General features: G+C 68.9%; 53 protein-coding genes. 32 read left to right on the top strand and 21 right to left on the bottom strand.

Annotated features, from left to right (window positions below):
- On the bottom strand, positions 1–455 hold a 455-nt coding region (locus tag A5789_RS30515), incomplete at its 3' end, for a GXWXG domain-containing protein (protein ID WP_082941061.1).
- Between the two features lie 82 nt (positions 456–537).
- Between A5789_RS30515 and A5789_RS30510 the strand changes: the two genes are divergently transcribed.
- Together A5789_RS30510 and A5789_RS30505 are read left to right on the top strand one after the other, a co-directional pair.
- A complete protein-coding gene (locus A5789_RS30510; protein WP_030513844.1) occupies positions 538–1,086 on the top strand; it encodes a TetR family transcriptional regulator in 549 nt (182 codons plus the stop codon).
- A gap of 101 nt (positions 1,087–1,187) precedes the next feature.
- Positions 1,188–2,027, top strand: a complete 840-nt coding sequence (locus A5789_RS30505; protein WP_064906618.1) for a glucose 1-dehydrogenase — start codon at positions 1,188–1,190, stop codon at positions 2,025–2,027.
- 8 nt (positions 2,028–2,035) lie between these two features.
- Here A5789_RS30505 and A5789_RS30500 read toward each other — a convergent pair whose 3' ends face one another.
- Complete coding sequence (locus tag A5789_RS30500; protein ID WP_063015568.1) at positions 2,036–2,560, bottom strand: DUF4383 domain-containing protein; 525 nt, start codon at positions 2,558–2,560, stop codon at positions 2,036–2,038.
- A gap of 176 nt (positions 2,561–2,736) precedes the next feature.
- Between A5789_RS30500 and A5789_RS30495 the strand changes: the two genes are divergently transcribed.
- The 9 genes from A5789_RS30495 (at position 2,737) to A5789_RS30455 (ending at position 13,882) form a co-directional block, all read left to right on the top strand.
- A complete protein-coding gene (locus A5789_RS30495) occupies positions 2,737–5,163 on the top strand; it encodes a molybdopterin oxidoreductase family protein (RefSeq protein WP_082941064.1) in 2,427 nt (808 codons plus the stop codon).
- Complete coding sequence (locus A5789_RS30490) at positions 5,160–5,648, top strand: hypothetical protein (protein ID WP_064906619.1); 489 nt, start codon at positions 5,160–5,162, stop codon at positions 5,646–5,648. The genes A5789_RS30495 and A5789_RS30490 overlap by 4 nt, the downstream gene beginning before the upstream one ends.
- A 32-nt stretch (positions 5,649–5,680) precedes the next feature.
- Complete coding sequence (locus tag A5789_RS30485; protein WP_063015570.1) at positions 5,681–6,505, top strand: BON domain-containing protein; 825 nt, start codon at positions 5,681–5,683, stop codon at positions 6,503–6,505.
- A gap of 29 nt (positions 6,506–6,534) precedes the next feature.
- Positions 6,535–7,314 carry a metallophosphoesterase gene (locus tag A5789_RS30480; protein WP_197516771.1) on the top strand — a complete coding sequence of 260 codons (780 nt, stop codon included), beginning with the start codon at positions 6,535–6,537 and terminating at the stop codon, positions 7,312–7,314.
- A 620-nt stretch (positions 7,315–7,934) separates the two neighbouring features.
- Positions 7,935–9,092 (top strand): class I adenylate-forming enzyme family protein, encoded by a 1,158-nt coding sequence (locus tag A5789_RS30475; protein WP_064906620.1) that lies wholly within the window; start codon positions 7,935–7,937, stop codon positions 9,090–9,092.
- Positions 9,093–9,215: 123 nt separating this feature from the next.
- The gene (locus tag A5789_RS30470; RefSeq protein ID WP_321190278.1) at positions 9,216–9,905 is read left to right on the top strand and encodes a rhomboid-like protein; all 690 of its coding nucleotides are present in this window, start codon (positions 9,216–9,218) and stop codon (positions 9,903–9,905) included.
- Between the two features lie 145 nt (positions 9,906–10,050).
- A complete protein-coding gene (locus A5789_RS30465) occupies positions 10,051–12,177 on the top strand; it encodes an acyltransferase family protein (protein WP_231953373.1) in 2,127 nt (708 codons plus the stop codon).
- A gap of 82 nt (positions 12,178–12,259) precedes the next feature.
- Positions 12,260–13,210 (top strand): S9 family peptidase, encoded by a 951-nt coding sequence (locus tag A5789_RS30460; protein WP_064906621.1) that lies wholly within the window; start codon positions 12,260–12,262, stop codon positions 13,208–13,210.
- A gap of 48 nt (positions 13,211–13,258) precedes the next feature.
- Complete coding sequence (locus A5789_RS30455) at positions 13,259–13,882, top strand: TetR/AcrR family transcriptional regulator (RefSeq protein WP_063015575.1); 624 nt, start codon at positions 13,259–13,261, stop codon at positions 13,880–13,882.
- A 95-nt stretch (positions 13,883–13,977) separates the two neighbouring features.
- Here the strand turns inward: A5789_RS30455 and A5789_RS30450 are convergent, their stop codons facing one another.
- The 4 genes from A5789_RS30450 to A5789_RS30435 form a co-directional block, all read right to left on the bottom strand.
- Entirely contained in the window at positions 13,978–14,535 is a 558-nt protein-coding gene (locus A5789_RS30450; protein ID WP_156511385.1) for a hypothetical protein, read from the bottom strand.
- Positions 14,536–14,616: 81 nt separating this feature from the next.
- Complete coding sequence (locus tag A5789_RS30445; RefSeq protein ID WP_063015577.1) at positions 14,617–14,832, bottom strand: hypothetical protein; 216 nt, start codon at positions 14,830–14,832, stop codon at positions 14,617–14,619.
- A 162-nt stretch (positions 14,833–14,994) separates the two neighbouring features.
- Complete coding sequence (locus tag A5789_RS30440) at positions 14,995–15,660, bottom strand: sterol desaturase family protein (protein ID WP_030513873.1); 666 nt, start codon at positions 15,658–15,660, stop codon at positions 14,995–14,997.
- The gene (locus tag A5789_RS30435) at positions 15,650–16,381 is read right to left on the bottom strand and encodes a FadR/GntR family transcriptional regulator (protein ID WP_064906622.1); all 732 of its coding nucleotides are present in this window, start codon (positions 16,379–16,381) and stop codon (positions 15,650–15,652) included. Before A5789_RS30435 ends, A5789_RS30440 begins: the two co-directional genes overlap by 11 nt.
- Positions 16,382–16,569: 188 nt before the next feature.
- Here A5789_RS30435 and A5789_RS30430 point away from each other — a divergent pair, with 188 nt between their 5' ends.
- On the top strand, positions 16,570–17,490 hold the full coding sequence (locus A5789_RS30430; protein ID WP_227463208.1) for a universal stress protein: 921 nt from the start codon (positions 16,570–16,572) through the stop codon (positions 17,488–17,490).
- Between the two features lie 36 nt (positions 17,491–17,526).
- Positions 17,527–17,682, top strand: coding sequence for a hypothetical protein (locus A5789_RS37520; RefSeq protein WP_169812423.1), 156 nt, complete (start codon positions 17,527–17,529; stop codon positions 17,680–17,682).
- Position 17,683: 1 nt separating this feature from the next.
- On the opposite strand, the gene A5789_RS30425 is transcribed toward A5789_RS37520, so the two are convergent.
- The 3 genes from A5789_RS30425 to A5789_RS30415 form a co-directional block, all read right to left on the bottom strand.
- On the bottom strand, positions 17,684–18,106 hold the full coding sequence (locus A5789_RS30425; RefSeq protein WP_063015591.1) for an organic hydroperoxide resistance protein: 423 nt from the start codon (positions 18,104–18,106) through the stop codon (positions 17,684–17,686).
- A gap of 5 nt (positions 18,107–18,111) precedes the next feature.
- Entirely contained in the window at positions 18,112–18,585 is a 474-nt protein-coding gene (locus A5789_RS30420) for a MarR family winged helix-turn-helix transcriptional regulator (protein WP_063015579.1), read from the bottom strand.
- Between the two features lie 170 nt (positions 18,586–18,755).
- On the bottom strand, positions 18,756–19,307 hold the full coding sequence (locus tag A5789_RS30415; RefSeq protein WP_227463209.1) for a TetR/AcrR family transcriptional regulator: 552 nt from the start codon (positions 19,305–19,307) through the stop codon (positions 18,756–18,758).
- A 109-nt stretch (positions 19,308–19,416) separates the two neighbouring features.
- Here A5789_RS30415 and A5789_RS30410 point away from each other — a divergent pair, with 109 nt between their 5' ends.
- Positions 19,417–20,847 carry an NAD(P)/FAD-dependent oxidoreductase gene (locus A5789_RS30410; protein WP_064906624.1) on the top strand — a complete coding sequence of 477 codons (1,431 nt, stop codon included), beginning with the start codon at positions 19,417–19,419 and terminating at the stop codon, positions 20,845–20,847.
- A 7-nt stretch (positions 20,848–20,854) separates the two neighbouring features.
- Here the strand turns inward: A5789_RS30410 and A5789_RS37050 are convergent, their stop codons facing one another.
- The 3 genes from A5789_RS37050 to A5789_RS30400 are packed head-to-tail and all read right to left on the bottom strand — an operon-like array spanning position 20,855 to position 23,266.
- A complete protein-coding gene (locus A5789_RS37050; RefSeq protein WP_156511386.1) occupies positions 20,855–20,992 on the bottom strand; it encodes a hypothetical protein in 138 nt (45 codons plus the stop codon).
- Positions 20,993–21,009: 17 nt separating this feature from the next.
- A complete protein-coding gene (locus A5789_RS30405) occupies positions 21,010–22,428 on the bottom strand; it encodes an amidase (protein WP_064906626.1) in 1,419 nt (472 codons plus the stop codon).
- Between the two features lie 13 nt (positions 22,429–22,441).
- Complete coding sequence (locus tag A5789_RS30400; protein ID WP_063015582.1) at positions 22,442–23,266, bottom strand: GntR family transcriptional regulator; 825 nt, start codon at positions 23,264–23,266, stop codon at positions 22,442–22,444.
- A gap of 291 nt (positions 23,267–23,557) precedes the next feature.
- On the opposite strand from A5789_RS30400, the gene A5789_RS30395 reads away from it, so the two are divergent.
- Entirely contained in the window at positions 23,558–24,028 is a 471-nt protein-coding gene (locus tag A5789_RS30395; protein ID WP_064906628.1) for a VOC family protein, read from the top strand.
- 119 nt (positions 24,029–24,147) lie between these two features.
- On the opposite strand, the gene A5789_RS30390 is transcribed toward A5789_RS30395, so the two are convergent.
- Entirely contained in the window at positions 24,148–25,011 is an 864-nt protein-coding gene (locus A5789_RS30390) for an NAD(P)-dependent oxidoreductase (RefSeq protein ID WP_146098663.1), read from the bottom strand.
- A gap of 469 nt (positions 25,012–25,480) precedes the next feature.
- Between A5789_RS30390 and A5789_RS30385 the strand changes: the two genes are divergently transcribed.
- The 9 genes from A5789_RS30385 to A5789_RS30345 all read left to right on the top strand — a co-directional run bounded on the left by A5789_RS30385 (position 25,481) and on the right by A5789_RS30345 (position 37,754).
- Positions 25,481–27,691 (top strand): SulP family inorganic anion transporter, encoded by a 2,211-nt coding sequence (locus A5789_RS30385; protein WP_064923657.1) that lies wholly within the window; start codon positions 25,481–25,483, stop codon positions 27,689–27,691.
- 288 nt (positions 27,692–27,979) lie between these two features.
- Complete coding sequence (locus A5789_RS30380; protein ID WP_064906638.1) at positions 27,980–30,220, top strand: bifunctional SulP family inorganic anion transporter/carbonic anhydrase; 2,241 nt, start codon at positions 27,980–27,982, stop codon at positions 30,218–30,220.
- Positions 30,221–30,426: 206 nt separating this feature from the next.
- Positions 30,427–31,068: a (2Fe-2S)-binding protein gene (locus tag A5789_RS30375; protein ID WP_064901657.1), complete on the top strand. Its 642-nt coding sequence runs from the start codon at positions 30,427–30,429 to the stop codon at positions 31,066–31,068.
- A gap of 138 nt (positions 31,069–31,206) precedes the next feature.
- The gene (gene thrS, locus A5789_RS30370) at positions 31,207–33,264 is read left to right on the top strand and encodes a threonine--tRNA ligase (RefSeq protein WP_063019125.1); all 2,058 of its coding nucleotides are present in this window, start codon (positions 31,207–31,209) and stop codon (positions 33,262–33,264) included.
- Positions 33,265–33,272: 8 nt separating this feature from the next.
- Positions 33,273–33,911 (top strand): HIT domain-containing protein, encoded by a 639-nt coding sequence (locus A5789_RS30365; protein ID WP_063019123.1) that lies wholly within the window; start codon positions 33,273–33,275, stop codon positions 33,909–33,911.
- 1 nt (position 33,912) lies between these two features.
- Complete coding sequence (gene pgsA, locus A5789_RS30360; protein WP_063019121.1) at positions 33,913–34,584, top strand: phosphatidylinositol phosphate synthase; 672 nt, start codon at positions 33,913–33,915, stop codon at positions 34,582–34,584.
- A 22-nt stretch (positions 34,585–34,606) separates the two neighbouring features.
- Positions 34,607–35,590, top strand: coding sequence for a phosphatidylinositol mannoside acyltransferase (locus A5789_RS30355; RefSeq protein ID WP_063019134.1), 984 nt, complete (start codon positions 34,607–34,609; stop codon positions 35,588–35,590).
- Positions 35,587–36,711: a glycosyltransferase family 4 protein gene (locus tag A5789_RS30350; RefSeq protein ID WP_063019119.1), complete on the top strand. Its 1,125-nt coding sequence runs from the start codon at positions 35,587–35,589 to the stop codon at positions 36,709–36,711. Before A5789_RS30355 ends, A5789_RS30350 begins: the two co-directional genes overlap by 4 nt.
- The gene (locus A5789_RS30345) at positions 36,711–37,754 is read left to right on the top strand and encodes an NUDIX domain-containing protein (RefSeq protein WP_064901664.1); all 1,044 of its coding nucleotides are present in this window, start codon (positions 36,711–36,713) and stop codon (positions 37,752–37,754) included. Before A5789_RS30350 ends, A5789_RS30345 begins: the two co-directional genes overlap by 1 nt.
- A gap of 24 nt (positions 37,755–37,778) precedes the next feature.
- On the opposite strand, the gene A5789_RS30340 is transcribed toward A5789_RS30345, so the two are convergent.
- The 5 genes from A5789_RS30340 to A5789_RS30320 form a co-directional block, all read right to left on the bottom strand.
- A complete protein-coding gene (locus A5789_RS30340) occupies positions 37,779–39,173 on the bottom strand; it encodes a PQQ-binding-like beta-propeller repeat protein (RefSeq protein WP_064923627.1) in 1,395 nt (464 codons plus the stop codon).
- A 297-nt stretch (positions 39,174–39,470) separates the two neighbouring features.
- Complete coding sequence (locus A5789_RS30335; protein ID WP_064901659.1) at positions 39,471–40,703, bottom strand: NAD(P)/FAD-dependent oxidoreductase; 1,233 nt, start codon at positions 40,701–40,703, stop codon at positions 39,471–39,473.
- Complete coding sequence (locus A5789_RS30330) at positions 40,700–40,882, bottom strand: rubredoxin (protein WP_063019113.1); 183 nt, start codon at positions 40,880–40,882, stop codon at positions 40,700–40,702. Before A5789_RS30330 ends, A5789_RS30335 begins: the two co-directional genes overlap by 4 nt.
- A 1-nt stretch (position 40,883) precedes the next feature.
- Positions 40,884–41,075, bottom strand: coding sequence for a rubredoxin (locus A5789_RS30325; protein ID WP_063019111.1), 192 nt, complete (start codon positions 41,073–41,075; stop codon positions 40,884–40,886).
- Positions 41,075–42,298 carry an alkane 1-monooxygenase gene (locus tag A5789_RS30320; RefSeq protein ID WP_064901660.1) on the bottom strand — a complete coding sequence of 408 codons (1,224 nt, stop codon included), beginning with the start codon at positions 42,296–42,298 and terminating at the stop codon, positions 41,075–41,077. Before A5789_RS30320 ends, A5789_RS30325 begins: the two co-directional genes overlap by 1 nt.
- 203 nt (positions 42,299–42,501) lie before the next feature.
- Here A5789_RS30320 and A5789_RS30315 point away from each other — a divergent pair, with 203 nt between their 5' ends.
- Positions 42,502–43,116 carry a TetR family transcriptional regulator gene (locus A5789_RS30315; RefSeq protein ID WP_064901665.1) on the top strand — a complete coding sequence of 205 codons (615 nt, stop codon included), beginning with the start codon at positions 42,502–42,504 and terminating at the stop codon, positions 43,114–43,116.
- A gap of 523 nt (positions 43,117–43,639) precedes the next feature.
- Complete coding sequence (gene pdxS / locus A5789_RS30310; protein WP_030513899.1) at positions 43,640–44,542, top strand: pyridoxal 5'-phosphate synthase lyase subunit PdxS; 903 nt, start codon at positions 43,640–43,642, stop codon at positions 44,540–44,542.
- Between the two features lie 126 nt (positions 44,543–44,668).
- On the opposite strand, the gene A5789_RS30305 is transcribed toward pdxS, so the two are convergent.
- Positions 44,669–45,100, bottom strand: a complete 432-nt coding sequence (locus tag A5789_RS30305) for a glyoxalase/bleomycin resistance/extradiol dioxygenase family protein (RefSeq protein WP_063019105.1) — start codon at positions 45,098–45,100, stop codon at positions 44,669–44,671.
- Positions 45,101–45,190: 90 nt separating this feature from the next.
- Here A5789_RS30305 and A5789_RS30300 point away from each other — a divergent pair, with 90 nt between their 5' ends.
- Positions 45,191–46,168, top strand: coding sequence for a YafY family protein (locus A5789_RS30300; protein WP_064901662.1), 978 nt, complete (start codon positions 45,191–45,193; stop codon positions 46,166–46,168).
- Between the two features lie 138 nt (positions 46,169–46,306).
- A complete protein-coding gene (locus tag A5789_RS30295) occupies positions 46,307–47,278 on the top strand; it encodes a LysR family transcriptional regulator (protein ID WP_181064064.1) in 972 nt (323 codons plus the stop codon).
- Positions 47,279–47,330: 52 nt separating this feature from the next.
- On the opposite strand, the gene A5789_RS30290 is transcribed toward A5789_RS30295, so the two are convergent.
- Positions 47,331–47,942, bottom strand: a complete 612-nt coding sequence (locus A5789_RS30290) for a hypothetical protein (RefSeq protein ID WP_063019552.1) — start codon at positions 47,940–47,942, stop codon at positions 47,331–47,333.
- A 184-nt stretch (positions 47,943–48,126) separates the two neighbouring features.
- Between A5789_RS30290 and A5789_RS30285 the strand changes: the two genes are divergently transcribed.
- The 4 genes from A5789_RS30285 (at position 48,127) to A5789_RS30270 (ending at position 52,067) form a co-directional block, all read left to right on the top strand.
- Positions 48,127–49,560, top strand: coding sequence for an MFS transporter (locus A5789_RS30285; protein WP_082857483.1), 1,434 nt, complete (start codon positions 48,127–48,129; stop codon positions 49,558–49,560).
- An 83-nt stretch (positions 49,561–49,643) separates the two neighbouring features.
- Positions 49,644–50,462 (top strand): acyl-CoA thioesterase II, encoded by an 819-nt coding sequence (locus A5789_RS30280; RefSeq protein ID WP_063019556.1) that lies wholly within the window; start codon positions 49,644–49,646, stop codon positions 50,460–50,462.
- A 67-nt stretch (positions 50,463–50,529) separates the two neighbouring features.
- Complete coding sequence (gene pdxT, locus A5789_RS30275) at positions 50,530–51,192, top strand: pyridoxal 5'-phosphate synthase glutaminase subunit PdxT (RefSeq protein WP_030513906.1); 663 nt, start codon at positions 50,530–50,532, stop codon at positions 51,190–51,192.
- 122 nt (positions 51,193–51,314) lie between these two features.
- Positions 51,315–52,067, top strand: a complete 753-nt coding sequence (locus tag A5789_RS30270; protein ID WP_030513907.1) for a YebC/PmpR family DNA-binding transcriptional regulator — start codon at positions 51,315–51,317, stop codon at positions 52,065–52,067.
- Between the two features lie 55 nt (positions 52,068–52,122).
- Here the strand turns inward: A5789_RS30270 and A5789_RS30265 are convergent.
- A partial coding sequence (locus A5789_RS30265; protein WP_255404303.1) for an alpha/beta hydrolase family protein occupies positions 52,123–52,911 on the bottom strand: 789 nt, incomplete at its 5' end.

Genomic DNA, 52,911 nt, shown 5'->3' with positions numbered 1-52,911 from the left:
GGAGCCGTGTGACGGGAGACTGTCACGCACGGTTCTGAGAGCGGCGGTGGGTGAGATTCCCGCCGCCGACTCACCTCGTCGAGGCGCTTGAAGTGGTCGAACACCGCGCGGCCGTCGTAGACCATGGTCGCGGTGACCTCGCCGCGAAATTCGATATTCCACAGCGTGGCCTTGCCGCCGCCCGATTCGACATCGGAGAACAGCGTGCCGTCCTCGGCGCGGCAGATCAGCGGTTCGGCATCCATCGTCGAATGGAAGGTCTTGCCGTACCAGCCGCTCTTGTCGAGTGCGCGGCACAGCGGATGTCCGGTGCGGAAGGCGGCGCCTTTCCATTCGCCGAGGATGTCCTCGGCGCGTACCACCGCGAGGTCGGCCCACAGCCGGTCCAGCTCGTCCGTCGTTACCCCGCTCGATTGCGCCGCCAGCTCGCGCCAGCGTTCGGTCGTCCCGGTCATCGCTTCCTCCACAGTTTCCCGAACCAGTTGGTTCGGCAACCTACACCCGAACCAACTGGTTCGGCAAGATAGGATCCGCGGTATGCGCGCAGCAGGCCATGCCACCAGGGAGCGAATCCTCGCCGCGGCCAAGGCGGAGTTCGCCCGCTACGGCGTGGCCGGAGCCCGGATCAACCGGATCGCGGAGGCGGCCAATGCCAGCAAGGATCGCCTGTACGCCTATTTCGCCGGCAAGGACGATCTCTACGCGGCGGTGACCGAGCAGTGGGCGACCGAGACCACCGCCGAGACCGCCCTGGACGCGGGCGATCTGCCGTCCTATGTCGGCAGGCTTTTCGATCACTATCTGCGAAACCCCGACAACGCCCGCCTGCAGGCGTGGGCGGAGATCGAACGCACCGACATCCCGGGCGCCGACGAGGCGATCCGCCGCGCGGTCGCACCCAAGATCGCCGAGATCCGCCGCGGTCAGCGCGCCGGGGTCATCACCGGCACCTTCCATCCGCTGACGCTGCTGACCCTGCTGACCGATCTCGCCCGCACCTCCGCGGTCCACGCCCTGCACGACGACGATGCCGAGGACCGGCGCGCGGCCACCGTTCTCGCGGCCCGGCGGCTGATCGCCCCCTGAGCGTGGCGCCGGTTTGCCCGCCGTGGTCGCGGGTAGCGCGAGTGCTGAGGCTCCACGCAAGCGCGGGGCTTCCACCGCCGCCACGTCGACAGGAGATCGCGATGGGTTTTCCGGAGCAGCAGCAACAGGTCCCCGGGGTGCAACAGCAGATGTCTCCGCGACCGGACTGCGGGGAGCACAGCTATCAGGGATCGGGCAAGCTCACCGGAAAGGCAGCGGTGATCACCGGCGCCGACAGCGGAATCGGCCGGGCCGTGGCCATCGCCTTCGCGCGCGAGGGCGCCGATGTGCTGATCTCCTACCTCGACGAGCACGAGGACGCCCGACAGGTCGTCGCGCTGGTGGAGCAGGCGGGCCGCAAGGCGGTCGCGGTACCTGGCGACCTCTCCGATCCCGAACACTGCAAGGCCGTCATCGACCGCGCTGCAACCGAATTCGGCAAGATCGACGTGCTGGTCAGCAACGCCGCGTATCAGATGACGCACGAAAGCCTCGACGAGATCTCCGGCGAGGAATGGGATTACACGTTCAAGCTCAATGTCGGCGCGCTGTTCCATCTGGTGAAGGCGGCCGTCCCGCATATGCCGGCGGGCGGCTCGATCATCGGCAGCTCCTCGGTGAACTCCGATATGCCCTCACCGACGCTGGCGCCCTACGCCGCCACCAAGGCGGCGATCGCCAACTTCTGCGCCAGTCTCGCGCAGATGTTGGGGGAGAAGGGAATTCGCGTCAACAGCGTGGCGCCCGGTCCTATCTGGACGCCGCTGATCCCGTCCACGATGCCGGTGGAGAAGGTGCGCAACTTCGGCGACGACGTCCCGCTCGGTCGGGCCGGGCAACCCGCCGAGCTCGCCGCCTCCTATGTGCTGCTGGCCTCCGACGACGGCAGCTACATCTCCGGCGCGCGGCTCGCCGTGACCGGCGGCCGGCCGATCCTCTGATCGGCCCGTCAATCGGTCCGGCCGTGGCCGGTCCCGGGCGGCGGAGCGGACTCCGGCCGTCCCGGCTGCGGAGAGCCCTCGAACAGGATGGGACGGTCGGCCGGGCCGAGGAACAGGCCGAACAGCAGCATCGCCGCGCCGAGGCCCAGATGCAGCCAGTTGTCCGCGGTGTTGACCGGAATGACGTTCGCGGTCGACTCCTTGTCCACGACCAGTCCGTACACCCACAGCGCGAGATAGACGACACCGCCTGCGATGAGGTAGGTCCGCGCGGTCATCGTCGTGCGGCCCATCGCCAGACCCGCGACGCCGAACACCAGGTGCACGGTGTTGTGCAGCCCCGAGACCTGGAACACCCCGAACAGTTCGGCGCCGGAATGGTGCCCGCTCCAGGTGAGCATGTCGTAGTTCGTGGTCACGCCCGGAATGAACCCGAGCACCCCGACCACCAGGAACGCCGCCCCGACCAGATAGGCCGCGGCCTGCACCGGGGAAACCCGCGCCCGATGCCGAGGTACAGATGCGGTGGCCATCGCTGCTCCCTTCGAGTGCCGACGATTCGCCCGTATCTCCGAAGGTAACCGCACCGGACCGCCGCAAACAGCGCGAAGCAGTTACAACCCGGTGAGCGCGGGTATGGCGCACACAGACCTGGGCTATCGCCAGGACCGGTCCGCTTCGTCCGCCACTCTTCGTCTCCGAGGTGACCATGCATATCCGATCCGGCACAGATACGGCCGGGACGAGTGAACACGACCGCATCGCACACCCGTGGGGAACACGAACTCCGTACGGCCCCGGCCAGGCGTGGCCGGAGCGCGTGGATATGTTCCTGGCCGAAGGTGTGCGCGAGGACATGGTGGAACGCTGGGTGCCGACCGCCTCGGTGCTGCACTCCAACGGCGACGCCATGGATATCGCCGTGCACGAGGGACGCATCGTGGGAGTGCGCGGCCGCGCCGGGGATCGGGTCAACCGCGGGCGGCTGGGACCGAAGGACCTCTTCGGCTGGCAGGCCAACAATTCACCCGACCGGCTGACGGCCCCGCTGGTGCGTCGGCGCGGCAAACTGGTCGAAACCGATTGGGACACAGCCATGTCGATGGTGGCCGAGCGGACCCGCGAGCTGCTGGGCGAGCGCGGGCCGGGCTCGATCGGCTTCTACACCACCGGGCAGTTGTTCCTGGAGGAGTACTACGCGCTGACCGTCCTGGCCCGGGGCGGCATCGGCACCAATCATCTCGACGGCAACACCCGGCTGTGCACCGCCACCGCCGGTGAGGCGTTGAAGGAATCCTTCGGATCCGACGGGCAGCCCGGCAGTTACGCCGACGTCGACCACGCCGACGTGATCGCGCTCTACGGCCACAACGTCGCCGAAACCCAGACCGTGCTGTGGGCGCGCATGCTCGATCGCCTGCGCGGCCCTAATCCGCCCGCCCTCGTCTGCGTCGATCCGCGCACCACGCAGGTGGCGCGCGCGGCCACCGTCCATCTGGCGCCGCGCCCGGGCACCAATGTGATGGTGATGAACGCGCTGTTGCACGAGCTGATCCGCAACGACTGGATCGACCGCGACTACATCGACGCGCATACGGTCGGATTCGACGAACTGCGCAAACAGGTCGCCGACTGCACGCCCGAACGCGCGGCACAGGTCTGTGATGTGCCGGAGGCCGATCTGCGGGCCGCGGCGCGGATCATCGGCACGGGCGAGCGGGTGCTGTCGACCGTGTTGCAGGGCTTCTACCAATCCCATCAGGCCACCGCGGCCGCGGTGCAGGTCAACAACATTCACCTGATTCGCGGCATGCTCGGCCGGCCCGGCTGCGGCGTCCTGCAGATGAACGGCCAGCCCACCGCGCAGAACACCCGGGAATGCGGGGCCGACGGCGATCTGCCGGGATTTCGCAACTGGGCCAACGATTCTCACGTCGAAGAACTGGCCCGGCTGTGGAATGTCGACCCGCAACGCTTACCGCACTTCAGCGCGCCGACGCATCTCATGCAGATCCTGCGCTTCGTCGAGGACGGGTCGATCCGCTTCCTCTACGTCAACGGCACCAATCCGGCGGTGTCGCTGCCCGAACTCGCGCTCGTTCGCGCCCTGCTGTCGCAGCGGCGGCTGTTTCTCGTCGTGCAGGACATCTTCCTTTCCGAGACAGCGCAACTGGCGGATGTGGTGCTGCCCGCGGCGACCTGGGGTGAGAAGACCGGCACCTTCACCAATGCCGACCGCACCGTGCACCTGTCGGAGAAGGCCGTCGAGCCGCCCGGGGACGCCCGGCCCGACCTGGACATCTTCCTCGACTACGCCCGCCGCCTGGATCTGCGCGACGCCGACGGCGCACCGCTGCTGCCGTGGCGGACGCCGGAGGAGGTGTTCGAGCAGTGGAAGCGGTGCAGCGCGGGGCGCCTGTGCGACTACTCGGCCATGACCTACGCGAAACTTCGCGCGCGCGGTGGCATTCAATGGCCGTGCACCGAGGAGCATCCGGACGGCACCGAGCGGTTGTACGCCGACGCGACATTCCGTGCGGCGCCGCAGGATTGTGAAACCTACGGTCGCGACCTGATCACCGGTGCTCCGCTGGAGCCGACGGAGTATCGCGCGCTGAACCCGGAGGGCCGCGCCGTGATCAAGGCGGCGCAGTACCTGCCGCGGCACGAGACGCCGAGCGAGGAATATCCGTACGCGCTGATCACCGGTCGTACGCTCTACCACTTCCACACTCGCACCAAGACCGGCCGCGCACCACAACTGCAGGCCGCCGCGCCGCAGGTGTGGGTGGAGATGGCGGCCGAGGACGCCCGGCGGGAGGGATGGGACGACGGCGACCTGCTGCGCATCCGCACCGCACGCGGGCAGGTGACGGCCCGGCTGCGCACCGGCGCCATCCGCTCCGGCGTGGTCTTCCTTCCGTTCCACTACGGCTATTGGGATACCGCGGCCGGGGATCGCCCCGCCGGCAAGGACGGCACCGCCGCCAACGAGCTCACCCCCACCGAGTGGGATCCGGTCTCGAAACAACCGCTGTTCAAGTCGGGCGCCGCCGCAGTGGAACTCGTCCGGCCCGCTCGGCGATCGGAACGTGTCACCACACCGGCGGTCGAACTGGAGCGGAGTGCGCGATGAACGACCTGGACGCCGTGCTCGCCGAGATACACCGCAGCGAGACCCATCTGGGAAAGCTGCTGATCCGCACCGCCGACCGGCACCGCACCGATCACGAGGTCCACCACGTGTGCCGGGACCTGCTGGTCTGGACCGACGACCATCGCCGCAAACTGGCCGCCGTCGGGGAAGACCGCGGTCTGCATCTGGACCCTTCGCCGGTGACGGCCGCCGGATCGGTGGAATCGGTCCGGAGGGCGCTCGGCACCGTGGTGGGGCGCCGCCATGCGCCCGCCCTGCTGTTGCTGCGCGATCTGCGCGAGATTCACAGCTACGCCGCGGTGGTCTCGGTGAACTGGGAAATCCTGGCGCAGGCGGCACAGGCGGGGCGAGACAGCGAACTGCTGGAACTGGCCTCCGACTGCCATCCGGAGACGTTGCGGCAAATGCGCTGGGCCAACGCCAAGATCAAGGAGACCGCGCCGCAGGCCGTCGCGACGCCGTGAATACCGCTGCCCACGGCGGGTATGCGCCCGCTATGACTGCCTCGATAGAGCAGTTGCTCCACACGCTCACCAAGGTGGTGAACGCGCTGCTGGCCCACGAGATCGACTTCGCGGTCGGCGGCGGTTGTGCGGTCTACGCCCGCGGTGGTCCCGCGAGCGACCACGATGTCGACATCTACGTCAAACCCGTCGACGCCGGCCGCGCCCGCGACATCCTGACCGCATCCGGGCTGCACGCCGTCGACCCGCCCGAGGACTGGCTGACCAAGGTGTACGACGGAAATACGCTGGTGGACTTGATCTTCCGGCCCAACTACCGCAACGTCGACGACGATCTGCTGGGCCGGGCGACCTGGATGCGGATCGGCCCGGCGGCGGCTCCGGTGCTCAGTGGCACCGATCTGATGGTGGACAAATTGATGGTCCTCGACCCGCACCGGCTCGATTTCACGCGGTTGCTGGCGATCGCCCGGGATCTGCGGGAACAGGTCGACTGGCGGCGCGCGCGGGAAGAAACCGCGGTGTCGCCGTACGCGCGGGCGTTTCTGGCGCTGATCGAGGATCTCGGAATCGGAGGTGAGGTCATGGCTCAGGACTCGGGCGACGAGGTGTTGCCGCAATATCTGGTCGCGAATCTGCGGCGGGCTTTCGCGGAGGACCCGCGCACCGCCGAACTCGGCGTGCAGGTGACCATCCGCGGCGCCGTGGTGGTGCTGTGCGGGGAGGTCGGCAGCGAACAGCAGCGCAGCGATCTGGAGGACATTGTGCGCGAGCACGCGCCGAAACTGCGCATTCACAACGATATTCGGGTTACCTCCACGCAGGCGCCCACCGTCGATCACGAACGGCTGAGCTGATGACGGGCGCCGAACGGACGACGGACGGGGTGGTACGCATCGCGGCGGTGGCCGATATCCACCTCGGCGCGGAATCGCAGGGGACCCTGCGCCCCGCATTGGAACGACTGCCCGAGGAGGCCGACGTCCTGCTGGTCGGCGGCGACCTCACCCGGCACGGCACTCTCGACGAGGCGCGGGTGGTCGCGACCGAACTGGGGGACCCCGGTGTGCCCGTGATCGCGGTGCTCGGCAACCACGATCACCATTCCGATCGGCAGGACGACATCACGGCCCTGCTGTGCGATCACGGGATCCGGGTCCTGGAAGGGACCTCCACCACGGTGACCGTGGGGCCTCACTCGCTGGGCGTCGCGGGCACGAAGGGATTCGGCGGCGGCTTCGCCGGAAAGTGCGCGAGCGTCTTCGGCGAGCGGATCATGCGCGAATTCGCCTCCTACACCGTCGATCTCGCCGACGCGCTGCACGTCGCACTGTGCCGGCTGGACACCGATGTGAAGGTCGCGCTCACCCACTATTCACCCTGCGGGGACACCCTGCACGGCGAGCCGCCCGAAATCTATCCGTTCCTGGGCTCGTATCTGCTCGGTGAGGCGATCGACACCTGCGGCGGCGCCGATCTGGCGATCCACGGGCACGCCCACGCCGGATACGAGCGCGGCACCACACCGGGTGGGGTGCGGGTGCGCAATGTGGCCCAGCCGGTGATCCGCGCGGCGTACACGGTCTACGATCTGGAGGTACCGGAGCGGGCGGCGACGTCCGGTGTGCCGGCCGAGTCGGCCGAGGCCGCGCGGACTCCGGCCTGACGAGCAATTGCGGTGTTATCCGGTTGGGAAGTGCCGCCGAACTTCTGGCAATTCCCTCCGGGCTGCGGAATCATTTGTGGAGAATACTCATCGGCGGGTGCGGGCAACTGCCGCCCGAGCGGCGGGAATTCCCTTCCCGCCGATGCGGGGAAGGATTGTTCCGGGCGATCGCGAGGCGAATTCGCGCGGCCGCCCGGCCCGGGAAGGTGGAGGCGGTCCCGCTCGGGCACCGGCCACGACGCACCCCGGAGCCCGGTGGGAAGGCTGCTGCCGCGGAGGGTTTCGCAGTACCGCTGAGCTCGCCGGACCACACCTGATGAAGATCGACGAGCGGGCCGCCGCACGCACAAACTCACGTACATTCGACCGTGCAAATGTGCTTGCATCCGTAAATGTGTCCGTAAATCACGTAACAATGCGCGCGGTTGCGCATTGTTGTTGTTCTGGCTAATGTGTCCGCATCCCGGTGGCGTACATGTGACGTTTTCCTTCGCAGGCGATGTGTCGCTGCCTGTGTCCACATGTGATCGGGTGCGAGCGTGTACTGCGGGGAGGAATGCGGTAGATATCGGACAAGGGGGAACAAAGATTGGTATTCGATGACAATAAATTCTGCATCGGTGAATATTCGAGGATATCGGGGCAGGGATATCGAGAACGGTGCCGGTAGACCCGCGCTGCTGTTCAGCGCGGTCACGACCGCCATGCGGATGCGTCCGTACGCGACGGTGTCGAGCATGCACGACAGCCGGACCTTCGGCGACCTGCTCGCCGAGGTCTCGGACAAGGCCGCGCGATTCGATACGGTGTTGCGCCGTCCGCGGGCGAGAGTCCTTGTGGCCCTCGGGAATTCACCCGGATACATTTCGACGATGCTGTCGCTGCTCGCCCGCGGCGACATTCCGGTGCTCGCCAATCCGGCACTGCCGCTCACCGCGATGCGGGAGCTGATCGAGGAGTGCGGAATCGACGCCGTGGTCGCCTCCGGGCAGGCCGGCGGAATCCGGCTCGACGAGCGATCCTGGGCGCAGCGCACCGATTTCGACGGCGACCGCCCGGCCCTGCACCGCGATACCGAACTGTGCCGCGTCGCCTCCGCGCCGTCGCGGCGGCTGGTCTGTCTCGAATACTCCGCGACCGCGGTCCTCAACGCCGCCACCGCCTGGGTCGGTGCGAGCAAACTGCGGGAATCCGATCGGACGCTGTGTTTCGCAGGCCTGTTCGGGCGCTTCGGATTTCACACCGCCACCGTCGCCAACCTCGTCGCCGGCGCCGATCTGGTATTGCCGGCCGGAACCCACGCGCCGGGCAACATTCATCGTCACCTGGCCGCGGAATCGCCGACGGTACTGGTGGCCGAACCCGCCGTCTATCAGGCCATGGTGCAGGGCACCCGGGAGGATCTGTCGGCCGATGTCGCCGCGGCACTGCACCGGATCCGCCTGCGGCTGTCCCCGCATTCGGTCGCGTCCTCGGTGGCGGCACGGGTGCGGGCGGTATCAGGGCCGATCACCATCTGCTACGGCCTGGACGAAACCGGTCCGGTCGCATACGGCTTCGACGCCGCGGACGGGGGGTCCGGTGTCCATCTGCTGTCCGGGGTCCGCATGGAGGCCCGCTCTACCGACGGCGAACAGTACGCGCACGTGCACACCAAATCCCTGGCGACGACCTACCTCAACGATCCGGTCGAATTCGAACGCTGCCTCACCGGCGACGGCAGCTATCTCAGCCGCAGCCTGGCCGGCCTGCCCGCGTCGGTCGTCGACGCCGGCTGACCGGCGGCGGCCGTAGTTCATCCGCGCCGGGTGATGCCGTCGTCGCGCGGGCGATACACAGTCGATGCGCCGGTGCTCGACGTCTCGTGAGCACCGGGACCGATCGGCCGGTGAGGAGCCACGGTGGCGAATCGACGATCTGAGCGGATGCGGGGTCGTGCCGCGGCGGCGTGGCGCTACGTCCGCACGGCGCCGTGGACGTTCTCGTGGTTGGCGCTGCTGCTGGTGACCACGATCGTGCAGCATGCGGTGTCACTCGACGATTTGAAGATCATTCTGGGTGAGCGCTCGACGAACCTGTCGAACCTGAAGAGCGATCCGCTCCACGCCCTGGTGACGAGCCTGCTGTGGGTCGCCGGCTACTTCTGGCTGCCGTATCTGGTGCTGTACTGCGTATTCCACGCACCCGCCGAGCGGTGGCTGGGCGCCCTGCGCTGGGCGATCGTCGGATTGCTCGCCCACGTGGGCGCGACCTACATCAGCGAGGGACTGCTGGGCTGGGCGATCCGGCACGGATACGCCGACCCCGCCCTCGTCGACGTGCGCGATATCGGCGTCAGCTACTTCCTCGCCGGCATCATCGGCGTGCTGACCTACCACATCGCGTATCCGTGGCGGTGGGCGTATCTCGTGGCGGCTACGGCCTGTTTCGCCGCGCCGCCGCTGATCCATTTGACCTTCACCGGAATCGGCCACTTCTCGGCCTTCCTGATCGGGCTGGCGTGCTACCCGCTCACCCGGAGCCGCACCGCTCCGACGTGGAATCCGGCGCAGGCTCGGCGCGACCGCCACCGTCGCGCGCGCGCAGTCTAGTTCATCGGCGCGCGTCCGGAAGGCGAAGTGGCGCTGAGTGTTTGCGGCGTGCTAAGAGAGTGGACGTGTTGTGGTCTGCGCGTGTTCATCTCCACCCTCGTGTGTCGGTACCGGCGCCCCCTCGCGGGAACCGGCGTTTCGCGTGGTGACCGGAGATATCGCGCGCACCCGGATCGCCGTGCCGGCCCGATCGGCCCGATCGGCCTCGGACACCGCCGACACCGCGACGAGAACGACCGCCTACCGCGGCGACCTGGACGGGTTGCGCGGTGTGGCGATCGCGCTGGTGGTGGTGTTCCACATCTGGTTCGGCCGGGTGTCGGGCGGCGTGGACGTCTTCCTGGTGCTGTCGGGATTCTTCTTCACCGGACTGCTGGTGCGCCGCGCCGAACGGGGAGCCGTCGGCATCGGGTTCACTGTGCGCCGGACCGGGCGGCGGCTACTGCCGGCAATGGTCGTCGTTCTGGCCGCCGTCGTCGCCGCGACCGTGTACACGCGGCCCTACACACAGTGGTCGGATCTGGCGGGACAGACCCTGGCCTCGCTGTTCTACTACCAGAACTGGCGGCTCGCGACGAGCTGGTCGGATTATCTGGCCGCCGACCCGTCGGTGAGCCCGCTGCAGCATCTGTGGTCGATGGCCGTGCAGGGGCAGTTCTATCTGCTGGCCCTCGTCGTGGTGGCGGCGGTCGCCACCGTGCTGCGCCGCACCGGCCGCACCGCCCTGCTGCGCCCGGTCCTGGCCGCTCTGATCGCACCGGCGGCCGCCGCGTCGCTGCTGTACGCGACCCACGGGGCGGCCACTCATCAGGGCTGGAACTACTACGACAGCGGCGCGCGGCTGTGGGAACTGCTCGCCGGGGCGGCGCTGGCACTGGCCGGACCGGCCCTGCTGCTGCCGCGGATGCTGCGGGCGGTGACGGCGCTCGCCGGCGTGCTGGGCGTGCTCGCGTGCGGCTGGCTGATCGTCGACGGCGCCAACCGCTATCCCGGTCCCGCGGCGCTGGTGCCGGTCCTGGCCGCGGTGGCGGTGATCGTCTCCGGCAACAATGTCGCCGCGGCACAGATGCCGTGGCCCAATCGAATTCTCGCCTCGCGGGTGGCACAGTGGCTCGGCGAGGTCGCCTATCCGCTGTATCTGTGGCACTGGCCGATCCTCATCTTCTATCTGGCCGAATCGGGTCGTCCGCACGCCGGGCTGCGCGACGGCGCGCTGGTGGTCGCGGTGTCGCTGCTGCTGGCCTGGGCGACGCACCGGCTGATCGAACAGCCGTTGCGGTTGGGTGCGCGCGGGATGCCGGTGCCGATCGCCTCGCGGCTGTATCGGCGCGGCGCGGGCACGGTGGTGTGCGTGGTGGCCGTCGTCGTGGTGGGGGCCACGGGTGCGTGGCAGTTCGGCGTGGTGCGGATGCACCCGGCGCAACCGATGCGGCCGCTGGATCCGGTGCTGTATCCGGGTGCCGAGGCGCTGGCGGCAGGGGCGCCGACACCGCAGGCCCCCATGCGGCCCACCGTCCTGCAGGCTCCGGGCGAACTACCGCCACCGACCCTCGACGGATGTATCGCCGACTGGGACACCCGCGAAGTGGTCACGTGCACCTACGGCGATGCGAACGCCACCCGCACACTGGCGGTGGTGGGTAGTTCGCATGCCGAACACTGGGTTCCGGCGCTCCAGGAGCTCGCCGCGCAGTACTCGTTCCGCATCCGGGTGTATCTGAAGATGGGCTGCCCCCTCACCCTGGCCGACGACGCCACCTACAAGGGGGAACCGATTCCCGACTGCCGCGACTGGTCGCGCGCGGTGCTGGACCGCCTGGCCGCCGACCGGCCGGAGTGGGTGTTCACCACCGGCAGCCGGCCCCGCGCCGGAACCGGGGACGAAACACCGCCCGAATACGTGGACGTCTGGTCGGCACTGGCCGCACGCGGCCTCGACACCATCACCATCCGCGATTCACCGTGGTTGCGCCACAACGAGATTCGCTACGCGGCGGCCGACTGTCTGGCCGGCGGTGGCGACCCGGTCAGCTGCGGTATGCGCCGGAGCGATGCGCTCGACCCGGTCGATCCCCAGCTCGAACCGGCCTCGCGGTATCCGAATATCTTCCCGATCGATCTGAGCGATGCCTTCTGTGACGCGTCGATCTGCCCCGTGGTCGCCGGCAATATCCTGATCTACCACGACGAACACCATCTGACCTCGAGCTATTCGCGCTCGCTGTCCGGGGCGCTGGGCCGGCAGTTGCGGCCGTTGCTGCATTGGTGGTAGTGCTGCGCGTCACGTGGGGCGACAGGGCGGCTCGATTGCCAGTACGGTATTCACGAGTGGCTCGAGCAGGAGGTGCCCGCACGTGCTGGGCGTTGGACAGGGTGGGGCGCGCCGGTGGGTCATGGCCGGGGTTCTCGCGGTCGTCGTCGCTGGGATCGGCTTCGGTTCCGTGGAACCGGCGGCACCGGATGGGCATGCCGGCCCGGCGGTGCCCGGTCTGATCACTCAACCGGCCGAAGCCGGTGTGCCGATCCGGATCGCGTACGGCCGCGAGGCCGATACCTTCGGTGACCTGTATCTGCCCGCCGGTGGGCCGTTGTCCGGATCCTCCGGCCGGTGTCCGGTGGTCGTGCTGATCCACGGCGGCGGCTGGGCGCAGTACCGCGACCTGACCCAATTCGCCGCGCAGGCCCGGCAGCTCGCCGAATCCGGTGTCGCCGTGTGGAATATCGAGTATCGGCGGGTCAACGGCGCCGGCGGCTGGCCGGTGACGCTGACCGACGTCGACGACGCCGTCGGCGCTCTGGCCACGGTCGTCCAGCAGCTCGCCGGCGGACGGCTCGATCTGGACAACGTCCATCTCGCCGGTCATTCGGCGGGCGGGCAGCTGGCGGCGTGGGTCGCGGGCCGCCGGACCGACGGAGCCGCGGCCTCGCGCGGGCTGCACATTCGCAGTGTGACGTTGATGGCGGCCGTACTGGATCTCGACTACGCGGTAGCCCACGGCAACGACGGTTTCGCGCGCAAATTGCTGGGCGGTCTGCCCGACGAGGTGCCCGACCGCTACCGCTACGCCTCTCCGATCGTCAATCTTCCCAGGGGCGTGCACATCACGGCCGTGCACGGCGACGCCGACCGGGTGGTACCGGTCGAACAGAGCCGCCGTTACACCGAGGCCGCTCGCCGCGCCGGCGACCCCACCGACCTGCACGTCCTGCCCGGCGTCGGGCACGCCGAATTCACCGATCCCGGGTCGGCGGCATGGGCGGTGGCGCGGGTGGCGATTCTCGCGAGCATCGCGGAATCGGCGTAGCCGGGCACCGTCCCTGCCCCCGGTCGCCGCGACCGATAGTGTGGGTTCGTGACGATCGCGGACAGACAGTACGGCGGCCGTGCGGTGACCGAACGCCGGGCCGAACGCCGTCAGCGCTTCGTCGTCGCGGCGACGAAGGTGTTCGCCGAACGGGGCTACGCGAACTGTTCTCTCGCCGATGTGTGCGCCGCGGCCGGGCTGTCGAAACGACAGTTCTACGAGGAGTTCCAGACCCGTGAGGATGTGCTGACCGCCGCCTACGACCGGGTCCAGGACGAGGCCGCCGCGGCGGTTGTGCGGACGCTGGGCACGCTGTCGCCGGCCGATCCGGCTCGGGCGATGGCGGTGGTGCTGTCGGCCTATCTCGACTCGATCACCTCCGACCCGTACCGGGCCAAGCTGGCGTTCATCGAGGTGGTGGGCGCGAGCGACCGGATGGAGCAGCATCGCCGCGAACGCCGGCACGGCTGGGTCACCCTGCTGGAGATGGTGGTGGTCCCGATCGCGGGCCCGGGCGCGCGCCTGCGGGGTGACGCCGCTCTCTCGGCGAGTGTGCTGATCGGGGCGGTCAACGGCCTGGCCCACGAATGGTTGCTGATGCGGCCCCGACCCGACGTGAGCGAGCTGACCGACCTGCTCATCCCGGTCGCCCTGTCGTTGATCGAGACGTAAACCGCCACGACGGTCGTCGCGCCGTGTGTCGCGACTGTTCGGCGGTGCGTTCCGTTCCAGCACTCAGCCGTCGTCGCGCATCGACTGATCCGGACCTAGCGCGCGGGATCGAGTGAGTCGAGTTCGGCGCGCAGCCGGTCGACCTCCGCGGCGACCTCGTCGCGCAGTTCTTCGCGTTCGGCCAGGCTCAGTCGCAGACTCTCGATGGTCTCGTTCATCGCCGCGAGTCGCCGGTCCGCGCCCTCGAGATGCCATTCGAGCACCGACCGCCGGTCGACGTCGGTACTGGCCGAACCCACCCACTCGACGAGAAAGTCCAGCCACTGCGGTTGCTTCGGCATCGGCTCGTCGTCGTTCCAGCCGCGGCGCAGCGCGGGCTTGGGGGAGAGCACACGCTCACTGTCGCCGCCGTCGGCGGTGGGGGCGTGCAGCTGGATGAGGCTCAGCTTGCCGGCGCTGGTCACCACCGCGGTCACCCGATATCGCCCGGCGAGATGCATTCTGAGTTCGGCGGTGCCGCGGCCGTCGGCGTCCATCGCGCCCAGCCACGGCCCGTGGGCCGCGCTGAGAATCGATTCGAGGATGCCGAGCTGACCGACGCCGCGTCGCAGCCGGGTCGCTCGCTTGCGCAGCTCCTCGGTCGTGGCGGTCATCTGATCCCAGTGCATACCCACGAACATAGTGGCCCCGCCGCGCCGGTTCCCCACCTCCGGTGAAGTGGGGAACCGTCCCGATTACTCCGCAGGGGTCGCGGCCTGCGCACTTCCGCTGGAAAGCGCCTTCACCAGATCGGTGATGCCGGACGAGGAGCCGGTGCCCGTGGGGTCGGGCTCGCCGGGCGCGACCACCGGCGTCGCCGAGGTGGCGTCCGCCGCCGCGACGCCCGCGCCGCCGCACAGCACGGCCGCCGACGCGGCACCGATCAGGGTGAGAGTTCCGAGTTTCTTCATTCGGATGAGGTCCTGTTCCGTGGATGTCGTTGTGAATGCGGCTGCCGCATCGTCCAATTCACTACATCCGGGTGGATCCGGACAGCCCCGAGTGTCCGGGGCAGCAGCGCCGGGGGCCGGCACGCCTCGGTGCGCCGCAGGATTCGGCCGATGCTCGGGCGTTCAGCGACCGGTGCCGTGCAATGCCGTGGCGGTGCGGGAATTCGGTGTCGACGCCGGATCCGGGTAGGTGCCGAGCAGCCGGTCGGCGGTGCCGGAGCTGGTGACGGTGAACCAGTAGTGCTCGTTCTTGAAGTGATGCAGCCGGTGGTTGCGCCGGACCGCGGTGTAGAGGCGAGTGCGGGGCTGATAGTCGGTGTGGATCAGGTAGTGGGTCCACTCGTAGCCCAGGCCCAGTACGCCGACCACGGTGAGGAAGGTCAATCCCAGCCCGATGCGTGGAAAGGCCAGTGCCGCAACGACAACCAGCGCAGGGAAGAGCCAGAGGAAGGTCTGCCACGGGATGAAGATCAGATCCACCCGGCGTGGGTCGGCATGGTGTTCGCGATGTTTGCGCGCGAGCAGGGAATCCAGGGTGAGACGGCCGATCCGGCGGGGGCGCCAATGCAGAATGCAGACGTGGATCACCCACTCCGTCACCGGGAAGAACGCCAGCATCACGCCGGCGACCAGAGCATCGGTGAGCTGCCAGTCGCCCACCGCGATCCGGGCGGCGAGAGCGCCCGCCAGCAGTGTGGTGATGATCCACGGCGAGGGACGGCGCACGAAGACGCCGAAGGCGTCGGGCAGCGTCGTGGTCCGGCGGTGGGAGCGGGTCTCAGCGGTCATCGTCCGCACCTTCCATCGTGCGTACTACAGTGTCGAATTGTGTTGCGGCCACTCGCAACAGTGTGTCCGCGGCGGCGCGGGCCGCGTCCGGGTCGCCGCCGACGACGGCGGCGGTGAGGCGGCGGTAGTGGTCGATGCTGCCGACCTCGGCGGCCATCACACCCGCCAGCGCGACGATCGCGGGCTCGTAGACCTCGCGCAGTGTGTTGAACAACAGCCGGAACACGATCGAACCGGTGCCGTCGACGATGTGATCCCAGAACTTCAGCGCCTCGAGTTGCTGCGCGACCGGTTCCTGCTGTGCGGCAAGCGATTCCAGGCAGTCACCGAGTTCGGCGTGCAGCTGTGTGCCGCCGTGCTCGACGGCCAGGGCGGCCACCTCCCGGCCCAGGACCAGTCGCGCCTGCAGGATGCTCGCGACCACGGTGTGGTCGAACTCGCCGTTGCGCACGATCAGCCGCGGCAGTAGATCCAATCCGGCCGCGCGGCGGAAGTCGCGCACCGTGGTCGCCCCGCCTTGACGCACGTCGATGAGGCCGGTGTGCGCGAGTTTGCGCAGCGCCTCTCGCACGGTCGGCCGCGACACTCCGAGCGCCTCGGCGAGCTGCCGTTCGGCCGGCAGGGTGGCGCCGGCCGGAAGTTCCCCGTCGAGGACCTCGGTCATGAGCTGGTCGAATACCGCGTCCGGGACCGTCTGCCGGTCGATCCGCTGAAAAGCCATGAACGGACGGTAATCCCCGCAGCGGTCAGAGGTCAAGTGGTCAGACCAGTTGAATTCCGAGGAAATCGTCGCGCTCCCGCTACGATCGAGCTGTTCCGTTACGTGCAGTGCTTCCGAGTTTCACCCGGTGGCGGCCGCCGGGCCGGACCGGCTTTCGTACGCCGCGCAGTCGACCGAGGAGGATGTCCGTGACCACCGAGGAATCCGTGACCGAGAAGTCCGCGCCCGCCGGGCAGCCGGAGACCGCGACGGGACCGATCGTCGTCGCCGTGGACGGTTCACCGACCTCGCTGCAGGCCGTGGCATGGGCGGCCCGCGATGCGGCGCTGAGCGGATCACCGTTGCAGATCGTGCATTCGATCGCGATTCCGGCGAGCTTCGGCCCCGGCTTGGCCGCCGGTACCGCACAGCCGGATTGGCTGCGCACCGACGGTGAGCAGATCCTGACCCGCGCCACGGAGGTGGCTCGCGACATCGGCGGACCGGATCTCGATATCGACGCCGAACTGGGCTTGGAGTTGATCATCGGCGACATGCTGGTGCGATCGGAGACCGCCGGCAAGCTGGTCGCGGGCAGTCGCGGCCGGGGAGCGCTGCAACGCGGGCTGCTCGGATCGGTCAGCTCGGCGTTGGTCCATCACGCGCGATGCCCGGTGGTGATCGTCAAATCGCATGCGGCCACCGACCCGGTCACGGCCCGGCGTCCGGTGCTGGTCGGTGTCGACGGCACCGAGAACAGCGAACCCGCCGTCGAGGCCGCCTTCGCGGAGGCGCACCGGCGTGGTGTGGAGGTGGTGGCACTGCATTCGTGGAGCGACACCACCGGTCTCGACATCTCGATGTTCGGCTGGGATACCATCGTGCGCGCCGAACACACCATGCTCGCCGAGCGGCTCGCGCCGTGGCGCGAACGGTATCCCGATCTGCCGGTCACTCTGCAGGTGGTGCGCGACAACCCCGCGAAATCGCTTCTGGAGCAATCGGATTCGGCGCAACTGGTGGTGGTGGGCAGCCGCGGCCGCGGCGGATTCGCCGGGATGCTGCTCGGTTCGACCAGTGCGGCGCTGATCGGTTCGGTCGAATGCCCGATCATGGTGGTGCGCCGCTGACGGCGCACCACGACGCCCCGACCACGAGGAGATGTCATGTGCGTCCCGACCACCTGCACGACCTGCGGTAAGACCACCTGGTCCGGCTGCGGCGCCCACATCGACGAGGTGCGCGCGACGGTGCCGGCCGACCGGTGGTGTGGTGGCCACACCGAACCGGCGCCGGCGAAGCGCTGGTGGCAGCGCGGCTGATTCAGTCCTCGGCGACGATGACGTGGACGTCGATGTTGCCACGCGTCGCATTGGAATACGGGCACACCTGGTGGGCCTTGTCTGCCAGCGCCTGAGCCTCCTCGCGGGGCAGGTGCGGCAGTGACACCTCCAAGGTCACCTCGAGGCCGAAGCCGCCGGCGTCGTTCGGGCCGATGCCGACCTTCGCGCCGACCGCGGAATCGCTGACATCGGCCTTTTCCTGCTTACCGACCAGACGCAGCGCGGAGTGGAAGCATGCGGCGTACCCGGCGGCGAACAGCTGCTCCGGGTTGGTGCCCGCCCCGCTGCCGCCCATTTCCGGCGGCATGGCGAGGGCGACGTCGATCTTGCCGTCGGTGGTGCGGGCGTGGCCGTTGCGGCCGTCTCCGGTGGCCAGGGCCTCGGCGGTGTAGAGGATTGCCATATCGGTCATCGCTTTCTCTCGGTGGATGCGCCTGCGGCATCCGGTTCGGTGTTCAGCGCGGCAGTCAGCCGGGCCAGGGTTTCGCGCAATGTCACCAGCTCGTCCAATGACAGTCCGCCGCCGAAGGTGGCGGCCATGCGCGCCGGAATGTCGCACGCGCGTTCCCGCAGCGCGCTTCCGCGCTCGGTGAGCCGGATCTCGACCCGGCGTTCGTCGTCCGCGGCGCGCCGGCGCTCGACGAATCCGGCGGCCTCGAGGCGCTTCAACAGCGGTGAGAGCGTGCCGGAATCCAGTGCGAGGGCGGAGCAGAGATCGCCGACGCCGCGCCCGTCGCGCTCCCACAGCGCCAGCATGACCAGATACTGCGGATACGTCAGGCCCAGTGCGTCCAGCTGCGGCCGATAGCGGGCCGTCATCGCGCGGGAGGCGGCGTACAGCTGGAAGCACAGCTGCTGGTCGAGCGCCATCGGATCGGTCATGGCTACAAACGTAGGACGCAATAAAATTGTGCACAACCTAAATTGCATGTGTGCTGGATCACCGGTCGGGGGACGGTCGGCAGATCGGTCGACGCGCGTGGTCCGCCGCCGAGGCCCTAGGGCGGAACGGTGATACTTGATCTGAAGCCCGTCTCAGACCGGAGGCGTGCTCATACCGAAATCGCCCGTGCGACCATTTCCGCGATCTCGTCGTCGCTCAGGGTGCTGCGCTCGACGAGTATGTGCGACAACACGGTGCGCACGATGATCTCGGCGGCCTGTTCCGGTGTCACCCGCAGCTCGTCGGCGCGCCGCAGGGACAGTAGTGGGGTCAGAAGCGTGGCGACGGTTTCGACGAGGTTGCGCTCGGCATCCACGTGCGTGACGGCGGCATTCAGCAGCCACTGCGGTTCGTGCGTGCGGATGTACCCGAACGCGGCGTGGCCCCGAAGGTAGCTCAGCGCGAAAAGTGTTGCCGTGCGGGTCAACTCGGGTGTCCGTGCCGTCATGTCGACGACCTGGTACGCGGCGGCGATCATGGCGCCGATCTCGCGCCGGACGAGGGCGGCCACCAGTCCGTCCTTGTCGCCGAACTCCCGGTAGGTGGTCGCGCGCGAGACGCCCGCGCGCCGCGCAACGTCGGTCAGCGTGAGGTCGGTCAGGCCGGATTCCGTCACGAGTTGCAGTGCGGCATCCATCAGTTCGGTCGCGGACCTGGTCACCGCCTCATTGTGCCCTCCCGCGCGCGTCGGTACGGACCGGCTGTTGTTTCCCCGGCGTTATGAGACTAATTTGTAGTTCAGTCTCACTGATTCCGACGAAGGTGGCTCGATGGCGAGAATTGGCGAACACGCGGTGGTCGTGGGGGCCGGCATGGGCGGTCTGCTCGCGGCCCGGGTACTGAGCGACCATTACGACCGCGTCACTGTCGTCGAGCGCGATGCGCTGCCCGACGGTCCGCAGGCGCGCAGGGGCGTGCCGCAGGGCCGGCATGTGCACGGGTTGCTGCCGCGTGGAAAGGATCTTCTCGAGGCGTTCTTCCCGGGATTCGAGGCGCAGATGCGCGCCGCCGGGGCGATCGACTGTGATGTGCTGGGGGAGGTCAACTTTCAGATGGCCGGGCGCACTCTCGCGCAGGTCTCCACCGGGTACCGCGGCCTTCAGGCCAGTCGTCCGCATGTGGAACACCATGCGCGGCAACGTATTCGGTCGCTGCCCAATGTGGTCCTGCGCGATCGTACCGAGGTATCCGGCGTCACCACGAACCCGTCGGCGTCGCGCGTCACCGGCGTGACGGTGCACGACCCGGGCGGCGTGGACGAGCTGGCCGCTGACCTCGTGGTCGCCGCCACCGGACGCGGCGGCGTCGTCCCGGGCTGGCTGGCCGCCCTCGGCTATCCGCGACCGCGAGAAGAGGGCACCACCATCGACATCGTCTACCGCAGCGCCTTCGTCGAACTCGAGCCGGGCGCGCTGGGGACCGACAAGTCGTTGACCGTCGGCGTGCGAGAACTTCCGCCGCGCGCCCTGGCGCTGTTCGCGGTGGAAGGCCGGAATCGATACGTACTCACCCTGATCGGGCACGCCGGCGAACAACCACCCGCGGATCCGGCGGCCTTCCTGGACTTCGCGGCGGCCCTCGCTCCGCCGGGCGTGCGTGCGGCGTTACGACGGGCCGAACTGCTCACCGATGTCGCCACCTTCCGCTACAAGGCCAACCTGCGCCGGCGCTACGAACGCCTCGACCGGTTCCCGTCCGGACTGCTCGCGGTCGGTGACGGCCTGTGCAGTTTCAGTCCAGTCTACGGACAGGGCATGACGATCGCGGCGATCCAGATGCGGGTGCTGCAACGCTGTCTCGCCGCGGGCGGCGACCGCGATCTCGCCCGCCGCTTCTACACCGCGGTGACACCCGACATCGATATCGCCTGGCAGCTCACCGTGATCGCCGACAGCGCGATGCCACATGTCGGCCCACACCCCGATCCGGCGATCCGTGCCGCGGTCGCGGTCCTCGACCCGGTTCTGGCCGCCGCGGAGCGCGATCCGGTCGTCGCGGCGACGCTCTATCGCGTGATGGGGCTGACGCAGCGGCCGGCGGCACTGTTTCGTCCCGATCTCGTCGCACGTATCGCGGTCGGCGCGGCGCGTGCGGCCGGCGCGGCGGCGGTGGCGGAGGCCGCACGCCGGGCCGGTCGAATCGGTGGCATCGCCGCTTCGCTGGGGCCGGCCCGATGCCTCCACGTCGTGAAACGGCGGTGACGCAACCTCAGGTGAGATCGAAACCGCCTGCCGGGTCGGCCCAGCGGGTGGCGTCGACCGCGGCGAGCAGGTCGGCCATCGCGCGCACGGCGGCGCGCATCGCGTCGACCGCGGTGATTTCCTCGGGGTCGGTGGTCCAGGTCATGATCGGCTCCTGACGGTTCAGCGGAGAGCGGTGGGGATCTCGGTGTGATGGGTGGTGCGGCGCTGGTAGGCGTCACCGGCGCGCAGGACGGTGGCCTCGTCGAAATGGTTGCCGGACACCGACATCGACAGCGGCAGACCGTCGGCGGTCGTGCCGATCGGCAACGCGAGGGTGGGATTGCCGAGCGGGTTCCAGTACGGCGTGTGCAGACTCGACAGCACACCCATCGGTTGCCGCTGATCCAGATCGGCGATCGCGGGGGCGCCGAGGTGCCCGGTCGGTGTCACCACCAGATCCACCTTGCTCAGCAGTTCGGACATCCGCTGCCGACCGATGCGGCGAACCCTTTGGGCCTGAACATAATCCGGGCCGCTGACCGCATCGCCGCCCGCGAGGATGATGCGGGTGGCCCGGCCGTAGTCCGCCCAGCGTTCGCGCAGTGCGGTCCGGTGGTAGGCGTGTGCCTCCGCGAGCATGACCACGACGTCGACCGCGGTCAGCTCCCGGTACATCGGCACCTCCACGGGCACGATGCGGGCACCCGCCTCGGCGAGCACGGCCACCGCGTCGGAAAATCGCTGTGGCTGAGCGGGATCGACACCGCCGTCGGCGAACCGGTCCAGGGTGTCCACGCCGATGGTCAGTCCGGTCAGATCGCCGGTGAGCGCGCCGGGATAGTCGTCGACCGGCGTGTGCGCACTGTAGGGATCGGCCGGGTCGTAGCCCGCCAGCACCGACAGCAGCAGGGCGCAGTCGGCGGCCGACCGAGCCATCGGGCCCGGATGGTCGAGGGTGTAGCCCAGCGGAACCATACCGGACTTCGGGACGCGGCCGAAAGTCGGTTTCAATCCGGTGATTCCGTTGAAGGCGGCCGGGATCCGGATACTGCCCGCGGTGTCGGTCCCGACGGCGCCGAGGAACATCCCGGCGGCCACGCCGCTGCCCGATCCCGAACTCGACCCGCCCGCCCAGCGGGACGAATCCCACGGATTACGCGGCACCGGAAAGGGTTTGGCCGGATCCGGGATGCCGATGGCGAATTCCATCGTGGTCACCTTGCCGGTGACGACGGCGCCCGCCTCCTCGAGCCGGCGGACCACCGCGCAATCGCCCTGGGCGGCGCCCCAGCCGGGATCGAGAACCAGGCTCTGCGCGGTGGTCGGTGCGGCGGAATGGGCGAGAATATCCTTGATTCCCATCGGGATTCCGGCCAGCGGCCCGACCGGAACGCCGGCGGCCAGCTTCTCGTCGATGCGCGCGGCCTGTGCGACGGCACGCTCGTCGAACCGCGACAGGTAGACACCGAGCGCCGCGTCGTGCGCGTCGGCGGCGGCGAGGGCCTGTTCGACCAGCCGGGTGGCGGTGGTCTCGCCGGAGCGCAGCGCGGCGGCGGCCTCGGTCAGGCCGGAGAGTACGGGTGGATCGGCGAGTGTCATGGTCGTCCTCACATCAGCGGGGCAGGGTGGCGGTCATGTCGAGGCGGGGGATGGCGCCGAGTTCGAGCTGGATCTCGGCGCGGCAGGAGCCCAGGGCGTAATCGACGGCGACTCCGTCGCGGGTGCGGATCGTCTGTTCCACCAGCAGCACCGGCTCACCGGGCAGGACGTGCAGCAGTGCCGCGGTGCAATCGTCGGCGCGCGCGGCTTGGACGCCGACGTCGCTGCCCCCGACATCCACCCGGCCGCCGCGCAGCAGGCTGTAGAAGTCGTCGCCGAATGCGGCCTGGTCGATGCGCGTCGCCTCCGGCGCGCGCAGGTAATTGGTGAACACCGCGAGCGGGCGATCGTCGAGCAGCAGAACGTATTCGACGCACAGACAGTCGTCTCCGGGCCCGACGCCGGCCAGATGGGCGGCGATCACCGGCGGTGCCGGGATCCAGGCCCAATACAGCAGGCGAGGTGAGATCCGGCCCAGGGCCAGGTGCTGCTCGAGCGTCCGGCCCTCCGGCGGCAGCGCGCCGGAGACGACGTAGTGCTCACCGACCGCCACCGTCCCCACGCCGCGGCGTCGCTCGATCAGACCGTCGGCGCGCAGCATGCTCAGCGCGGCGCGGACCACATCACGCGGGAGATGGTGGCGCGCCATCAATTCCGGCTCGCCGGGCAACCGCCCGGTGCCGAACGCGCCCGCCCGCAGATCGGCGCGCAGCAGATCCCGCAGCCGCCGGGCGGGCAGCTGCGCTGCGGCGGGCAGGATTTCGCGCATCTGATCGTCGAAGGCCCGGCGGTCGCGGGCGGTCCGATCGGAGTGGAGCTGTTCGGAGCGGTGGTGCATGCCGGTAGCGTGCGGAGAATCCGCGTTACGCGACAAGGGCTTGCGGTAAAGACCTGGTTACGCGGCCGGCCGGCCTGGACCGCACCGGCGTGACCAGCGGTTTCCGATGCGGCTGGACGGCATTTCGCGGTCGCGCCGCGCTATGCGATCCGGTCCGCGACATCGGCGCCGGGAGTTGCGCGGGGCGTGCGGCAGTGAGACCGAGCGCGCGACGTGTCCGATCCGTTCAAGACATCCCCGGCGCCTCGGGGTTGACTGCGTGCGGACAACGACGAGAACGGAGGTATCGGGGTGCGAGCACAGATCCACGCGATCACGCTGGGCGTGCGCGATCTGGAGGTGTCGCTGCGGTTCTACCGAGCGCTCGGACTGGAGTCACCGGGGATCATCGGAACCGAATTCCGGCCGGACGCGGAGAATCCCGGTGGGGCGGTGGTCATGTTCACGCTCGGCAACGGGGTGACGCTGGCGCTCTACGGGCGTGACGACCTGGCCAAGGACGCGGGTATCCCGCCGGAACGTATGCGCGGTTCCGCGATGAGTCTGGGCTGGTTCGTCGACAGTGACGCCGAGGCGGAACGAGTTCTGGAACTCGCCGGCGCGTCGGGCGGCACCGTGGTGCAGCCCGCGCGCACGCGGCCGTGGGGGATCTACGCCGGCTACTTCGCCGACCCCGACGGGCATCTGTGGGAAGTCGTGCACTTCGCCGAGCCCGGGGCCGCCGAGTCCGGAGCTGCCGCGTCCGGATCGGCCCAGTCCTGAGGGCCCGGGTGAGGGCCGAGCCCTGACCGGCCCGGCCCTGACCGGCGCAGCCCTGAGAGGCCCAGCCCCTGAGTTGCCGAGCCTCGCGTCGCCCCGCCGGGAGTCGGCGAGGCGATCGCTCACCCCTGCGCCGAGTCGCCGCCGTCCCGGTACAGCGCGGCGATGGCCGCGATATCGGCGCCGGGATTCGTTCGTGCCGCATCCTCGTAACGCTTGCGGACGATTTCCGCCAACGGCAGGTGGGCGCCCGCCTCCGCGGCGAGGTCGAAGGCGAGTCCCGCGTCCTTGGCGCCCAGGACGGTGGTCCACCATCCGTCAGGGGATGCGGTGAGCACGGCATCGAAGCGATTCGCCAGGGCGGGCGCGACGACCGGCGCGTCGGCGAGCAATTCGCGCAGCTCAGCGTCGCCGAGTCCGCCGGATCGCCCCACGGCGAACGCCTCCGCCAGCGCCGCCACCCCGGTGATCAGCAGGAAGTTCGTGGTCACCTTGGCGGTCAGCGCATGGGCCGCCGAATCGTAGTGGCGCACCCGCTCGGAGAGCGTGCCGAGCAGAGGTGCGAGCCGGTCCCGCAGCGGTGCGGGCCCACCGGCCAGCAGCGTCGCCTTCCCGGCTGTGACCGCGCCAGGCGCGCCCACGATCGGAAGGGCGAGGAACCGGTCACCGAAGGCGTCGGCGAGGGCGGCGCCCAATGCGGGGGAGACGGTCGAACAGTCGATATAGGGGGTCCCGGAATCGAGGGATGTCTGCAGCTCGCCGAAGGCCACCGAGGTCACCGCCGCGTCGTCGGCGAGCGCGGTGAGGGCCGCGTCGACTCCCGACACGGCTGCCGCGACAGTGCCGGCCTCCGTCGCTCCGGCCGAAATCAGTTCGGCCGCTTTGCCTTCCGTGCGATTCCACACCGTCACCCGATGCCCGCCGTCGAGCAGGCGCCCGGCCACGGCGCGGCCCATCCGTCCCATGCCCAGTACAGCGATATGCACTGTTGCCTCCTCGTCTCGGTCCCGGCCGGCGCCCGACACCGACCCTGCCTTCCCACTGTCCCGCAGTGCGCCGCGGCGGTCGCGATCGCCCTCGGTGATAGGCGAATCGTACAAGTGACCAGGAATGCCGCTGCGGTAGTATCGCCCGTGGGCGACGCGAAGCGATTCTGCGCCAGCTATTTTCGACGCTCTCCTCCGATTCGGGGGAGTGTCGATGGGGTGGAGCCCCCGATTGAGTTGTGATATAGATCACAATTAGGTCCCGGTACCGACTTTTGTGCTGAAAACCCTTTCCAACTGCTTTGCGTTGTCTTTACTATTAAGCGCGTTGTGCCGCTGCCGGGCTCGCATGTCCGGATGCGTCGCAGCCACAACACATCTCGCGTTCTTCGCTTCGCCCGCCCCCTCTCGATGCCAGTACATGTTCCACCGATGGACCGAACCGACACCGGTTCGGCGAAGGAGAAATATGTCCACCGACACCGACTCGGTCCGACGGACGTCACCTCGGAGCTTCTCGGTCGCAGTACGACACGATCTACCCGCCTCCGTGGTGGTTTTCCTCGTCGCGTTACCCCTGTCCATCGGTGTGGCCGTCGCCATGGGCGCGCCGGTCGCGGCGGGGCTGATCGCTGCCGTCGTCGGCGGTCTGGTCGCCGGGCTGTGTGGTGGTTCGGTCCTGCAGGTCAGCGGGCCCACCGCCAGCCTCACCGTCGTGGTGGCCGAGTCCATCCACCAGTTCGGCTGGGCAACAACCTGTTTCATCACCGTGTGCGCCGGTGCGCTGCAGGTGGTGTTCGGCCTGAGCCGCATCGCGCGCGCCGCGCTGGCCATCGCGCCGGTGGTGGTGCACGCCATGCTCGCCGGCATCGGCGTGGTGATCGCACTGCAGCAGTTGCATGTGCTGCTGGGCGGGCAGATGCTGAGCTCGTCGTGGGCGAGCATCGTGCAGCTGCCGCATCAGCTGACCGTGATGCACGCCGGGGACGCGCTGGTCGGTGGGGTGGTGATCGCGATCATGCTGGGCTGGCGCTATCTGCCCGGCCGAGTGCGGGCGGTCCCGGCGCCCCTGGCCGCGGTGGTCGCCGCGACCGCGCTCGCGATGGTGGTCCCCACCAGCGTGGAGCGCATCACCCTGCACGGCTCGCTGTTCGACGCGATGTCGTTACCGCAACTGCCGCACGGCAATTGGAGCGCCGTCGTGCTGACCGCGTTCACCATCGCGCTGATCGCCAGTGTGGAGACGCTGCTGTCCGCGGTGGCCGTCGACCGGTTGCGGCCGGAGTATCGCACCGACCTCGACCGCGAACTGCTCGGTCAGGGCGTGGCGAATATGACCTCCGGCATGCTCGGCGGCCTGCCCATCGCCGCGGTCATCGTCCGCAGCATCACCAACGCCAAGGCCGGCGCGCGAACCAAGGCCTCCACCATGCTCAGCGGCGTGTGGGTGCTGGTGTTCTCCGTCGCGCTGGTGGAGGTGGTGCGCCAGATTCCGAAGGCCGCCCTGGCCGGTTTGTTGATCGTCATCGGCATCGGGCTGGTGAAACTCGCGCACATCCGCCTCGCGCGCCGGGCCGGCGATCTGATCGTCTATGCCGCAACGGTTCTCGTCGTGATCTTCGGGAATCTGCTGCTGGGCATGCTGATCGGGCTGGTGCTCTCGTTCGCGCTGCTCATGTGGCGCGTGGTGCGGGTGGTGATCGTGGCCGCGCCGGTCGGGGACACCGGGCGCTGGCTGGTGACCGTGGACGGTTCGGCCACCTTCCTGGCTCTGCCGCGGCTCACCGCCCAGCTGGCGCAGATCCCCGCAGGAGTTCCGGTCACCGTCGAGATGACCGTCGATTTCATCGACCACGCCGCATCCGACGCCCTGCACGAATGGGCGCAGCGGCACGAAAGCCTGGGCGGCACGGTGCAATTCGTCGAACTCGGCGCCGTCCGGATCGCCGACCTCACCGCGGGCCCGCCCGCGCGCGGGCACGCCCGGCGCATGCTCGACGACGTTCTCGCGCCCTGGCGTCCCACCACCCGCTCCGACCGGATCGCCGCCGGTATCGCGGCCTACCACCGCGGCCACGCGCACATGATCCGGCCGCATCTGGACGAACTGCGACACACCCAGGATCCGGAATCGCTGTTCGTTACCTGTGCCGATTCCCGCATCGTGCCCAATGTGATCACCAACAGCGGCCCGGGCGACCTGTTCACCGTGCGCAATATCGGCAATCTGATCCCCGCCGACGGCCGCGACACCTCGGTCGAGGCCGCGCTGGTCTACGCGCTGAACAAACTCGACGTGCGCTCGATCGTCGTCTGCGGGCATTCCGGCTGCGGTGCCATGGACGCGCTGCACCACGGTCTGCGCACCGGCTCGGGTCTCGACGACTGGCTCGCGCACGGACGCCCGGCGCTCGAGCGTTTCCGGGCTGGGCATCCGGTCGCGGCGGCGGCCGCGGCCGCCGGCTACGGCGAGGTCGACCAGCTGGGCATGGTGAACGTGGCCGTGCAGATCGAAACATTGTCCGCCCATCCCGTCGTGCGTCGCGGGATCGAGGCCCGCGGTGTGGTGCTGTCGGGACTGTTCTTCGATATCGCCACCGCCCGCGTGCTCGCGATCAGGCCCGACGGTATCGCCGATATCGACGACCTCCGGCACCCGGTGCCGGTGCCGGTTTCCTGAAAGGAGCATTCCCAGTTTTGGCAATTCCCCGGGTGGAAAACGCGCGCTGAGCGGGCGCACAGTGGTGCCGGCGCAGGTCACAGCTCCAGGGCGTGAGGGCCGTCACATCGAATCGGGAACGTGTGCGAGGCTAAGTACCCTTTTCTAAGGCTTTGCTTAGTCTTTACTATTAGAGTTGCCCTCGCTTCCGGCTCACTGCTGGACAACGGAGTCTCGCAGCTGAATTCGATGCCTGGAGAACATGTTCGACCGACCGGACCGCTGCGGCGGCTCCGGTGAAGGAGCAATATGTCCACCGACACCGTCGCTACGTCCAGACCCTCGGCCCCGCCGGGCCCCAGCTGGTCGGACCGGATGAACTCTGTCCTTCGACACGATCTGCCCGCTTCCGTCGTCGTCTTTCTCGTCGCTCTGCCGCTCTCGATCGGCATCGCGGTCGCCACCGGCGCTCCGGTCGCGGCCGGACTCATCGCCGCCGCCGTCGGCGGCATCGTGGTGGGAACTCTGGGGGGCTCCGTCCTGCAGGTCAGCGGCCCGGCCGCCGGACTGACCGTGGTCATGGCCGAGACCATCAATCAATTCGGCTGGAAGACAACCTGTTTCATCACCGTCGGCGCCGGCCTGCTGCAGATCGTGTTCGGCCTGAGCCGGATCGCGCGCGCCGCGCTCGCCATCGCACCGGTCGTCGTCCACGCCATGCTCGCCGGCATCGGCATCACGATCGCCTTGCAGCAGGTTCATGTCCTGCTCGGCGGATCGTCGCAGAGCTCTGCGTGGGAGAACGTCACCGAATTACCGAATCAGCTGCTGCACCTCAGCGGTATCGACGTCGTGATCGGCGGTCTGGTCATCGCGATCATGCTCGGCTGGCGCTACGTGCCGGCCAAGATCCGGGTGGTGCCCGGACCGTTGGTGGCGATCGTGGTCGCCACCGCGCTGTCGCTGGTGCTGCCCGGAGACCCCGCCCGCATCACGATGAGCGGTTCGCTGTTCGACGCCATCGGCCTGCCGAACATGCCCAGCGGAGACTGGAGCGGCGTCGCACTGGCGGTGCTGACCGTGGCCCTGATCGCCAGCGTGGAGAGCCTGTTGTCGGCGGTCGCGGTCGACAAGATGCACACCGGCCCGCGGACCAACTTCGACCGTGAGCTCATGGCCCAGGGCGCGGCCAACGTGACCTCGGGCATGATCGGCGGCCTGCCGGTCACCGGCGTGATCGTGCGCAGTGCGACCAATGTGACCGCCGGTGCGCGCAGCCGGGCCTCGGCGCTGCTGCACGGCGTCTGGGTGCTGCTGTTCTCGATCGCCCTGGTGGGTGTCGTCGAGCAGATCCCGAAATCGGCCCTGGCCGGACTGCTGGTGATGATCGGTATCCAGCTGGTGAAGCTCGCCCACATCAAGATCGCCCACCGCACCGGTGAACTGGTGATCTACGCGGTGACCATCGCTGCGGTGGTGTTCTTGAACCTGCTCGAGGGTGTGCTGATCGGACTGGTCGTCGCCTTCGCCCTGCTGTTGTGGCGCGTGGTGCGCGTCTCGGTCGAGGCCGGTCCGGTCGAGGGAACCGACCGGTGGCTGGTGAGCGTGGACGGCACCTGCACCTTCCTGGCCCTGCCGAAGCTGACCGGGCAGCTGGCCAAGGTGCCCGCCGGCGCCGACGTCCTGGTGGAGCTGACGGTCGACTTCCTCGACCACGCCGCCTACGACGCCATCCACTCCTGGGCGCAGCAGCACGAAAGTACCGGCGGCACCGTGGAATTCGTCGAGATCGGAACGGTGCGGATGGCCGATGCCGCAGAGCGCCCGCCGCGGCGCGCCCGGGCCCGCGGGCTGCTCGACGACGTCCTGGGACCGTGGCGTTCCGAGGGTGGCAATCCGGTCGCCGCCGGTGTCGCCGCCTACCATCGCAGCCACGCGCACGTGATGCGGCCGCATCTGGACGAACTGCGCGACGGGCAGGACCCGGATTCCTTCTTCCTCACCTGCTCGGACTCGCGGATCGTGCCGAATGTGATCACCAACAGCGGCCCGGGTGACCTGTTCACCGTCCGCAATATCGGCAATCTGATCCCGGCGCGCGGCACCGACGTGTCGGTGGACGCCGCGCTCGGCTTCGCGCTGCACAACCTGTCGGTGCGCAACGTCGTGGTGTGCGGACATTCCGGCTGCGGTGCGATGAACGCTCTGCTGTCCGACCGGTCCGCGGGCCCCGATATCGACGATTGGCTGGCCCACGGCGCCGCGGCCCTGCAGCGCTACCGAGCCGGCCATCCGGTGGCGGCGGCCGCGGCGGCCGCCGGATACGGCCCGGCCGACCAGCTGAGCATGGTCAACGTCGCGGTCCAGCTCGAGACGCTGCGGGAGCATCCGGTCGTCGCCCGGGCCGTCGAGGAGCGCGGTGTTGCGCTTTCGGGCCTGTTCTTCGATATCGGAACCGCACGGGTCCTCGAGGTCACCACCACCGGCATCGCCGAGATCACCGATGCCGAGCGACCCGGAATACCCGCCCGGGATCGGACCCACGCCTGATCCGGGCGCGGGGTGCGCGAGTTCGGCAGCCCGACAGCCGAACTCGCGCACCCGTCCGGCGCGCCTGAGCGTCGCCGTCGCCCGCGCCGATACGCTGAGCGGCGCACCCCGAAACCCGCGGCCGACGCCTCGATCCGAGCGCGGCGGACATGCCATGGTGGAGGTGGTGCATTCGGTGAATCGACGTGGATCGGAGTCGGAGGGAAATGGTTGCGCAGTCGGTGGAGTCCGGGGTGCCCGCCCAGGTGGCCGGCATCAAACTCACCGAGCCCGCGTGGCTGTCGGAACGGATCGCCGATATGGGAATCTCCTGGGGCACAGGCAATTCCCGCGTGTCGGGCACGCTGTGGTGGTGTATGGCCGCCTCGGCGCTGGTCGATCCGATCACCGAGGCGTATGCGAGCGGCGCACCGGCGCCCGACCCCACGCTGGAAGGGCTGCGCTGCGAGATCCGGCCCGACGGTGGCATCGAGCGGATCGTGCCCGACGCCGTGAGCGAGTCCGAAGCGGTCGGCGCGGCGCTGGGGGAGTCGCTGCGGCGCGTCATCCCGGTGGTGGCACGGGTGACCGGCGCCGGTCCGGCGGCGCTGTGGGCGATCGTCGCCGATGCGATCGGTAACCGGGCCATCGACGCGGGCGACCCCGAGGCGGGTGCGCGGCTGGCCGCCCAGGTCGGCGAACGGTTGCCCGCGCCGCGATTCACCGATGTCGAATCGCGCACGTTCGTGCGGCGGATCTCCTGCTGCCTGGTCTACGAGGTGCCCGGCTGCGGTATGTGCACCAGCTGTCCGAAAAGGCCCGCCGCCGAGCGCGAGCGGCTGCTCACCGAGCTGGCCCGGCGCGGATGAGCGGGTCGCGGCCGGTTCGCGGGCGGTCCATCGGCGCGCGACCGGTACTGTCCCGATAGCATTGGTCGCGCCGGTGACTTTTCTGTTCGTCGACCGGCCTGGACCGAGAATGCCGACATATTCAAGGAGAGCGCAGCCGTGACCACCTCAGCCCGCACAACCCTCGCCGCCCTCGTCCGGGTGCCGGCCGGGACGACGGCGGGCGCCGCGGTGCGCGAAGCGGGCCTGCCCACCAAGGGCCCCGACACCGTCGTCGTCGTGCGTGACGGCGAGGGCAACCTCAAGGATCTGTCCTGGGTGCCGGAGACCGACGTCGAGGTCGAGGCAGTGACCGCCGGCTCCGAGGACGGCCGCAGCGTCATCCGCCATTCGGCCGCCCACGTGCTGGCCCAGGCGGTGCAGCAGGAGTTCCCCGAGGCCAAGCTCGGCATCGGCCCGCCGATCAAGGACGGCTTCTACTACGACTTCCAGGTCGAGCGGCCGTTCACCCCGGAGGATCTGGCCAAGCTCGAATCCCGGATGAAGAAGATCGTCAAAGGCGCCCAACGGTTTTCGCGCCGGGTGGTCGAGGTCGACGAGGCTCGGGTGGAATTGGCCAAGGAGCCGTTCAAACTGGAGCTGATCGGCGACAAGTCGGGAATCGACGACCCGGAGATCATGGAGGTCGGCGGTAACGAGCTGACCATCTACGACAATCTCGACCCGCGCACCGGCGAGAAGGTGTGGGGCGACCTGTGCCGCGGCCCGCACATCCCGACCACCAAGTTCATTCCCGCGTTCAAGCTGACCCGCTCCTCGGCGGCCTACTGGCGTGGTGACCAGAACCGCGAGGATCTGCAGCGCATCTACGGCACCGCATGGGAGTCGCCGGAGGCGCTGGAGAACCATCTGCGCATCCTGGAAGAGGCCGAGAAGCGCGATCACCGCAAACTCGGCCTGGAACTGGATCTGTTCTCCTTCCCGGACGAACTGGGTTCGGGCCTGCCGGTGTTCCATCCCAAGGGCGGCATCATCCGCAAGGAACTCGAGGACTATTCCCGGCGCCGCCACATCGCCGCGGGCTACGAATTCGTCAACACCCCGCATATCACCAAGGGGCATCTGTTCGAGGTCTCCGGACACCTCGACTGGTACCGCGAGGGCATGTTCCCGGCGATGCACCTCGACGCCGAGTACAACGACGACGGCACCGTGCGCAAGCCCGGCCAGGATTATTACGTCAAGCCGATGAACTGCCCGATGCACAATCTGATCTTCCGCTCGCGCGGCCGGTCGTATCGGGAGCTGCCGCTACGGCTGTTCGAATTCGGGTCGGTGTATCGCTACGAGAAGTCCGGTGTCGTCCACGGGCTGACCCGGGTGCGCGGCATGACCCAGGACGACGCGCACATCTACTGCACCAAAGAGCAGATGCACGCCGAGCTGACCTCGACCCTGCAGTTCGTGCTGAGCCTGCTGCGTGACTACGGTCTCGACGATTTCTACCTGGAATTGTCGACGAAGGATCCGCAGAAGTTCGTGGGCTCGGACGAGTTGTGGGAGGAGGCCACCGACACGCTGCGCAAGGTCGCCACCGATTCGGGTCTGGACCTGGTTCCGGATCCGGGCGGCGCCGCGTTCTACGGCCCGAAGATCTCCGTACAGGCCAAGGACGCGCTGGGCCGTACCTGGCAGATGTCGACCATTCAGCTCGATTTCAACCTGCCCGAGCGCTTCGGCCTCGAATACACCGCCTCGGACGGCACCAAGCAGCGTCCGGTGATGATCCACCGCGCCCTGTTCGGGTCCATCGAGCGATTCTTCGGCGTGCTCACCGAGCATTACGCGGGCGCCTTCCCGGCTTGGCTGGCGCCCGTGCAGGTGGTCGGCATCCCGGTCGCCGACGCGTTCGCCGAACACCTCGACTCCGTGGTGGAGGAACTGCGCGCGCACGGTGTGCGGGCCGAGGTCGACCGCAGCGACGACCGGATGCAGAAGAAGATCTTCAACCACACCGCGCAGAAGGTGCCGTTCATGCTGCTGGCCGGCGAGCGCGATGTGAACGCTGGTGCGGTGAGCTTCCGATTCCGCGACGGCACGCTGGTCAACGGCGTGCCGGTCGCCGATGCGGTGGCGACCGTCGTCGACTGGATCTCGCGGCGCGACAACGCCTCGCCGAGCGCGGAAGGATTCGAGGTCCGGACCGGTGGGGCGTGAGTGAGGGCATGGTGGAAGAGGCTGTGACGCAACAGGATCCGGGTCGGATCGTCGACACGGGAGCGGGGGACCCGGACCGGTTGCAGCGATTGTGGACCCCCTACCGGATGTCCTACATCACCGGCGCGGTCGCGGCCGATCGCGACACCCGGAGCGCGCCGGCCGAGGCCGACGCGCCCGCCGGTGCCGAGGAGAAGACCTCGGCCGGGCTGAAGCATCCGTTCACCGAGATCCCGAAGATGTCGGACGAGGACGGGCTGGTCATCGCGCGCGGTGAATGGGTGTTCGCGGTGCTCAACCTCTACCCGTACAACCCCGGCCACATGATGGTGGTGCCCTACCGGCGGGTGGCCGACCTCGAGGATCTCACCCCCGAGGAGAGCGCCGAACTGATGGCGTTCACCCAGCGGGCGATCCGGGTGATGAAGAAGGTGTCGCGGCCCGAGGGATTCAACGTCGGGCTGAATCTCGGCGGGGTGGCCGGTGGCTCGCTGGCCGACCACCTGCACCAGCACATCGTTCCCCGCTGGGGTGGGGACGCCAATTTCATCACCGTCGTCGGCGGGGTGAAGGTGATGCCGCAGTTGCTGCGGGAGACGCGGGCCCTGCTGGCCGGGGCGTGGCACGAGGCGAAGGAAGTCGAGTAGCGTGCTGAGCTTCTTCGGTCGGGAGACGTTCGCCAAGGCGACCGCGCCGCTGGGACGGGCGCTGGTGAGCACCGGGCTCACGCCCGACGCGATGACGCTGATCGGCACCACCGCCTCGATCGTCGCCGCGGTGACGCTGTTCCCGACCGATCACCTGTTCTGGGGAACGATGGTGATCTGGCTCTTCGTCATGTTCGACATGCTCGACGGGGCGATGGCCCGCGCCCGCGGCGGCGGCACGAAATACGGTGCGGTCCTCGACGCCACCTGCGACCGCGTCGCCGACGGCGCCATCTTCGGTGCACTCGCGTGGTGGTCGGTGTATCACGAGCACAGCAAGCATCTGTTCGTGGCGACGCTGGTGGTCCTGGTGACCTCGCAGGTGATCTCCTATGCCAAGGCGCGCGCGGAGGCGAGCGGGCTGTCGGCCGACGGCGGGATCATCGAACGTCCCGACCGTCTGGTGATCGTGCTGGTCGGGGCCGGCCTCACCGGCATCGGTGGCTATTTCGACGTCGAGTGGCTCACCTATGCGGTGTATGTCGCGATGTACATCCTGGCGGTGCTGAGCATCGTCACCGTCTTCCAACGAGTCCTGGAGGTACGGAATTCGGCCGGGGCCCGCGACGTGATCGCGCCGGTGACCAAGGCCGACTCCGATTCGGCGAAATGAAGGTGGTACGGGCGTGACGCAGATGAGGGCGGCGCTGACCGACGGGGCCTATGCGGCCGGGTGGCGACTGGTGCGGGGGCTGCCGGAGCGCACCGCGCGTCGCTGGTTCGACTTCGGTGGTGATTGGGCGGCCCGGCGTGCGAACCGTGCCGCTCATCGCGGCCGGGGACCGAATCAGTTGCGCCGCAATCTCGCCCGGGTGCTGGGTGTCGACCCGCTCGAGGTACCCGACGAGTTGATCCACGCGTCGATGCGCTCGTATGCCCGGTACTGGCGCGAGGCGTTCCGGCTGCCGACCCTCGACCATGCGGCACTGGCGGATTCGCCGCTGATGCCGTTTCCGGAGGGCTTGGAACATCTCGACGAGGCACTGGCGCAGGGGCGCGGCGTGATCTTCGTGCTGCCGCATTCGGGAAACTGGGATATGGCCGGGGTGTGGCTGGTGCAGCACTACGGCAGCTTCGCCACGGTCACCGAACGGCTGCGACCGGAATCGCTGTTCGAGCGCTTCGTGGCCTACCGGGAGAGCCTGGGGTTCGAGGTGTTCCCGCTGACCGGCGGGGAGCAGCCGCCGTTCCGGCAGCTCGCGCAACGGTTGCGCGACAACAAGGTGGTCTGCCTGATGGGCGAGCGCGATCTCACCGGCAAGGGCGTGCCGGTGGAGTTCTTCGGCGAACGCACCTGGATGCCGGCGGGCGCGGCGAAATTGGCCATCGAGACCGGCGCCGTGCTGATGCCGGTGCACGCCTGGTTCACGGTGGATGAGCAGGGCCGTGAGGGATGGGGGCTGAAAACCGAAGCGCCGCTGGATGTTTCGGAGGGTATCGCGGCGGCCACGCAGCAGCTGGCGAATCGCTTCGCGGCCAATATCGCCGAACACCCCGCCGACTGGCATATGTTGCAACCGCTGTGGGAGGGGGACCTGTCCCCCCAGCGCCTGGAGCGGATCGCGGCCGCGCAGGCCGTGCGCGGCGGTGAGCGGCCCGCCGGAGACGCGGTGTCATGAGAATCGGCATGGTCTGCCCGTACTCGTTCGACGTGCCGGGCGGAGTGCAGTCACATGTCGTGGAGCTGGCGCAGGTGCTGATCGAGCGCGGCCACAAGGTGAGTGTGCTGGCCCCGGCCTCCGACGACACCGAACTGCCGGAATTCGTCGTCTCGGCCGGGAAGGCGGTGGCGATTCCGTACAACGGTTCGGTGGCGCGGCTGTCGTTCGGGCCGACCGCCTACACCCGGCTGCGGCGCTGGATCGCCGACAGCGACTTCGAGGTCCTGCACGTCCACGAACCCAACGCCCCGAGCATCTCGATGCTGGCGCTGAAGGTGGCCGAGGGACCCATCGTGGCCACCTTCCACACCTCCACCACGAGGTCGCTGGTGCTGGCGACCTTCCAGGGCGTACTGCGGCCGTATCACGAGAAGATCAGCGGGCGAATCGCGGTCTCCGAGCTGGCGCGGCGCTGGCAGGTGGAGGCGCTGGGCAGCGACGCGGTCGAGATCCCGAACGGGGTCGACGTGCCGGCGTTCGCGAATGCGCCACTGCTGCAAGGGTATCCGCGCGCGGGCGGGACGGTGCTGTTCCTCGGTCGCTACGACGAGCCGCGCAAGGGGATGGCCGTGCTGCTGGGCGCACTGCCCACACTGGTGGCCCGGCATCCGGACGTGGAAATTCTGATCGTCGGCCGCGGGGACGAGGAACGCCTGCGCCGGGAGGCGGGCGAACACGCCGGACATCTGCGCTTTCTCGGTCAGGTCTCGGATGCGGAGAAGGCGTCGGCGATGCGCAGTGCCGATGTGTACTGCGCGCCGAACCTGGGCGGGGAGAGTTTCGGCATCGTGCTGGTGGAGGCGATGGCCGCCGGAACCGCCGTGGTCGCCAGCGAATTGGACGCCTTCCGCCGGGTGTTGCGCGACGGGACCGCGGGTGTGCTGGTGCCGGTAGGTGACTCCGCGGCGCTGGCCGAGGCGATCGACGGGCTGCTCACCGACCGCGCCCGCCGCGAGGATCTGGTGCGCACCGCGGACCAGGTTGTCGGCGAATACGATTGGCCGGTCGTGGCCGAACAGATTCTGCGGGTGTACGAGACGGTCACCGTCGGCGACGCCCGGGTGAGGACCGCTGGATGATCACCTTCTCCGCGACGACCATCCTGGTCCTCGCGCTGATCGCGGCGGTGATCATCGCCATCGGAGTGTGGGCCTACTCCACCGCCAACCGGCTCGACCGGCTGCACGTGCGCTCTGACCAGGCCCGCGACGCCCTGGAGTCCGCCTTGGCGCGACGCGCGGTGGTGGCCCGCACGGTCGCGATCTCGATGGCCGGGCCGATGTCGGAGTCCACGGCGGCGGAGCAGTCCAAACGGCTGATCGCATTGGCCGACCGCGCCGAACGCGCCGACTGGAACGATCGCGAAACCGCGGAGAATCAGCTCGCGGCCGCACTCTCCGCGGTCGACATCACCTCGTTGCGTCCGCAGCTGGTGGCCGAACTCGCCGACGCCGAGGCGCGGGTACTGATCGCGCGCCGCTTCCACAACGACGCCGTACGCGACACGCTGGCGCTGCGTACCCGGCGCCCGGTGCGGTTGCTGCACCTGGGCGGTACCGCGCCGCTGCCCACGTATTTCGAGATCGCGGAGCGCGTCACCCCGGCGGCGACCACCGGACTCGAGGTCGACACCGTGCGCACCTCGGCCCGGGTGGTGCTGCTCGACGACGAGGATCGCGTGCTGTTGATGCGCGGCCACGACCCCCAGACTCCCGATTCGCCGTTCTGGTTCACCGTCGGCGGCGGCATCGAACCGGGGGAGACGCTGCGCACCGCGGCGGTGCGCGAGGTCTGGGAGGAAACGGGCCTGGCGCTGGACTCCACGCTGCTGCGCGGCCCGATCTGGCGGCGGGTCGCGGTCTTCCCGTTCAACGGGGAGCTGATCCGCTCCGAGGAACTGTTCTTCGTCGCCCGGGTGCGCTGGTTCGACCCGAAGCCCGCGGATCCGAGCGTCTGGGAACGTCGCTGCGTCACCGCCTACCGCTGGTGCCTGCCGCCGGATATCGCCGAACTCGACCGGATCGGCGAAACGGTGTACCCGTACCACCTGGACAACCTGCTGGCCGAGGCGCTCGCCGCCGCCGGTTCCGAGATCGAGCCGGAGGTCCGGTCGATCCGCTGAGCCGCGGCGATTATTCGGGCCGCCTCATGCCGCGGCGTATCCGGTGAACGCGTCCGCGAGCACGACAACCATCCGGCCGCCCATCGCTTCCACCGTCGAGCGCAATCTGGGATCACCACTGGGCGGCAGCGACATCGACCATGCGGTCGAACCGTCGCCGGCGTCGATCGCGTGCACGGTGGCGCCGTCCGCGAGAACGAGGTGCCAACCGTCGGTGAGGCCGTCGCGCACCGTGTTCGCGAGCCGCGCCGGCTGCTGCCACACCTGGTGTCCGTCGGCGAGATCGAGGCCGATCAGCGCCGTCCCGTCGAGCGATCGGACGATCACCGTGTGATCCACTACTCCTTCGACCGCGCCCTGACGACCGGTGTGCTCGTCGAGGCCGATCTGTGGATTGGTCCACAGCACTCGCCCTGTCGTTCGGTCGTAGGCACTCTCGCCGGTGAGGATCGGCGGCGACGCGGTCGCGGTCGGATACCACTCGAGCAGGAAACTGGGGTTGCGGACCTCGGTGATCGAGTGGCCGTTGCGATCGAGAAGTGTGACTCGTCCCGCGCTCCAGCCGCGATCGATCACCTGCGTGGCGATGATCCCGCCGTCGAATACGGCGCCGACGGGCCCGGTGAACAGCGGGTCGCCGGTGCGCAGATCGTAGACGCGAACGTTGCCGTCGTGACCGTCCCGGAAGTAGTCCGGCGCATCGAGTCTCGGCCTGACCGCGTCTCCGGGAACCGGGGTCGGATACGTTCGGCGCCAGCTCGCCTCGATGTCGGAAACGGTTCCCCGGGTGACGACGGCGGTCATCCGGTCGGCGGTGCGGCCGGCGACGGAAACCACGCCGTCGCGCACCGCCACGTCCGTCACCTCGAAGTCCGTCGAGCGGTCCGTGGCTATCGCGCCGGTGGCGGCGTCGACGATCAGCACTCGGTGGGTGCCGCGGCAGGTCAGCTGGCCGTCGAAGACGCGCTCGTTACAGCTGAGGAGTTCGCCGGCGTCGATCGTCCACCGCACCGCGCCGGTGTCCGGGTCGATGCCGTACAGCCGCACCGGTCCGGCTTTCGGTGCGGTGCCCGGCCCGGGCTCGCCGGGTACCGCGGTGGCCGCGACGATCATCGGCCCGGCGTCCATCGGCGAACCGTAGCCGTTGTAGTTGTCCAGGCTGTGCGGAAGTGCCAGCAGGACCGCGCCGGGCTCGTGCGACAGATCGGCAGCGCGTAACGTCCATCGCGGCACCGGGGCGGAGTCGAGCCGGCCGGAAATCCGGAACCGGCCACCGGCCGCGGGACCCGCCTGCGGCTGCTCCGGTGATCGGTTCACCCATACGACCGCTGCGACTCCCGCCACCACGGCCACGATCAGCACCGCGATCCAGATCCGGCGCGTGCCTCGACCGGTGAGCCAGTGTGCGGCCGCGTTCATCCGGCGGTCTCCTTCATCCGTCCAGCCGGCTCACGCACCGGCCCCACTGTGCGAAAGAGGCAAGGTATCAGCCTCTTTCGAGGTAGGCGACCGAGGACGTCCCAGCGCCGGTAATGCCGTAGCTCGAAAGCCCCTTCTCGTCGACGATCCCCGTCGTGGTCGGAGAAACTGTCACCGGCGGGCTTCGGTCGGCGACGAGGACGTGCTGCCGCGTTCGGTGTGGATGACAACGCGCCGGAACGCCCGGAGGCCGGTGTCGGCGCGGCGCGATCGCACGGTTGCGAAGCGGTCACTCGGTCAGTGGTGGCCCGAGAGTTCCGTGGCGGATGCCAGTTCCTGGAGGGGAATGGTTGTGTCGGACCAGGTTTCGGGACCGTGGGTCGTTCGGGCGGCGATGAGGCTTCGGGCGGTGCGCAGGTCGGCGGGACGGCCCACGGCCGCCGCGGCGACCAGTCGACCCGCCCGCAGGGACAGTGCGACGAACTGCCCGGGGGTGTCGGTGGTGCGGACCACGACGTCGTCCTCGGTGTGCGGTCGCCCTGCGAATTGGATCGTGACGCCGTACTGCGTGGTCCAGCCCCAGGTGACCTCTTGCGCGGGGAGGGGTTGTCCGAGAACGGATTTCGCCACGGCGATCCCCTGTGACTGTGCACTGTTCCACTGTTCGGTGCGCCGGTGGACCCCGAATTCCGGATCGTAGACGGCGGCGGCGTCACCGGCGGCGAAGATATTCGGCGCCGAGGTCGTATAGGACTCGTCGACGAGGATCCCGTCCCCGACGGCGAGTCCGGCCTGACGGGCCACCTCGGTCTCCGGTTCCGCGCCGATCGCGACGAGCACCGCGGCAGCGGTCCACTGACGTCCGTCGACAGCGGTGGCCCGGATATCGCCGTCGTCACCGTCGATCCGGTCCAGTACGACCGCGTCGTGAATGTCGACGCCCTTGCCGGCGTGCAGGTTTCGGCAGTGCACGCCGATCGCCGCCGGGGCCACCCGCTCCAGCGGAGCGTCACCCGCGTGCACGATCGTCACCGCCGCCCCGAGTCCACGCGCCGTCGCGGCGGCCTCGCAGCCGACCAGGCCGCCGCCCACCACGAGCAGCGATCCACCGGTCACCACGGCCGCGCGCAACGCCTCGACATCCGCCGCGGTGCGCAGCGTGTAGGCGCCCGATTCGGGACCGGGCAGTTCTCGGGCGCGCGCGCCCGTGGCGAGCACCAGGGCGTCGTAGCCGAGGGTTTCGCCGGTGCCCAGATGTAGCCGGTCGCGGTCGACGTCGATGCCCGCGCCCGGGGTCCCCGGGCGCACCTCGATGCCGAGTTCGCGCCACGATTCCGCGGATTCGAGCAGGAGCCGGCGTTCGTTCGCGGTACCGGCGAGCAATTCCTTGGAGACCATCGGGCGGCGGTAGGGCAGCCGGTCCTCCGCGCCGAGCAGCACGATCTCACCGGTGTAGCCCTCGGTGCGCAGAGTGCGGGCGGCGATGGCGCCCGCGACCCCCGCACCCACGACGACGATGCGTCCGGTCATGCGCGACTGACCTCGACCATCTCGAAATCCGCCTTGGCCGCACCGCAGTCGGGGCAGGACCAGTCCTCGGGAATGTCGTCCCAGCGGGTGCCCGGCGCGATGCCGTCTTCGGGCCAGCCGAGCGCCTCGTCGTATTCGAATCCGCATTGCAGGCAACGGAACAGCTTGTAGTCGCTCATATCAGGCGCCTTTCGTGAGGGTCGGATCGTGGCTCGCGAGATCGAAATCGACCTTCTCCCGCACGCCGCAGTCAGGGCAGCACCAGTCGTCGGGTATCGCCGACCACGCGGTGCCGGGCGGAAAGCCCTCGCGAGGTGCGCCCTCGCTTTCGTCGTACACGTAATCGCAGACGGGGCAACGGAATCGGGACATCAGGCGACCCCGTACTTCGCGAAGACCCGATCGCGCTTGCGGGGCTGGATGTTGACGCGGGTGATGTCACCGCCGTAGTGCGCGAGCACCCGCTTGTCCATCACGCGGCGCCACACCGGCGGGAAATAGGCGACGGTGATCATGCTGGCGTAGCCGCTGGGCAGATTCGGCGCGCCGTCCATACTGCGCAAGGTCTGATAGCGCCGGGTGGGGTTGGCGTGATGGTCGCTGTGGCGCTGCAGGTGGTAGAGGAAGATATTGGTGACGATGTGGTCGGAGTTCCAGCTGTGCTCCGGCGTGCAGCGTTCGTAGCGTCCGGCCGCTGTGCGCTGCCGCAGCAGGCCGTAGTGCTCGAGATAGTTGACCGTCTCCAGCAGCGAGAAGCCGTACACCGCCTGCAGCACCAGGAACGGCAGCACTCCGGGGCCGAAGATCGCGGCCAGCGCGCCCCACAGCACCACCGACATCAGCCAGGCGTTGAGCACGTCGTTGTGAATCGTCCACGGCCGCTTGCCCATCCGCTGCAGGCGCGTCTTCTCGAGCGACCAGGACGAGCGCAGGCTGCCCCACACACTGCGCGGCAGGAAGGTCCAGAACGATTCGCCGAACCGGGAACTGGCCGGATCCTCCGGTGTCGCCACCCGTACGTGGTGGCCGCGGTTGTGCTCGATGTAGAAGTGGCCGTAGAACGTCTGCGCCAGCGTGATCTTCGACAGCCAGCGCTCCAATTCGTCCTTCTTGTGGCCGAGTTCGTGCGCGGTGTTGATGCCGACACCGCCCATGGTGCCGATGCTGAAGGCCAGGCCGATCTTCGACACCAGGCTCAGCCCGCCGTCGACACCCAGCCAGGACAGATCGGCCGCACTCCACAGATAGCAGGCGAACACCAGGCTGAGCAGCTGGAACGGGATATAGGCGTAGACGCACCAGCGGTAGTAGCGGTCGTTTTCGAGCTGTTCCATCACCTCGTCGGGCGGATTCTGCCCGTCGGGCCCGAAGAAGCGATCCAGGATCGGCAGCAGGACGTACACCAGTAGCGGCCCGATCCACCACCACACCGGCGCCGCGTGGTGCCAGCCCAGCTGGTTGAACAGCCACACCAGGCCGGTGGCGAGCAGGACCGCGGTCGGCGGGACGAGGCCGAACAGCCAGAGATGGCGTTTGCGGTCGCGCCACTGCGGCGGCGCGGTCCGGGCCGGATCGCCGATTCGGGATGTGGTCACGGAGTTCTCCTCACGAACGGTACGCGGACTGCGCGCCGGAACGGTGCGCCCGGCATACGGGCTGCGTGGACGAGGTCGGGGCCGGAGCGCGGCCCGTTCACCTCGGCGTATTTACACTTTCTGAAGAAGTGTTCTCATTGAATACAGATGCGGAGAGATTGTCAATAGTCGAACAGTTTCGTGGACCGTGTACGATCATGGACGTGGCTACCGCGCCGAACTTCCAGTCCGATATGCGCCGACTTCTGCGCGAGCGCGTCATCGAGACCGCTCGTGGCCTGGTCTGTACCGAGGGCTGGGGCGCGGTGAACATGTCGCGGGTCGCCAAGGAGGTCGGTGTCAGCCGGCCGGTGCTGTACAAGGAGATCGGCACCAAACAGGACCTCGCCGATGTGGTGATCGCGAACGAGGTGGACGTCTTCCTGGTCGGGATCGCCGAGAAGCTGGCGGCCCACCCGGACGATGTGATCGCCGGCCTGATCGCGGCCGTGGAGTTCACCCTGCGCAGCGGCGCGGACAATATGCTGCTGAAGGCGGTGCTGTCGGGCCGCTCGGCGCCGGATACCGCACTGCTCCCGGCGCTGATGACCGAACCGGAACCGGTGCTCGGCCGGGCGATCGCCGCGGTGACCGCGACGGTTCGCGCGCAATACGATCTGGCGTCGGTGGGCGACGAGGAACTGGGATCGGTCGCCGAAACCGTTGTGCGCCTTGCTCTCAGTCATCTGTTCCAGCCGACCGGGCCGGTCGAACGGGCGCTGGAGCAGATCCGGGTCGTCGCCGTCGGACTGTTCGAGCCACTGCTGGCCGACGCGTGACGATTCGAGCCTGACGATTCGACGGTGGGAGACGTTGGCTGTCAACGCATTTCGTCGGAAATCCGCCGATCTCGCCGATACCCGGCCGTTGCCGCTGTGTGACAGGTCACCATCGGTTAGGGTCGAAACCGGTTTGCCGCACACCGAATCCGGCGAACCGGTGTGTGGAGGTGAGGTACCGAATGCATATGTCCTATCTGCTGTACGACTTCCTGCTGCCGTATATCGGCGAGCAGGCCGCGACGTACTGGGCGCAGCTGTTCGTCGTCGACCCGATCTGACGAACAGGTGGCGCCGGCCTGCGGTTACGGTCGTCCGGCGCCACGGGTACCCGCTCTCGGCGCGCCCGTAGCGACGCCGTAGCGGCCGCCTGCCGGGCGTGTGATTCCGGCCGGGGGCCGCGGACCAGTCCAGTGCTCTCGGACTGGCTATCTAGTGGCCTGATCGGGGCGCCTAGAATCGTGGAGGTTCGCATCGCAGCGATGCCTCCTCGAACGAATCCCCGATAATCAGGAGTTTGCCCGTGACAACGCCCGACACCACCTCGACGACCGGCACCGCCCGCGTGAAGCGCGGCATGGCCGAGATGCTCAAGGGCGGGGTGATCATGGACGTCGTCACCGCCGATCAGGCCAAGATCGCCGAGGATGCCGGCGCGGTCGCTGTGATGGCGCTCGAGCGGGTTCCCGCCGACATCCGCGCCCAGGGCGGTGTCGCGCGGATGAGCGACCCGGACCTGATCGACGGCATCGTCAACGCCGTCTCCATCCCGGTCATGGCCAAGGCGCGCATCGGCCACTTCGTCGAGGCGCAGATCCTGCAGAGCCTCGGCGTCGACTACATCGACGAGTCGGAGGTGCTGACACCGGCCGACTACGCCAACCACATCGACAAGTGGCAGTTCACCGTGCCGTTCGTCTGTGGCGCCACCAATCTGGGCGAGGCGCTGCGCCGCATCACCGAGGGCGCGGCCATGATCCGCTCCAAGGGTGAGGCCGGCACCGGCGACGTATCCAACGCGACCACCCACATGCGCAAGATCCGGGCCGAGATCCGCCACCTGCAGTCGCTGCCCGAGGACGAGCTGTTCGTGGCCGCCAAGGAACTGCAGGCGCCCTACGAGCTGGTCCGTGAGATCGCCGAGACCGGCAAGCTGCCCGTGGTGCTGTTCACCGCCGGTGGTATCGCCACCCCCGCCGACGCCGCGATGATGATGCAGCTGGGCGCCGAGGGCGTCTTCGTCGGCTCCGGCATCTTCAAGTCCGGCAACCCGGCCGAGCGTGCCGCCGCCATCGTCAAGGCCACCACCTTCTACGACGACCCCGATGTGCTCGCGAAGGTGTCGCGCGGCCTCGGTGAGGCCATGGTCGGCATCAACGTCGAGGAGATTCCGGAGCCGCACCGCCTCGCCGAGCGCGGCTGGTAATTCGGTCGGAAGACTTTCCGAGACAACGGCTTTCGCCGGGTCGTCCGGTACGGACGGCCCGGCTTCGTCGTACAGGCGTGATCGCGCCGCAACCCGGAGACCGTCCCGGAGTGTGCGGTCGGCGCCTCACCTGTCCTGCGCGATCGCCCCGATCCGATCCCGCGCCGCGAACTTCGCGATCGCGGCGGCTGTGACCGGGGTGAAGAAGTTGACCAGGTTGCCGTCCGGGTCGCGGACCAGCAACGACCGGTTGCCCCACGGCATCGTCGTGGGTTCGGCGACGATCTCGGTGCCGGCACCGGACAGCTCGCGATGGACGCGGTCCACATCGGCGACGAGGAATTCGGTGATCACACTGCGGTTGGCGCCCGGAGCGGCGGAATCCGGTGCGAACAGGGCCACCGTGCGCGTGCTCGCGATCGCGAGGGTGGCGGTGGCGGTCTCGAGCTCGGCGAAATCCTCGGTCGCCCACTGCGCCCGGACGCCGGTCGCGCGCTCGTAGAACGCGACCAGACGCGCGACGTCGCCGGTGATGATGCGGATGGAGACGAAATCCATGACTGTTTCCTTGCTGTTGAGAGGCGTTTTCCGCAGCGTAGGAGAAATAGTGGACACAATCGGTCCGGTATCGGATCTAGAGTTGTCCGCATGGCTCGACCCACCGGCCGCGTGCTGATCCTGCTGGAACTCCTGCAGTCCGGCGGTACCCGCACGGTGGCCGAGCTCGCCGACCGGCTGGGCGTCGAGGGACGCACCGTCCGGCGTTATGTGGACCATCTGATCGACCTCGACATTCCGGTGGAGTCCGTGCGCGGCCGCTACGGCGGCTATCGCCTCGCCGCCGGATACCGGCTGCCGCCACTCATGTTCAGCGACGACGAGGCCCTGGCCGTGCTACTCGGTCTGCTCGCCGGCCGCCGGAACGGCTGGGCCCCAACGGATGTCACCGCGAGCGAGACGGCCGCCGCCAAGATTCGTCGCGTCCTGCCCGCGTCCCTGACCCGGCGATTGGACACACTGCTGGAATCGTTCGACGTCACCGAGCAGCCGGACGCAGCGGCCCCGGCGCAGGCCGCGGTTCTGCTCGCGATCGCCGATGCGGTACGCCACCGCCGGCCCGTCACCATCCGCTATACCGATCGGCACGGCCGCGGAAGCGAACGCGTCCTGCATGCCTACGGCCTCGTCGCTCACGCCGGGCGGTGGTACGTGACGGGCACGGATCCCCGGCTCGGTGAAGACCGCACCTTCCGCCTGGATCGCGTCACCGATGTGCGAACGCTGCCCGGCTCGTTCGACCCACCCGCCGGTTTCGACGCCGCACAGCATCTCGTGTCCGGCTTCGCCGCCGCCGACTACCGATACGACATCGGCCTGCGAATCTTCGGCACCACCGAGCAGATCCGCGCCCATCTGCCCGCGACCGTCGCGACCGTGGCCCCCGCCGACGACGAGGAGGCGCCGCAACGCTGGTGGCGTGTCGACGTGCGGGCCGAGCGCCTCGAGTGGCTGCCGCCGGTGCTGGCGGCGCTGGATCGTCCGTTCGTCATCGACCGGCCCGAGGAGTTGCGCGACCGCGTCCGGGCCCTCGCCGATCGGCTCGCCGCCTCCGCCCGCCGAACCTGATCGCCCCTTCGCACCGGTGCGGCCGGTCCCTGCCGAGCGAATGAGCTTCCCGCTACTGTCTTTCGGGCACTGTGCGATCCTTCGCACCGATCGACGAGACGAGACAGGGGTCCACATCCGATGGTTGGGTCAGGGACTGTGGGCCGGGACCTCGATCTGGCGGCGGTGCGGGCGTTCGTCGCCGCGGCCGAGGAGCGGCAGTTCAGTCTCGCCGCCGTGGTTCTCGGCATCAGTCAGCAGGCGGTGTCGAAGCGGATCGCGAAGCTGGAGGACCAGCTCGGGACGGCGCTGTTCGACCGCGTCCCCGCCGGAATCGTGCCGACCGCCGCCGGTGCGCGGCTGCTGCCGCATGCGCGAGCGCTGCTGGCGGTGGCCGAAACCGCGGTGGCGGCGGTCTGTGAGATGCCGCGTCCGCTGCGTGTCGCGGTGCAGGGCGAGCGCCAGGGCGCGACCGAGCAGATGCGGTTCTACCTCGACCGCAACCCCGGCGCCGAGACCGAGATCGTGATCTCGAACGTCTTCGTCACGTCGCGGGACATGGTGGTGCACGGCCGCGCCGACGCCGCCTTCGCGCGCCCCTCGGGCGGCCCCCGCCCGCTGCCGCCCGATATCGCGGCCGTCCCCGCCTATGTCGATCCGGCGCATCTGCTCGTCGGCAGGGACCATCCGCTGGCCGTGCGCTCGGCGGTGCCGCTCGCCGAGCTCGCCGCGTACACGGTGTGGATTCCGGGTGCCGGGGTGGCATCGGAATGGGCCGACTTCTATCGCGAGCTGAGTGAATTCTGCGGTGTCACCATCGATACGACACCGCGCGACCGCACCCGGTTCCCCGGGCCCGACGGTATCGAAGCCATGCTCGCACGCATCGCGGACTCCGACACCCTGGCCACCGTCAGCAGCGATCACTTCCGCAATCCGTGGCATCCGCACATCCGTCGGGTGCCGATCGTCGACCCGACACCGGCCTATCCGCATGCGCTGCTGTGGTCGACGTCCAACACCCATCCGGGGCTACCGCACCTGATCGAGCATTTCCGCACGACCTACAACCGCGACATCGCCGCCGGCTGCTGGCTGCCCGCCGCCGACCGCGAGCGGTTCGCGGGCTGATCGCCGCGAATCCCGCTGCGCCCCTGCGCCTTCGGTTCGGGATCGACGCCGATCAGGAACCGGTGCGCACCGCCGGGCGGTCCGGATGATCCCAGCGCACGTCGAAGGTGGGCATGTCGTCGTGCTCGCGATCGTGGCGCAGCAGCGCGGGCACGGTCCACCGGTCCGCGGGGTCGGTTCGGCGCAGCAGCGCAGATTCCGACATCTGCAGCCGCACGGTGACATCGAAATCCAAACCCCGGCCGAGCAACATCGGCCCCGCGACCACCAGGACGAGACCCGGTTCGGCGGGCTGCATGCGCGCCCGAGCGGACCGATCCTCGACTTCGTCCCACAGCGCGGGCAGCCACCGCCCGCGCCCGCGTACCGCTTCCAGCACTTCACGATCCAGGGCGGCGTAGTCGAACCAGGCTGTGCGATAGGTCATCTCGTCGCGCCCGAACTCCAGCCGCAGCGATGCCGGGCGCACGAAGTCGTGCAACCACACCCGCTCGGCCGGCCGCCCCCGCGTGCGGATCCGCTCGACGATCCGGTCCGCCGGTTGTCGCGGGTGCGCACCGTCGGCGCCGTCGACGGCCACCACGACCGGCCCCGGCAGGGCGAGAGCGACCGCGGCGACCCGCTCGACCAGCCCGTCCACGGCGATCGGTTCGTATGCGGGCATCCGCCTATCATGCCCGCCCCCGCGCGGATCCCGGAGAGTCGCCCGGCGACCGGGTTTGCCATCACATAGCCTGAGCGGGTCGATTTCGGGCACGGCGGTACCCGCGAGGCGATCGAACACCCTCCGCGGACCCCACCGGCGCCGCTGTTCGACGGTTGTCGTGAACTCGAGGAGGTCGTGGTCCGTGGCGGTGCTGGTCCCGCGTGAACGTCCGAGGCGGTGGTCGCTCGACGACATCGTCGTCACCGATCCGCCGATCATCCGGCGCGCGATCGGTGCCGCGAGTATCGGCAACATCACCGAGTGGTACGACTTCGGCGTCTACGCGTATTTCGAGCCGACCATCAAGGACGTGTTCTTTTCCCATCTCGGGGACACCGCCGGCACGATCGCCACCTTCGGCCTGTTCGCGGTGGCGTTCCTCGTCCGCCCGTTCGGCGGCATGTTCTTCGGACCGCTGGCCGACCGCGTCGGCCGCAACAAGGTGCTCGCCACCACGATGATCCTGATGGCGGCCGGCACGTTCGCCATCGGCTGTATCCCGGATCAGGACACGATCGGGATCTGGGCGCCGATGTTGTTGCTGGGCGCGCGGTTGCTGCAGGGTTTCTCGACCGGTGGCGAATACGGCAACGCGATGACCTTCATCGCCGAATACGCACCCGACCGGCGGCGCGGATTCCTCGGCAGCTGGCTGGAATTCGGCACCTTCACCGGATATCTGCTGGGCGCCTTGGTGGTCACGCTCGCCGACGCCACCCTCACCGACGAGCAGCTGCTGTCGTGGGGCTGGCGGCTGCCGTTCTTCGTCGCGCTGCCGCTGGGTGTGGTCGGCGTCTATCTGCGGATGCGGCTGGCCGACACCCCGGCCTTCGCCGCCCTGGAGAAGGAATCCGAGGAGCGGGAGAAGGCGAACAAGACCGGCGAGGAGGCGAAGATCCTGGCCCGGCTGTGGCCGTACGTGCTGGTCTGCATGGGCCTGGTGGTCGTCTGGAATGTCACCAACTACATGCTCACCTCCTATATGCCGACCTACGTCACCTCGACCGTGCCCGACAGCACCGGCGGCGGCGTGTCCTCCTCGGCGTCGCAGTGGCTGCAGATCGCGGTGATGACCATCGCGCTGCTGACCATCCCGGTGATCGGCCTGATCTCGGACCGGGTCGGGCGCAAACCGATCATCTGGGCCGGCATCGTCGCGTTGCTGGTGCTGGCGTTTCCGATGGTCCTGCTGGTGCGCACCGACAACGCCTTCGCCGTGTTCCTGGGCCTGCTCATGATGGGCCTGACCCTCATCTGCTTCAGCGCGACCATGCCGTCCACCCTGCCGTCGCTGTTCCCGACGAAGGTCCGCGGCGCGGGGCTGTCGGTGTCGTTCAACGTGGCGGTCTCGCTGTTCGCCGGCACCACATCGGTGGTGGTCGGCGCGCTCGTGGGCGCGACCGGCGATCTGAACTGGCCGGCGTACTACCTGATCATCGCGGGGCTGGTGGGTGCGGTCTCGGTGTACTTCCTGCAGGAGCCCAACGGCCGGCACATGTGGGGCTCGGCGCCGGCCGCGCGGTCCGCGGAGGAGGCGAGGGAACTGATCGGATCGCAGGGGGAGCGGGCGTCGTGAGCGGTGTCACGGCGGAGAGTCGCGCGCCGGGGCGGGTTCGCCATCGCTTAGCCTGAGCGGGGCACGTGGCGGAAGGACGGTACATGGCGACGATCGAAGAGGCACTGGAGATCGAGCGGCTCGAGCGGGACATCTTCCGCGGCGCGATCACCAAGTCCCAGCTGGCGCGCACATTCGGCGGTCAGGTTGCCGGGCAGGCGCTGGTCTCGGCCGTACGCACCGTGGAACCGCGCTTCGAGGTGCATTCGCTGCACGGATACTTCCTGCGCCCCGGCAATCCCGCCGAGCAGACCGTGTATCTGGTGGAACGCATTCGCGACGGGCGCTCGTTCTGCACCCGACGCGTCACCGGCGTCCAGGACGGCGAGGCGATCTTCACCATGTCGGCGTCCTTCCATGTCGGCGACGAGGGTCCCGAACATCAGGACCGGATGCCGGAAGTTCCGCTGCCGCAGGACATTCCGGACGAACGCGCGTCGATGAGCCCGGAGCGGCTGTGGCTCATGCGCGAATGGGAGCACTGGGACATCCGGCTGGTGCCACAGGAAGAGGTGGTCCGGCGCGACGGCCTGGCCTCCCAGCAGCAGGTCTGGTTCCGCTACCGGCACCCGCTGCCCGACGACCCGCTGTTCCACGTCTGCACCCTCGCCTACATGAGCGATATGACCCTGCTCGGTTCGTCGAAGGTCACCCACCGCGACGAACCGACCCAGGACGCGTCGCTCGACCACGCGATGTGGTTCCTGCGCCCCTTCCGCGCCGACGAATGGCTGCTCTACGACCAGAATTCCCCGTCCGCGGGCTACGGCCGCGCGCTCACCAGCGGGCGGATCTTCAACCAGCGCGGACAGTTCGTCGCCCAGGTCGTGCAGGAAGGGCTCATCCGCAAACTGCGGCGGTAGGTGAGCGGCGCCACAACGGCGGTGGCCGCGGGCGTCGGCCGCGCCGCGCGACTCGTATGCTCGTGCCGTGAAACCGACCATTGGCGTGCTGGCTCTGCAGGGTGACGTGCGGGAGCACTTCCACGCGCTGGCCGCGTGCGATGCCGAACCGGTGAGTGTGCGACGGGAATCGGAACTCGAGTCCGTCGACGCGCTCGTGCTGCCGGGCGGCGAATCCACCGCGATCAGCAAACTGCTCGAGGTCTTCGGGTTGCTGGAACCGCTGCGGGCGCGGCTGCGCGCGGGCATGCCGGCCTTCGGTTCGTGTGCCGGGATGATCCTGCTGGCGTCGGAGGTGCTCGACACCCGTCCCGACGCGCAGTCGCTGTCGGGCATCGATATGACGGTGCGGCGCAACGCCTTCGGACGTCAGGTCGATTCGTTCGAAACCGATCTCGACTTCACGGGACTCGACGAGCCCATCCGCGCGGTGTTCATCCGGGCGCCCTGGGTGGAACGAGTCGGCGACGGCGTCGAGGTCCTGGCCCGGGTTCCGCACCGGCCGCGGCCGGGGACCGTGGTCGCCGAGGGCCCGTCGGTGGGCGACCCGCAGGAGGCGGCGGGCCGGATCGTGGCGGTCCGGCAGGGCTCGGTCATCGCGACCTCGTTCCATCCCGAGGTGACCGGCGATCTGCGCGTGCATCGCCTGTTCGTCGACTCGGTCCGGGCCGCGGTGGCCGCCGGTACCTGACCGTTCGCCGCGCACCCCGGCCGGGCGATGGCGGACCGGGCAGTAGACTGCACAGCGATCGCCGGAACGCAGATCGCGAATCTGCCCGGGCCTCGAGCACACCGACCTGAAGGAAGTAGGGAATGAGCGGCCACTCCAAATGGGCCACCACCAAGCACAAGAAGGCCGTGATCGATGCCAAGCGCGGCAAGATGTTCGCGAAACTGATCAAGAACATCGAGGTCGCGGCGCGCACCGGCGGTGGTGATCCTGGCGGAAACCCGACTCTCTACGACGCCATCCAGAAGGCGAAGAAGTCGTCGGTTCCCAACGACAACATCGAACGCGCCCGCAAGCGCGGCGGTGGTGAAGAGGCCGGCGGCGCCGACTGGCAGACCATCATGTACGAGGGCTACGGGCCCAATGGTGTTGCGGTGCTGATCGAATGCCTCACCGACAACCGTAATCGCGCCGCCGGTGAGGTGCGCGTGGCCATGACTCGCAACGGTGGCAATATGGCCGACCCCGGGTCGGTCGCCTACCTGTTCCACCGCAAGGGCATCGTCACGCTGGAGAAGAACGGGCTCAGCGAGGACGACGTGCTGACCGCGGTGCTCGACGCGGGCGCCGAGGAAGTCAACGACCTCGGTGATTCGTTCGAGATCATCAGCGACCCCAGTGACCTGATCGCCGTGCGCACGGCGCTGCAGGAGGCCGGAATCGATTACGACTCCGCCGAATCCGGCTTCCAGCCCTCGGTGTCGGTGGCGGTCGACGCCGACGGCGCCCGCAAGGTGTTCAAACTCGTCGACGCGCTCGAGGACAGCGACGACGTGCAGAACGTGTACACCAACGTCGATGTCTCCGACGAGGTTCTCGCCGAACTCGACGCCTGATCCGTACCGCCGCGGGCCGCTGCCGGATGGACCGGCGGCGACCCGCGGCGTGTGATCAGGTGTGCACGGGCAGTCCGAGCCGCGCCGACACCCACGGCAGCGACGAGGTGAACGCGGCCGCCGCGAACTGCCAGGTATGCCCGCCCTGAGTGGTGTGGATGGTGCACTCGATGCCGACCGCGCGGCCCTGACCACACAGTTTCTCGGCGGCACCGACCTCGCCGGTATCCATGACGCCGTCCTGGCCACCGACGCCGATGCGGCTCTCGTCGACCTGCGGCAGGTGGAACCGGCCGCCGGCGTCCTTACCGGTGCGGTCCGGGCGGTGCGGTGGCGTCAGATCGTCGAACAATCCGGCGACATCGGTATAAGGGCCGTGCTTCGCCATCACCGTCAGCGGGTCGAAGCGGTCGTAGGCCGCCGCGTCGCCGCCGTAGAGGCGGGAGATCGTCTGATCCTTGGTGCCGGACGTGGGGCCGAGATCGCCCGCGATATCGACGAAGGTGCGGAACAGCTCCGGATGCATCACGGTCAGGTCGGTGGCGCAGGTACCGCCCATCGACCAGCCGATTACCGCCCACTTCGCCGGGTCGGCCGGCACGCCGAAACGCGAGTCCACATACGGCACAACATCTTTCGTGAGGTGGTCGGCGGCGGCGCCGCGCGGCCCGTCGACGCATTCGGTGTCGTTGTTGAAGCTGCCCGAGGAGTCGACGAAGACCAGGACGGGGGCGCTGCCGGCGTGGGCCGCGGTGAACGCGTCGATGGCGGGCATGATCTGGCCGCTGCGCAACCAGTCGGCGGGAGTGTTGAATTCGCCGCCGATCATCATCACCGCCGGCAG

The organism is Nocardia sp. 852002-51101_SCH5132738 (assembly GCF_001665695.1).
Lineage (GTDB): Bacteria > Actinomycetota > Actinomycetes > Mycobacteriales > Mycobacteriaceae > Nocardia > Nocardia nova.
This window is presented reverse-complemented; position numbering and strand designations above follow the sequence as displayed.

What these genes read in the sequence shown, in the direction of transcription:
- A5789_RS30355 (WP_063019134.1), top strand. Translation starts at nt 34,607, where the DNA reads ATGAGGGCGGCGCTGACCGACGGGGCCTATGCGGCCGGGTGGCGACTG.
- A5789_RS30385 (WP_064923657.1), top strand. Translation starts at nt 25,481, where the DNA reads ATGTCCACCGACACCGACTCGGTCCGACGGACGTCACCTCGGAGCTTC.
- A5789_RS30405 (WP_064906626.1), bottom strand. Translation starts at nt 22,428, where the DNA reads ATGACACTCGCCGATCCACCCGTACTCTCCGGCCTGACCGAGGCCGCC.
- A5789_RS30450 (WP_156511385.1), bottom strand. Translation starts at nt 14,535, where the DNA reads ATGACCGCCACGACCGAGGAGCTGCGCAAGCGAGCGACCCGGCTGCGA.
- A5789_RS30380 (WP_064906638.1), top strand. Translation starts at nt 27,980, where the DNA reads ATGTCCACCGACACCGTCGCTACGTCCAGACCCTCGGCCCCGCCGGGC.
- A5789_RS37520 (WP_169812423.1), top strand. Translation starts at nt 17,527, where the DNA reads ATGTGCGTCCCGACCACCTGCACGACCTGCGGTAAGACCACCTGGTCC.
- A5789_RS30505 (WP_064906618.1), top strand. Translation starts at nt 1,188, where the DNA reads ATGGGTTTTCCGGAGCAGCAGCAACAGGTCCCCGGGGTGCAACAGCAG.
- A5789_RS30335 (WP_064901659.1), bottom strand. Translation starts at nt 40,703, where the DNA reads ATGACCGGACGCATCGTCGTCGTGGGTGCGGGGGTCGCGGGCGCCATC.
- A5789_RS30420 (WP_063015579.1), bottom strand. Translation starts at nt 18,585, where the DNA reads ATGACCGATCCGATGGCGCTCGACCAGCAGCTGTGCTTCCAGCTGTAC.
- A5789_RS30485 (WP_063015570.1), top strand. Translation starts at nt 5,681, where the DNA reads ATGACTGCCTCGATAGAGCAGTTGCTCCACACGCTCACCAAGGTGGTG.
- A5789_RS30325 (WP_063019111.1), bottom strand. Translation starts at nt 41,075, where the DNA reads ATGTCCCGATTCCGTTGCCCCGTCTGCGATTACGTGTACGACGAAAGC.
- A5789_RS30300 (WP_064901662.1), top strand. Translation starts at nt 45,191, where the DNA reads ATGGCTCGACCCACCGGCCGCGTGCTGATCCTGCTGGAACTCCTGCAG.
- A5789_RS30365 (WP_063019123.1), top strand. Translation starts at nt 33,273, where the DNA reads ATGGTGGAAGAGGCTGTGACGCAACAGGATCCGGGTCGGATCGTCGAC.
- A5789_RS30280 (WP_063019556.1), top strand. Translation starts at nt 49,644, where the DNA reads ATGGCGACGATCGAAGAGGCACTGGAGATCGAGCGGCTCGAGCGGGAC.
- A5789_RS30340 (WP_064923627.1), bottom strand. Translation starts at nt 39,173, where the DNA reads ATGAACGCGGCCGCACACTGGCTCACCGGTCGAGGCACGCGCCGGATC.
- A5789_RS30270 (WP_030513907.1), top strand. Translation starts at nt 51,315, where the DNA reads ATGAGCGGCCACTCCAAATGGGCCACCACCAAGCACAAGAAGGCCGTG.
- A5789_RS30330 (WP_063019113.1), bottom strand. Translation starts at nt 40,882, where the DNA reads ATGAGCGACTACAAGCTGTTCCGTTGCCTGCAATGCGGATTCGAATAC.
- A5789_RS30510 (WP_030513844.1), top strand. Translation starts at nt 538, where the DNA reads ATGCGCGCAGCAGGCCATGCCACCAGGGAGCGAATCCTCGCCGCGGCC.
- A5789_RS30500 (WP_063015568.1), bottom strand. Translation starts at nt 2,560, where the DNA reads ATGGCCACCGCATCTGTACCTCGGCATCGGGCGCGGGTTTCCCCGGTG.
- A5789_RS30445 (WP_063015577.1), bottom strand. Translation starts at nt 14,832, where the DNA reads ATGAAGAAACTCGGAACTCTCACCCTGATCGGTGCCGCGTCGGCGGCC.
- A5789_RS37050 (WP_156511386.1), bottom strand. Translation starts at nt 20,992, where the DNA reads ATGACCTGGACCACCGACCCCGAGGAAATCACCGCGGTCGACGCGATG.
- A5789_RS30410 (WP_064906624.1), top strand. Translation starts at nt 19,417, where the DNA reads ATGGCGAGAATTGGCGAACACGCGGTGGTCGTGGGGGCCGGCATGGGC.
- A5789_RS30440 (WP_030513873.1), bottom strand. Translation starts at nt 15,660, where the DNA reads ATGACCGCTGAGACCCGCTCCCACCGCCGGACCACGACGCTGCCCGAC.
- A5789_RS30375 (WP_064901657.1), top strand. Translation starts at nt 30,427, where the DNA reads ATGGTTGCGCAGTCGGTGGAGTCCGGGGTGCCCGCCCAGGTGGCCGGC.
- A5789_RS30490 (WP_064906619.1), top strand. Translation starts at nt 5,160, where the DNA reads ATGAACGACCTGGACGCCGTGCTCGCCGAGATACACCGCAGCGAGACC.
- A5789_RS30435 (WP_064906622.1), bottom strand. Translation starts at nt 16,381, where the DNA reads ATGGCTTTTCAGCGGATCGACCGGCAGACGGTCCCGGACGCGGTATTC.
- A5789_RS30400 (WP_063015582.1), bottom strand. Translation starts at nt 23,266, where the DNA reads ATGCACCACCGCTCCGAACAGCTCCACTCCGATCGGACCGCCCGCGAC.
- A5789_RS30290 (WP_063019552.1), bottom strand. Translation starts at nt 47,942, where the DNA reads ATGCCCGCATACGAACCGATCGCCGTGGACGGGCTGGTCGAGCGGGTC.
- A5789_RS30350 (WP_063019119.1), top strand. Translation starts at nt 35,587, where the DNA reads ATGAGAATCGGCATGGTCTGCCCGTACTCGTTCGACGTGCCGGGCGGA.
- A5789_RS30495 (WP_082941064.1), top strand. Translation starts at nt 2,737, where the DNA reads ATGCATATCCGATCCGGCACAGATACGGCCGGGACGAGTGAACACGAC.
- A5789_RS30305 (WP_063019105.1), bottom strand. Translation starts at nt 45,100, where the DNA reads ATGGATTTCGTCTCCATCCGCATCATCACCGGCGACGTCGCGCGTCTG.
- A5789_RS30425 (WP_063015591.1), bottom strand. Translation starts at nt 18,106, where the DNA reads ATGGCAATCCTCTACACCGCCGAGGCCCTGGCCACCGGAGACGGCCGC.